At 46.9% G+C, this 56,678-nt stretch carries 64 protein-coding genes and 1 pseudogene (1 of these 65 running past the window's edge); 63 read left to right on the top strand and 2 right to left on the bottom strand.

What is annotated here, in order from left to right; genetic code table 11:
• The 13 genes and pseudogenes from KI350_RS19160 to fni form a co-directional block, all read left to right on the top strand.
• Positions 1-197: pseudogene (locus tag KI350_RS19160) on the top strand (IS5/IS1182 family transposase); the annotation flags it as partial.
• 78 nt (positions 198-275) lie between these two features.
• Positions 276-1,061, top strand: coding sequence for a metallophosphoesterase (locus KI350_RS19165; protein ID WP_020451982.1), 786 nt, complete (start codon positions 276-278; stop codon positions 1,059-1,061).
• Between the two features lie 153 nt (positions 1,062-1,214).
• Entirely contained in the window at positions 1,215-1,799 is a 585-nt protein-coding gene (locus tag KI350_RS19170; RefSeq protein WP_020451981.1) for a genetic competence negative regulator, read from the top strand.
• A gap of 195 nt (positions 1,800-1,994) precedes the next feature.
• Complete coding sequence (locus KI350_RS19175) at positions 1,995-3,269, top strand: Glu/Leu/Phe/Val family dehydrogenase (RefSeq protein ID WP_020451980.1); 1,275 nt, start codon at positions 1,995-1,997, stop codon at positions 3,267-3,269.
• Between the two features lie 89 nt (positions 3,270-3,358).
• A complete protein-coding gene (locus tag KI350_RS19180) occupies positions 3,359-4,324 on the top strand; it encodes a YpdA family putative bacillithiol disulfide reductase (RefSeq protein WP_023857466.1) in 966 nt (321 codons plus the stop codon).
• Positions 4,325-4,432: 108 nt separating this feature from the next.
• Positions 4,433-5,401: an asparaginase gene (locus KI350_RS19185; RefSeq protein ID WP_020451978.1), complete on the top strand. Its 969-nt coding sequence runs from the start codon at positions 4,433-4,435 to the stop codon at positions 5,399-5,401.
• Between the two features lie 79 nt (positions 5,402-5,480).
• Entirely contained in the window at positions 5,481-6,149 is a 669-nt protein-coding gene (gene prsW, locus KI350_RS19190; RefSeq protein WP_020451977.1) for a glutamic-type intramembrane protease PrsW, read from the top strand.
• A 186-nt stretch (positions 6,150-6,335) separates the two neighbouring features.
• Positions 6,336-7,238, top strand: a complete 903-nt coding sequence (gene sleB / locus KI350_RS19195; RefSeq protein ID WP_373368064.1) for a spore cortex-lytic enzyme — start codon at positions 6,336-6,338, stop codon at positions 7,236-7,238.
• A 16-nt stretch (positions 7,239-7,254) separates the two neighbouring features.
• On the top strand, positions 7,255-8,607 hold the full coding sequence (gene ypeB, locus KI350_RS19200; protein ID WP_020451975.1) for a germination protein YpeB: 1,353 nt from the start codon (positions 7,255-7,257) through the stop codon (positions 8,605-8,607).
• 163 nt (positions 8,608-8,770) lie between these two features.
• The gene (locus KI350_RS19205) at positions 8,771-8,947 is read left to right on the top strand and encodes a YpfB family protein (RefSeq protein WP_020451974.1); all 177 of its coding nucleotides are present in this window, start codon (positions 8,771-8,773) and stop codon (positions 8,945-8,947) included.
• Positions 8,948-9,026: 79 nt separating this feature from the next.
• On the top strand, positions 9,027-9,707 hold the full coding sequence (gene cmk / locus KI350_RS19210) for a (d)CMP kinase (RefSeq protein WP_020451973.1): 681 nt from the start codon (positions 9,027-9,029) through the stop codon (positions 9,705-9,707).
• A 217-nt stretch (positions 9,708-9,924) separates the two neighbouring features.
• On the top strand, positions 9,925-11,073 hold the full coding sequence (rpsA, locus tag KI350_RS19215; RefSeq protein WP_003183030.1) for a 30S ribosomal protein S1: 1,149 nt from the start codon (positions 9,925-9,927) through the stop codon (positions 11,071-11,073).
• A gap of 15 nt (positions 11,074-11,088) precedes the next feature.
• Positions 11,089-12,138 carry a type 2 isopentenyl-diphosphate Delta-isomerase gene (fni, locus tag KI350_RS19220; protein ID WP_020451972.1) on the top strand — a complete coding sequence of 350 codons (1,050 nt, stop codon included), beginning with the start codon at positions 11,089-11,091 and terminating at the stop codon, positions 12,136-12,138.
• Between the two features lie 29 nt (positions 12,139-12,167).
• Here the strand turns inward: fni and KI350_RS19225 are convergent, their stop codons facing one another.
• The gene (locus KI350_RS19225; RefSeq protein ID WP_003183025.1) at positions 12,168-12,299 is read right to left on the bottom strand and encodes a YpzI family protein; all 132 of its coding nucleotides are present in this window, start codon (positions 12,297-12,299) and stop codon (positions 12,168-12,170) included.
• Between the two features lie 72 nt (positions 12,300-12,371).
• On the opposite strand from KI350_RS19225, the gene KI350_RS19230 reads away from it, so the two are divergent.
• The 37 genes from KI350_RS19230 to ypjB all read left to right on the top strand — a co-directional run bounded on the left by KI350_RS19230 (position 12,372) and on the right by ypjB (position 44,276).
• A complete protein-coding gene (locus KI350_RS19230) occupies positions 12,372-12,974 on the top strand; it encodes a YphA family membrane protein (protein WP_020451971.1) in 603 nt (200 codons plus the stop codon).
• Entirely contained in the window at positions 12,971-13,870 is a 900-nt protein-coding gene (locus tag KI350_RS19235; protein ID WP_020451970.1) for a YIEGIA family protein, read from the top strand. The genes KI350_RS19230 and KI350_RS19235 overlap by 4 nt, the downstream gene beginning before the upstream one ends.
• The gene (locus tag KI350_RS19240) at positions 13,867-14,061 is read left to right on the top strand and encodes a capping complex subunit for YIEGIA (protein ID WP_020451969.1); all 195 of its coding nucleotides are present in this window, start codon (positions 13,867-13,869) and stop codon (positions 14,059-14,061) included. The genes KI350_RS19235 and KI350_RS19240 overlap by 4 nt, the downstream gene beginning before the upstream one ends.
• A gap of 161 nt (positions 14,062-14,222) precedes the next feature.
• Entirely contained in the window at positions 14,223-15,533 is a 1,311-nt protein-coding gene (gene der, locus KI350_RS19245) for a ribosome biogenesis GTPase Der (protein WP_020451968.1), read from the top strand.
• Between the two features lie 15 nt (positions 15,534-15,548).
• Positions 15,549-16,589 carry an NAD(P)H-dependent glycerol-3-phosphate dehydrogenase gene (locus KI350_RS19250; RefSeq protein ID WP_020451967.1) on the top strand — a complete coding sequence of 347 codons (1,041 nt, stop codon included), beginning with the start codon at positions 15,549-15,551 and terminating at the stop codon, positions 16,587-16,589.
• Positions 16,590-16,914: 325 nt separating this feature from the next.
• Positions 16,915-17,118 carry a DUF2768 domain-containing protein gene (locus KI350_RS19255; protein ID WP_020451966.1) on the top strand — a complete coding sequence of 68 codons (204 nt, stop codon included), beginning with the start codon at positions 16,915-16,917 and terminating at the stop codon, positions 17,116-17,118.
• Between the two features lie 22 nt (positions 17,119-17,140).
• Positions 17,141-17,857: a hypothetical protein gene (locus KI350_RS19260; RefSeq protein WP_020451965.1), complete on the top strand. Its 717-nt coding sequence runs from the start codon at positions 17,141-17,143 to the stop codon at positions 17,855-17,857.
• Between the two features lie 201 nt (positions 17,858-18,058).
• Positions 18,059-19,537: a stage IV sporulation protein A gene (spoIVA, locus tag KI350_RS19265; protein ID WP_020451964.1), complete on the top strand. Its 1,479-nt coding sequence runs from the start codon at positions 18,059-18,061 to the stop codon at positions 19,535-19,537.
• Between the two features lie 417 nt (positions 19,538-19,954).
• Positions 19,955-20,233 (top strand): non-specific DNA-binding protein Hbs, encoded by a 279-nt coding sequence (gene hbs / locus KI350_RS19270; RefSeq protein WP_003183006.1) that lies wholly within the window; start codon positions 19,955-19,957, stop codon positions 20,231-20,233.
• Positions 20,234-20,442: 209 nt separating this feature from the next.
• Positions 20,443-21,012, top strand: coding sequence for a GTP cyclohydrolase I FolE (folE, locus tag KI350_RS19275; RefSeq protein ID WP_020451963.1), 570 nt, complete (start codon positions 20,443-20,445; stop codon positions 21,010-21,012).
• Positions 21,013-21,039: 27 nt separating this feature from the next.
• A complete protein-coding gene (gene mtrB, locus KI350_RS19280; protein WP_023857455.1) occupies positions 21,040-21,270 on the top strand; it encodes a trp RNA-binding attenuation protein MtrB in 231 nt (76 codons plus the stop codon).
• Positions 21,271-21,413: 143 nt separating this feature from the next.
• A complete protein-coding gene (locus KI350_RS19285) occupies positions 21,414-22,190 on the top strand; it encodes a heptaprenyl diphosphate synthase component 1 (protein WP_041817232.1) in 777 nt (258 codons plus the stop codon).
• Between the two features lie 2 nt (positions 22,191-22,192).
• Positions 22,193-22,891 (top strand): demethylmenaquinone methyltransferase, encoded by a 699-nt coding sequence (locus KI350_RS19290; protein WP_020451960.1) that lies wholly within the window; start codon positions 22,193-22,195, stop codon positions 22,889-22,891.
• Between the two features lie 29 nt (positions 22,892-22,920).
• A complete protein-coding gene (gene hepT, locus KI350_RS19295) occupies positions 22,921-23,883 on the top strand; it encodes a heptaprenyl diphosphate synthase component II (protein ID WP_020451959.1) in 963 nt (320 codons plus the stop codon).
• A 124-nt stretch (positions 23,884-24,007) separates the two neighbouring features.
• On the top strand, positions 24,008-24,454 hold the full coding sequence (gene ndk, locus KI350_RS19300; protein ID WP_003182994.1) for a nucleoside-diphosphate kinase: 447 nt from the start codon (positions 24,008-24,010) through the stop codon (positions 24,452-24,454).
• 140 nt (positions 24,455-24,594) lie between these two features.
• Positions 24,595-25,362: a CheR family methyltransferase gene (locus tag KI350_RS19305; RefSeq protein ID WP_020451958.1), complete on the top strand. Its 768-nt coding sequence runs from the start codon at positions 24,595-24,597 to the stop codon at positions 25,360-25,362.
• Positions 25,363-25,433: 71 nt separating this feature from the next.
• Complete coding sequence (aroC, locus tag KI350_RS19310) at positions 25,434-26,606, top strand: chorismate synthase (protein ID WP_020451957.1); 1,173 nt, start codon at positions 25,434-25,436, stop codon at positions 26,604-26,606.
• Positions 26,606-27,694, top strand: coding sequence for a 3-dehydroquinate synthase (aroB, locus tag KI350_RS19315; protein WP_020451956.1), 1,089 nt, complete (start codon positions 26,606-26,608; stop codon positions 27,692-27,694). Before aroC ends, aroB begins: the two co-directional genes overlap by 1 nt.
• Positions 27,691-28,074: a chorismate mutase gene (gene aroH / locus KI350_RS19320; RefSeq protein WP_026579379.1), complete on the top strand. Its 384-nt coding sequence runs from the start codon at positions 27,691-27,693 to the stop codon at positions 28,072-28,074. Before aroB ends, aroH begins: the two co-directional genes overlap by 4 nt.
• Positions 28,075-28,321: 247 nt before the next feature.
• Positions 28,322-29,869, top strand: coding sequence for an anthranilate synthase component I (gene trpE / locus KI350_RS19325; RefSeq protein ID WP_065643800.1), 1,548 nt, complete (start codon positions 28,322-28,324; stop codon positions 29,867-29,869).
• A complete protein-coding gene (trpD, locus tag KI350_RS19330; RefSeq protein ID WP_020451953.1) occupies positions 29,841-30,857 on the top strand; it encodes an anthranilate phosphoribosyltransferase in 1,017 nt (338 codons plus the stop codon). The genes trpE and trpD overlap by 29 nt, the downstream gene beginning before the upstream one ends.
• Complete coding sequence (gene trpC / locus KI350_RS19335; RefSeq protein ID WP_065643801.1) at positions 30,850-31,608, top strand: indole-3-glycerol phosphate synthase TrpC; 759 nt, start codon at positions 30,850-30,852, stop codon at positions 31,606-31,608. Before trpD ends, trpC begins: the two co-directional genes overlap by 8 nt.
• Positions 31,608-32,264, top strand: a complete 657-nt coding sequence (locus tag KI350_RS19340) for a phosphoribosylanthranilate isomerase (RefSeq protein ID WP_025811224.1) — start codon at positions 31,608-31,610, stop codon at positions 32,262-32,264. Before trpC ends, KI350_RS19340 begins: the two co-directional genes overlap by 1 nt.
• On the top strand, positions 32,245-33,471 hold the full coding sequence (gene trpB / locus KI350_RS19345) for a tryptophan synthase subunit beta (protein ID WP_020451950.1): 1,227 nt from the start codon (positions 32,245-32,247) through the stop codon (positions 33,469-33,471). The genes KI350_RS19340 and trpB overlap by 20 nt, the downstream gene beginning before the upstream one ends.
• The gene (gene trpA / locus KI350_RS19350) at positions 33,440-34,243 is read left to right on the top strand and encodes a tryptophan synthase subunit alpha (protein ID WP_026579384.1); all 804 of its coding nucleotides are present in this window, start codon (positions 33,440-33,442) and stop codon (positions 34,241-34,243) included. Before trpB ends, trpA begins: the two co-directional genes overlap by 32 nt.
• 9 nt (positions 34,244-34,252) lie before the next feature.
• Positions 34,253-35,338, top strand: a complete 1,086-nt coding sequence (hisC, locus tag KI350_RS19355) for a histidinol-phosphate transaminase (RefSeq protein WP_079289295.1) — start codon at positions 34,253-34,255, stop codon at positions 35,336-35,338.
• A 54-nt stretch (positions 35,339-35,392) separates the two neighbouring features.
• Positions 35,393-36,508 carry a prephenate dehydrogenase gene (locus KI350_RS19360; protein WP_025811226.1) on the top strand — a complete coding sequence of 372 codons (1,116 nt, stop codon included), beginning with the start codon at positions 35,393-35,395 and terminating at the stop codon, positions 36,506-36,508.
• 10 nt (positions 36,509-36,518) lie between these two features.
• Positions 36,519-37,805, top strand: a complete 1,287-nt coding sequence (aroA, locus tag KI350_RS19365) for a 3-phosphoshikimate 1-carboxyvinyltransferase (protein WP_026579385.1) — start codon at positions 36,519-36,521, stop codon at positions 37,803-37,805.
• Between the two features lie 232 nt (positions 37,806-38,037).
• A complete protein-coding gene (locus tag KI350_RS19370; protein ID WP_026579386.1) occupies positions 38,038-39,312 on the top strand; it encodes a tetratricopeptide repeat protein in 1,275 nt (424 codons plus the stop codon).
• Positions 39,313-39,380: 68 nt separating this feature from the next.
• Positions 39,381-39,920: a ReoY family proteolytic degradation factor gene (locus tag KI350_RS19375; protein WP_020451944.1), complete on the top strand. Its 540-nt coding sequence runs from the start codon at positions 39,381-39,383 to the stop codon at positions 39,918-39,920.
• An 82-nt stretch (positions 39,921-40,002) separates the two neighbouring features.
• Positions 40,003-40,449, top strand: coding sequence for a YpiF family protein (locus KI350_RS19380; RefSeq protein WP_025811228.1), 447 nt, complete (start codon positions 40,003-40,005; stop codon positions 40,447-40,449).
• A gap of 146 nt (positions 40,450-40,595) precedes the next feature.
• A complete protein-coding gene (locus tag KI350_RS19385) occupies positions 40,596-41,102 on the top strand; it encodes a QcrA and Rieske domain-containing protein (RefSeq protein WP_003182954.1) in 507 nt (168 codons plus the stop codon).
• Between the two features lie 2 nt (positions 41,103-41,104).
• Entirely contained in the window at positions 41,105-41,779 is a 675-nt protein-coding gene (qcrB, locus tag KI350_RS19390) for a menaquinol-cytochrome c reductase cytochrome b subunit (protein ID WP_003182952.1), read from the top strand.
• A gap of 32 nt (positions 41,780-41,811) precedes the next feature.
• Complete coding sequence (locus KI350_RS19395; RefSeq protein WP_020451942.1) at positions 41,812-42,579, top strand: menaquinol-cytochrome c reductase cytochrome b/c subunit; 768 nt, start codon at positions 41,812-41,814, stop codon at positions 42,577-42,579.
• 35 nt (positions 42,580-42,614) lie between these two features.
• Positions 42,615-42,764: a hypothetical protein gene (locus tag KI350_RS19400; RefSeq protein ID WP_164468298.1), complete on the top strand. Its 150-nt coding sequence runs from the start codon at positions 42,615-42,617 to the stop codon at positions 42,762-42,764.
• Positions 42,765-42,816: 52 nt separating this feature from the next.
• A complete protein-coding gene (gene lhaT / locus KI350_RS19405; RefSeq protein ID WP_026579388.1) occupies positions 42,817-43,401 on the top strand; it encodes a lipoprotein heptaprenylglyceryl N-acetyltransferase LhaT in 585 nt (194 codons plus the stop codon).
• 74 nt (positions 43,402-43,475) lie between these two features.
• On the top strand, positions 43,476-44,276 hold the full coding sequence (gene ypjB / locus KI350_RS19410) for a sporulation protein YpjB (protein ID WP_003182945.1): 801 nt from the start codon (positions 43,476-43,478) through the stop codon (positions 44,274-44,276).
• 42 nt (positions 44,277-44,318) lie between these two features.
• Here the strand turns inward: ypjB and KI350_RS19415 are convergent, their stop codons facing one another.
• Positions 44,319-45,191 carry a YitT family protein gene (locus KI350_RS19415; protein ID WP_003182943.1) on the bottom strand — a complete coding sequence of 291 codons (873 nt, stop codon included), beginning with the start codon at positions 45,189-45,191 and terminating at the stop codon, positions 44,319-44,321.
• A 137-nt stretch (positions 45,192-45,328) separates the two neighbouring features.
• Here KI350_RS19415 and KI350_RS19420 point away from each other — a divergent pair, with 137 nt between their 5' ends.
• The 13 genes from KI350_RS19420 to tseB form a co-directional block, all read left to right on the top strand.
• Entirely contained in the window at positions 45,329-45,667 is a 339-nt protein-coding gene (locus KI350_RS19420) for a nucleotide pyrophosphohydrolase (RefSeq protein ID WP_003182941.1), read from the top strand.
• A 12-nt stretch (positions 45,668-45,679) separates the two neighbouring features.
• Entirely contained in the window at positions 45,680-46,483 is an 804-nt protein-coding gene (gene dapB / locus KI350_RS19425; protein ID WP_003182939.1) for a 4-hydroxy-tetrahydrodipicolinate reductase, read from the top strand.
• A gap of 19 nt (positions 46,484-46,502) precedes the next feature.
• A complete protein-coding gene (gene mgsA, locus KI350_RS19430) occupies positions 46,503-46,916 on the top strand; it encodes a methylglyoxal synthase (protein WP_003182935.1) in 414 nt (137 codons plus the stop codon).
• Positions 46,909-47,610, top strand: a complete 702-nt coding sequence (gene bshB1 / locus KI350_RS19435) for a bacillithiol biosynthesis deacetylase BshB1 (RefSeq protein WP_003182933.1) — start codon at positions 46,909-46,911, stop codon at positions 47,608-47,610. Before mgsA ends, bshB1 begins: the two co-directional genes overlap by 8 nt.
• Entirely contained in the window at positions 47,610-48,791 is a 1,182-nt protein-coding gene (gene bshA, locus KI350_RS19440) for an N-acetyl-alpha-D-glucosaminyl L-malate synthase BshA (protein ID WP_009328002.1), read from the top strand. The genes bshB1 and bshA overlap by 1 nt, the downstream gene beginning before the upstream one ends.
• Entirely contained in the window at positions 48,751-49,944 is a 1,194-nt protein-coding gene (locus tag KI350_RS19445; RefSeq protein ID WP_009328003.1) for a CCA tRNA nucleotidyltransferase, read from the top strand. Before bshA ends, KI350_RS19445 begins: the two co-directional genes overlap by 41 nt.
• Positions 49,929-50,912, top strand: coding sequence for a bifunctional biotin--[acetyl-CoA-carboxylase] synthetase/biotin operon repressor (locus KI350_RS19450; protein ID WP_009328004.1), 984 nt, complete (start codon positions 49,929-49,931; stop codon positions 50,910-50,912). The genes KI350_RS19445 and KI350_RS19450 overlap by 16 nt, the downstream gene beginning before the upstream one ends.
• Positions 50,913-51,161: 249 nt before the next feature.
• Positions 51,162-51,995, top strand: coding sequence for a 3-methyl-2-oxobutanoate hydroxymethyltransferase (gene panB / locus KI350_RS19455; protein ID WP_003182922.1), 834 nt, complete (start codon positions 51,162-51,164; stop codon positions 51,993-51,995).
• 2 nt (positions 51,996-51,997) lie between these two features.
• Positions 51,998-52,864, top strand: a complete 867-nt coding sequence (gene panC, locus KI350_RS19460) for a pantoate--beta-alanine ligase (RefSeq protein ID WP_003182920.1) — start codon at positions 51,998-52,000, stop codon at positions 52,862-52,864.
• Entirely contained in the window at positions 52,864-53,247 is a 384-nt protein-coding gene (gene panD, locus KI350_RS19465) for an aspartate 1-decarboxylase (RefSeq protein ID WP_003182918.1), read from the top strand. Before panC ends, panD begins: the two co-directional genes overlap by 1 nt.
• A gap of 137 nt (positions 53,248-53,384) precedes the next feature.
• Complete coding sequence (gene dinG, locus KI350_RS19470; protein WP_044789892.1) at positions 53,385-56,177, top strand: ATP-dependent DNA helicase DinG; 2,793 nt, start codon at positions 53,385-53,387, stop codon at positions 56,175-56,177.
• Between the two features lie 152 nt (positions 56,178-56,329).
• The gene (locus KI350_RS19475) at positions 56,330-56,500 is read left to right on the top strand and encodes a YpmA family protein (protein ID WP_003182913.1); all 171 of its coding nucleotides are present in this window, start codon (positions 56,330-56,332) and stop codon (positions 56,498-56,500) included.
• 9 nt (positions 56,501-56,509) lie between these two features.
• Positions 56,510-56,678, top strand: the 5' end (the start) of a protein-coding gene (gene tseB, locus KI350_RS19480) for a cell wall elongation/penicillin-binding protein regulator TseB (RefSeq protein WP_003182911.1). 317 nt of this gene lie beyond the right edge of the window; 169 of the gene's 486 nt are visible here — the first part of the coding sequence; the start codon lies at positions 56,510-56,512; its stop codon lies off the right edge, out of view.

Genomic DNA, 56,678 nt, shown 5'->3' on the forward strand with positions numbered 1-56,678 from the left:
TGCGCTGGACAACCCTACGGGGTAAGAAAAAATTGTCCATGCAGGCGATGCTTGTTTTCGCTGCCATGAATCTCAAAAAGCTGGCGAATTGGACCTGGAAAGGTCCTCATCGCCAGCTTTTTCGTCGAAAAAATAGAACAAAATGGACAAAAATAGGTCGGATCATAGAAATCCGACCTATTTTGTCAACGGTCTGAAAGACGTTTTCTTATTAAAAGAAACGTCTTTTTGCATAAAGCCGTCTTATGATAAACAAAACAGATTGGAGAATGCACATGATCTATTGGCTCAGTCTGGCTTCGGCCGTTTTCATCGGTTTTGCTGCTTTAGTGTGGAAAATGTCAGGTATCGCGCGCGAAAACCGGGTATTGAAAGCCGAGTTTTCGCTCAGGCGCCTAAATAACGAATTGACCGTCTTTTTTATTTCGGATATTCATAGGCGGACAGTCAGTGAAGACATTATTCGTGAAGTGAAAGAACACGGGGTTCAGCTCGTCTTGATCGGCGGCGACTTAGCGGAGGGCGGCGTTCCTTATTCGAGAATTGAAGAAAATATCAAAAGGCTTTCAAGTTTGGGAAAAACGTATTTTGTATGGGGAAATAACGATTATGAAGTTGATCAGGAAAGGCTGCAGGAAATATTCAGGGCACACGGCGTAACGCCTTTGCGCAATGCTTCGGTTTTGCATGACCATCAAGGACAAGCCGTCAATATTTGCGGAGTGGATGACATCAGGCTCGAATTGGATGATTACCCGGCAGCGCTCAGAGGCGTGCAGCAGGATTTTCCGACCATCCTTGTGTCACATAATCCGGAGATTCATCATCAAATACAGGAGACGGACGGTATTGATCTCATATTGAGCGGTCATACCCACGGAGGACAGATTCGCCTCGGCAGATTCGGGCTCTGTGAAATCGGAGGAACCGGAACCGTTCATCAGGCGCCGTACTTGATCAGCAACGGCTATGGCACATCGAAGCTTCCGCTGCGGCTGGGAGCGAGGCCGGAAACCCATCTGATTAAGCTGGTCCCGGGACCCTGCATGGAAGGAAACTGATGCTTTTTCACTGAAAAGGAACGAAAAGGCGGCATTGTGCTTGTCTTCCGCCCAAACACAGTGTAAACTGGTATCAAAATTAAGAACCTATGACTCATCATCTCCATATAATAAGATATATGATGTGTGCAAGAAGAGGCAGGAGGGAACGTTATGCGGCTTGAGCGTCTAAATTATAATAAGATCAAAATCTTTCTGACACTTGACGATCTGACAGACCGGGGGCTGACGAAAGAAGACCTTTGGAAAGACTCATTTAAAGTTCAGCAGCTGTTTAAAGACATGATGAACGAAGCGAATACAGAGCTCGGGTTCGAAGCGAATGGCCCAATCGCTGTTGAAGTGTATTCTCTTCAAGCACAAGGAATGGTCATCATTGTCACAAAAAATCAAGAGACAGATGAAGACGATAATGAGTATGATGAGGACTATATTGAAATGCAAGTCAAACTTGGCGAAAGTGTTGACATTATATATGAATTTCAAACGTTTGAGCATCTGATTGAACTTTCCAAAAACCTGGACCGCATCGGTATTCAAGGCGGGACAGTCTACCACTATGAAGACAGGTATTTCTTAAGTCTCGACGATTTTGACTCCCATGAGGCTGACGGCGTGATTTCGATTTTAGCCGAATATGGGAATCCGACGACTTTAACGATTTACAGGCTGCAGGAATACGGAAAGAAAATCATGGAAAACAATGCCGTTCAGACCATTCAGACATATTTCAAATAGCCCGCATCCAAAAAAGATATTCTGCTGTGTTAAACAGCAGTTTTTTTCTGCCGAAAATAAGAATATAACAAAAAAGATTTTTCTCGAATATTTTCACGAAAAATGGTTGATTGTTCTTTGCATGATTAGTGCAAGGGTGTATACTATTCTCTGAAAGGACAACATGCCAGAAAGACTTTAGGAGGTTAACTTATAATGGTAGCCGATCAAAACACCGGTCATACTGAAGAAAACACACATGACGTTTTGAAATCAACGCAAACGGTGATACATAAGGCGCTTGAAAAATTGGGGTATCCTGAAGAGGTGTATGAATTACTAAAAGAACCGATCCGTTTTTTAACGGTGAAAATTCCGGTTCGCATGGACGATGGATCTGTTAAGATTTTCACGGGCTACCGAGCCCAGCACAATGATGCAGTAGGGCCGACAAAAGGCGGCATCCGTTTTCATCCGGGAGTTACAGAAAAAGAAGTTAAAGCGCTTTCTATTTGGATGAGTCTGAAATGTGGCATCATCGACCTTCCATATGGAGGCGGAAAGGGCGGGATCATCTGTGATCCGCGGGATATGTCCTTTCCTGAACTGGAACGTTTAAGCAGAGGGTACGTCCGGGCGATCAGCCAAATTGTCGGACCGACAAAAGACGTGCCGGCTCCCGATGTATTTACCAATTCTCAAATCATGGCATGGATGATGGACGAATATTCAAGAATCGACGAATTCAACTCGCCGGGCTTCATTACCGGCAAACCGCTCGTTTTAGGTGGTTCTCACGGCAGAGAATCTGCGACAGCAAAAGGGGTTACAATCTGCATTAAAGAGGCGGCGAAAAAGAAAGACATCGACATTGAGGGAGCTTCTGTCGTCGTGCAGGGGTTCGGAAATGCGGGAAGCTACCTTGCGAAATTCATGTATGACGCGGGTGCAAAAGTTGTCGGCATTTCTGATGCATACGGCGGCCTGTATGATCCTGAAGGGCTTGACATCGATTACCTGCTTGACCGCCGGGACAGCTTTGGAACGGTCACAAAGCTGTTTAATGACACCATTACAAACAAAGAACTGCTGGAGCTGGAATGCGACATTCTGGTGCCGGCTGCAATAGAAAATCAAATTACCGCGGAAAACGCCCATAACATCAAGGCGAAAATCGTTGTCGAAGCAGCCAACGGCCCGACGACGCTCGAAGCGACGAAAATTCTTTCCGACCGCGGCATTCTTCTTGTACCGGACGTGCTGGCAAGCGCCGGCGGTGTAACCGTATCGTATTTTGAGTGGGTGCAAAACAACCAGGGATTCTACTGGACTGAAGAAGAAGTTGAAGAACGTTTGGAAAAAATGATGGTCAAATCGTTCAACAATATTTACGAAATGGCGCACAACCGCAGAATCGACATGCGGCTTGCAGCCTATATGGTGGGCGTCCGCAAGATGGCGGAAGCATCCCGCTTCAGAGGCTGGATATAGGTTCAAACATTTGCAACAACCCAAAAAATCTCCTATCATAAAATAGGAGATTTTTTGATTTGCCCGATATGACAGGAGATGAACGGAACATGAAAGAAGAAAAAGTGATCATTATCGGCGGTGGCCCCTGCGGGCTTTCAGCAGCTATTCACATGCAAGAGATCGGAATAGATGCACTCGTCATTGAAAAAGGAAACATCGTCAACAGCATTTATCAATATCCTACACACCAAACCTTTTTCAGCTCAAGCGAAAAACTTGAAATTGGCGATGTCGCTTTTATTACTGAAAATCACAAGCCGGTCAGAAATCAGGCGCTTTCTTATTACAGGGAAGTCGCCAAGCGGAAAAATTTGCGGATCAACGCGTTTGAGAAAGTTCAATCCGTCACAAAAACAGAAAATAACCAATTTGTCGTGGAAACATCAAAGGATACGTATTTGTCGTCATTTTGCGTGATCGCAACGGGATATTATGACAACCCGAACTATATGAACGTCCCGGGAGAAGACCTTCCGAAAGTGTTCCATTATTTTAAAGAGGCTCATCCGTATTTTGATAAAGATGTTGCGGTTATCGGCGGGAAAAACTCAAGCGTCGACGCGGCGATGGAGCTCGTTAAAGCGGGCGCAAGAGTGACCGTTCTGTACAGAGGGAACGAATATTCCTCCAGCATCAAACCATGGATCCTTCCCGAATTCCTTTCGCTTGTCAAGCACGGAAAAATCAGAATGGAATTCCGGGCGGTCGTCAAAGAAATTACGGAAGAAGAGCTGATTTTTTCTGTCGACGGAAAAGAGACCAAGATCAAAAATGATTTTGTATTCGCGATGACAGGCTATCACCCTGATCACGGCTTCCTTCAAAAAATGGGAGTCGAAATTGACGCGGAGTCGGGCCGTCCTTCCTTTAATGAAGAAACGATGGAGACGAACGAAGAAGGCATCTTCATCGCCGGCGTTATTGCGGCCGGGAACAACGCAAATGAAATCTTCATTGAAAACGGACGTTTTCACGGCGGCTTAATTGCAGCTGAAATTGCTAAACGAATATAAAACCAATATTTTATGATTTGTATCAGGCAAAAGAGAGCATATTCTATATATAGATGTGCTCTCTTTTTTTATCGGCACACAGATCAACATGAAAAGGGGCAGCCTGACATGAAAAAGAAAGTAGCTCTTATTACAACAGGAGGAACGATCGCCAGCCGGAAAACCGAAAGCGGCAGGCTTGCGGCAGGGGCGATCAGCGGTCCTGAATTAGCCGAAATGTGCAGCCTGCCGGAAGATGTCCAGATCGATGTCTATCCGGCGTTTCAGCTTCCGAGTATGCATATTACATTTCAGCATTTACTAGAACTCAAACAAACCGTCGAACGCGTTTTTCAGGACGGCAGCTATGACGGCGTGGTTGTGACGCATGGTACGGACACGCTTGAAGAAACCGCTTATTTTTTAGATTTAACCTTGCAGGATGAGAGGCCGGTCGTTGTCACAGGCTCACAACGAGCCCCCGAGCAGCAAGGAACAGATGCATATACAAATATCAGACACGCCGTTTATACAGCGTGCAGCCCAGATATAAAAGGAGCCGGCACGGTCGTTGTTTTTAACGAGAGGATCTTTAACGCGCGCTACGTTAAAAAAGTGCACGCTTCGAATCTGCAGGGTTTTGACGTATTCGGCTTCGGTTACTTAGGGATTATTGACAATGATAAAGTATATGTTTATCAAAAGCCCTTAAAGCGGGATGTTCATCAGCTGCAAAGACCGCTTCCTGAAGTGGATATCGTCAAATGCTATCTGGATGGAGACGGCAAGTTTATCAGAGCCGCTGTCCGCGAGGGTGCAGCAGGGATCGTCCTTGAAGGAGTCGGAAGGGGACAGGTACCGCCGAATATGGTGGGCGATATTGAGCAAGCTTTACATCAGGGCGTTTATATCGTCATCACGACGAGCGCAGAGGAAGGCGAAGTGTATACGACCTATGACTATGCGGGCAGCAGCTATGACCTCGCAAAAAAAGGTGTCATCTTAGGCAAGGATTATGACAGCAAAAAAGCGAGAATGAAACTGGCCGTCCTTCTTGCAAGCTATGAAGAAGGCATAAAAGACAAATTCTGCTACTAGGCGGCCCGTTCTTTTTCAATTTCAAAACAATCCGAATCATGGTAGGATAGAATGAGATGAAAAGGAAAGAGGTTTCCTCATGTTCGGAATTATCTCAGCAGGCTTAGCTCCCGGAATCGCACTGTTAATGTATTTTTACTTAAAGGAAAAATATGAATCCGAGCCCATTCATATGGTCATCCGCCTTTTTATACTGGGGGTTTTGCTCGTTTTTCCGACGATGTTTATCCAGTATGTATTGGAAAAAGAACACATTTCTGAGGGCAGTTTTGTCGTTTCATTTTTAACTTCCGGCTTTTTGGAAGAATTTTTAAAATGGTTTTTGCTGATGGTCAGCACTTTTCAGCATATCGACTTTGATGAACACTATGACGGAATCGTATACGGGACAAGCCTTTCATTGGGGTTTGCGACGCTTGAAAATATATTGTATCTCATCGGGAACGGGGTGGAGTACGCTTTTATGCGCGCTTTGCTTCCGGTTTCCAGCCATGCCTTATTCGGAGTGATCATGGGCTTTTACATCGGCAAAGCCCGTTTTTCCGCAAGTAAAACAAAGATGAAATGGCTGTTCTGCTCGCTTTTTATTCCGGCCTTGCTTCACGGTCTCTTCGATTATATTCTGCTCGCCTTAAAAAACTGGATCTATTTTATGCTGCCCTTTATGGCGTTTCTTTGGTGGTTCGGCTTGCGCAAAGCAAAAAAAGCCCGTTCCGTCAAAGACGGCGGGCAGTATCTTCAGCAATAGCCGCCCCGAGCAAGGGCGGTTTTTTAAATTTTCTTGTCAGGCATATTTGCCTAAAGATGAAACAGAAAGGAAAGCATGTATAAAATCTGCCTCGCTACAAAAGATATGGGTACAAAAATGCTGGAGGAGGCTTAAAACATGAAGTCGAAAGGTTCTTTTTGTTTGAATGTCATTTTATGTACCATTATGGCAACCAGTCTTTCACTTCCATTCAGTCAAAAAAGCGCTGCCTTTTCTGAACAGGTGATACAGCGGGGGGCGACAGGGGATGATGTGATTGAACTGCAGGCAAGGCTTCAATACAACGGCTATTACAATGGCAGAATTGACGGAGTATACGGATGGGCGACATACTGGGCCGTCCGCAATTTCCAAAATCAGTTCGGCTTGAAGGATACAGACGGCCTGGTCGGGCCGAAAACAAAACGATTATTAATCAATCATACTAAATATTACAGCGACTACGTGCACAGACAGCTTCGAAAAGGAAACCAATTTACACATTACGGCGGGATGCCGCTGAAGTATCAGACGAAGCCTTCAAAAGAAGTGCAGCAGCAGGCGAGAAAAAAGGCGGAAGCAAGACAGCAGCAGGGCACTGCCCAAAAGCAGCCGCAGCAAAAGCAGCAGGCCGCTCCTGCACAGCCGAAAAAACAAGCGCAACCAAAGGCTGCACCTAAACAACAGGCGCCTAAAAAACAAGATGCCGTTGCAGCCAACATGCCGGGCGGTTTCTCGAACAACGACATCAACCTGTTGGCCCAAGCGGTTTACGGTGAAGCGCGCGGAGAACCGTATGACGGCCAGGTTGCCGTTGCAGCCGTTATTTTAAACAGGCTCGACAGCCCTACCTTCCCGAACACGGTGGCTGGTGTTATCTTTGAACCGCTTGCATTTACAGCTGTCGCCGATGGACAGATTTACATGACCCCGGATGAAACGGCGAAAAAAGCCGTTCTTGACGCCATCAATGGCTGGGATCCGTCAGAAAATGCCACTTACTACTTTAACCCTGCCACGGCCACTAGCTCATGGATTTGGGGGAGACCACAAATTAAAAGGATCGGTAAACACATTTTCTGTGAATAAAAGCGAGGTGCTATAAATGATCAGAGGAATTTTAATCGCCCTTTTAGGTGTCGCCATCGTCGGAACAAGCTATTGGGGCTATAAGGAACATCAGGAGAAAGACGCCGTTTTGCTTCATGCCGAAAACAACTATCAAAGGGCATTTCACGATTTAACTTATCAGGTGGATCAGCTGCATGACAAAATCGGGAGCACACTTGCGATGAACAGCAAAAAAACGCTGTCTCCCGCCTTGGCGGAAGTCTGGAAGACGACTTCTGAAGCACATAACAATGTCAGCCAGCTGCCGCTGACCTTAATGCCGTTTAACAAGACCGAAGAATTTTTGGCAAAGGTCGGAGATTTCAGCTACAAAGCAGCCGTGCGCGACCTTGACAAAGAGCCGCTTAATAAAAAAGAGTACGCTTCTTTAAATCAGCTATATGAAAATTCAAAGGATATACAAAATGAATTGCGTAATGTCCAGCATTTGATTATTGACAAAAATCTGAGATGGATGGATGTAGAACTTGCGCTCGCGTCCGGCCAAAAACAAAGCGACAATACGATTATTAATGGATTTAAAACCGTTGAAAAAAGCGCAAGTGCGTTTTCTGATACGGATTTAAGCCCGACAGAGATGACGAACACGAAAAAAGAGCAGCAAGGGTACGACCATTTAAAAGGCAAGAGAATAACCGAAAAAGAAGCGCGCAAGATTGCCCAAAAATTCGCTCAGGACAAAAATTACAATATCAAAGTGTCGAAAAGCGGCAAGAAAACGAACAGGGATGTATACAGCATCAGCATGCAGGACCCTGATCAAAAAGCGGATATTTATATGGACATTACCGAAAAAGGCGGATATCCGGTTTATCTGATCCAAAACAAAAAAATTAAAGATGAAAAAATCAGCCTGAACGACGCGTCGAACAAAGCCCTTCAATTTTTGAAAAAAAACGGCTATAAAACCGAAGACCTGAAGATGGATGAAAGCTCGCAATACGACGGCGTCGGCGTATTTTCGTTTGTTCCGGTCCAGGACGGCGTCTGGCTCTACCCGGACAGCATCCGCATCAAGGTCGCGCTTGACGACGGCGAAATTACCGGGTTTAATGCAAAGGATTTCTTAATCTCCCATAAAAAAAGAAACTTGCCGAAGCCGAAATTAACGCTTGAAAAAGCGAAAGCAAGCCTGAATCCCAACGTAAAGGTTCAGGAGACGCGCCTTGCTCTAGTCACAAACGAGCTTTCACAAGAAGTGCTCTGCTATGAAATTCTCGGCACGATTGAAAACGATACATTCCGCATGTTTATCAATACCGAAGACGGCACGGAAGAGAAGGTCCAAAAAATGAAAAGCGCAGAACCGATATATAACGATTTGTAAAACGATAGATCTGAGGGAAAAGGCGGATAACACGCCTTTTCCTTTTTAGCATTCGGAATAATTCGTTCTAAACATTTCCATACTGAACGTATGGGCGGAACATCCGCCGGTGAAAATTGAACATGTCCGGCGCAATAAATTTTCCGGGCAGCGGAGGAACGATATGAAAACAATCGAACGGTTATTATTTAAGATTCTTGTCGTACAGGCGGTCATATTAATCTGCGTGCAGCTTCTTTTTCATTTCTCCAAGGCTGAGCCTTATCTGTCAAAAGTCGTGCAGTATGAAGGCGTGAACAACATGAAAATCGGCGAATGGATCGAGACATTTAAGCCGTAATTCACGCTAAAATCTCCCCTTTTTCGCCTAATACATGATACAATCCTATAAGGAGTACCAGATAGCAAGGAGAGGAATTATGGAAAAGAAATTATGCATTGCAATAGACGGCCCTGCGGCAGCCGGAAAAAGCACCGTGGCGAAAATCGTGGCCGGAAAAAAGTCGTATATTTATATCGATACGGGTGCCATGTACAGGGCGATTACGTATTTAGCGCTGAAAAAGGGCGTCGATTTAAACGACGAAGCGGCTTTGACGGCCTTGTTAAAAGAATCTGCCATTGATCTCACGGTTTCGCCTGAAGGAGAGCAGAAGGTTTATATCGCAGGCGAAGATGTAACAGAGTCGATCCGCACGGATGACGTGAGCAACCAAGTTTCAATCGTCGCCAAACACGCCGGGATCCGCGAAGAAATGACGAAAAGGCAGCAGCAGCTGGCTGAAAAAGGCGGCGTCGTCATGGACGGCCGCGACATCGGAACCCACGTTCTCCCGAATGCGGAAGTGAAAATATTTCTTTTGGCGTCCGTTGAAGAGCGGGCAAAACGCCGCTTTGAAGAAAACGTCAAAAAAGGGTACAATGTAAACTATGAAACGCTTGCAGAAGAAATCCGGCGCCGCGACAAAATCGATTCAGAGCGCGAGATTTCGCCGTTGAAAAAAGCGGACGACGCGCTTGAAATCGACACGACTTCACTGACGATCGATGAGGTGGCCGAAAAAATCCTGCAGGTTGTAGACAAAAAGGCTCAAAAATAAAAAATCCGGGCAAATTACTTATTGTCTGCATGTTTTGACTTGACAAACACAGGCTTTTATTAGAAGTTAGTAATAATAAATCATGTTTTAGAACATTCAAATATCCATTTTTGAATGGTTCTTTAATACATATCGGCTGTCCGGATCGGATATCAATTCGTCCGGAATAACCGTTTTTACAAAAGCTGTGTAGGTTTGGACCAAGGAGGTTATTGAAATGACAGAGGAAATGAATCAAATTGATGTTCAAGTACCAGAGGTTGGAGATGTGGTGAAAGGTATTGTAACGAAAGTTGAGGACAAGCATGTCGATGTTGACATCCCCAACTGCAAGCAAACCGGAATTATCCCAATCAGTGAATTATCAAGTCTTCATGTTGAAAAAGCATCAGATGTCGTCAATGTAGACGATGAGCTTGAATTAAAAGTGACAAAAGTGGAAGACGATGCATTGATTTTATCAAAACGTGCTGTTGATGCAGACCGCGCTTGGGAAGACCTAGAGAAAAAGTTTGAGTCAAAAGAAGTGTTTGAAGCCGAAGTAAAAGACGTCGTCAAAGGCGGTCTGGTCGTCGATATCGGCGTGCGCGGATTCATTCCCGCATCGCTTGTAGAGGCGCATTTTGTTGAAGATTTTACAGATTATAAAGGAAAGACGCTTACTTTAATCGTCGTTGAGCTTGACAGAGATAAAAACCGCGTGATTTTATCACACCGTGCGGTTGTTGAAAAAGAGCAGTCGGAAAGAAAACAGGAGTTTCTTCAAACGCTGGAAGCCGGACAGGTGCTTGAAGGAAAAGTGCAGCGCCTGACAGACTTCGGTGCTTTCGTTGACATCGGCGGCATTGACGGTCTTGTTCACATCTCCCAGCTGTCGCATTCACACGTTGAAAAACCGTCAGACGTAGTCGAAGAAGGCCAGGATGTCAAAGTCAAAGTGCTGTCCGTTGACCGCGACAATGAGCGAATTTCGCTATCAATCAAAGAAACGCTTCCTGGGCCTTGGTCCAACATCGGCGAAAAAGTGAAGCCTGGAGACGTATTGGACGGAAAAGTCCAGCGCTTGGTGAGCTTCGGTGCATTTGTCGAAGTGCTGCCTGGAGTTGAAGGCCTCGTCCACATTTCGCAAATCTCGAACAAACACATCGGAACGCCTCATGAAGTCCTTGAGGAAGGCCAGGACGTTAAAGTGAAAGTTCTTGACGTCAACGAAGAAGAAGAGCGTATTTCTTTAAGCATGAAAGAGCTTGAAGAAAACACCGATAAAGCAGAGCAGGAAGATTACCGTCAATACCAGGCTAAGGAAGAGTCTTCAGGATTTCAGCTTGGTGAAATGATCGGAGACAAACTGAATAAATTAAAGTAAAATTTGGTGATGATGGTGACGCGAGCGAAAAGAAAAAAAGAACACATTGATCATGCCCTGTCCACCGGACAGAAACGTCAGACCGGGCTTGATGATATTACGTTTGTTCACGTCAGCCTTCCGGAAACGGAATTGTCACAAGTTGATACTTCAACCAAAATAGGCGAACTGTTTTTAAGTTCGCCTATTTTTATCAATGCGATGACAGGCGGGGGCGGGAAGGCGACGTTTGAGATCAACAGGGCTTTGGCGAGGGCGGCTGCACAAACGGGCATACCCGTTGCTGTCGGCTCGCAAATGTCCGCTTTGAAAGACCCTGATGAACGTCCTTCATACGAGATCGTCAGAAAAGAAAATCAGAAGGGTCTTGTATTCGCCAATTTGGGGAGCGAAGCGACGGTGGACCAGGCAAAGCGGGCGGTCGACATGATTGAAGCCGACATGCTTCAAATTCACCTCAATGTGATTCAGGAAATTGTCATGCCTGAAGGCGACCGCAGTTTTACAGGTCGCCTGCGCCGGATTGAAGACATCTGCCGAAATGTCAGCGTACCGGTCGCCGTAAAAGAAGTGGGCTTTGGCATGAGCAGGGACACCGCGGCCCGGCTTTTTAACGCCGGGGTTCAGGCGGTCGATGTCGGCGGTTTCGGAGGAACGAATTTTTCGAAAATCGAAAATTTGCGCAGGGATAAAGCGGTTCAGTTTTTCGATCAATGGGGCATATCGACAGCAGCCAGCCTGGCTGAAGTCAGCTCTCTGTTCGGCGATCAGCCGATTATCGCATCCGGAGGCATACAAGATGCCCTTGAACTGGCCAAATCAATAGCGCTGGGCGCGTCTGCGGCGGGGATGGCGGGCTATTTTCTCCAAGTGCTGACAGCTTCGGGAGAAGAGGCGTTAGCCGCCGAAATCGAGAGCCTGATCGAAGATTTCAAAAGGATCATGACCGTCTTGGGATGCCGGACGATTGAACAGTTGAAAAAAGCACCGCTCGTTATCAAGGGCGATACATATCATTGGCTGAAAGCGAGGGGTGTTGACCCCTTTGTTTACAGCAAGCGCTAAAAAACCGGCTTCTCATGAGCCGGTTTTTTTTACGGGTTTCGCTTCCGCGCGTCCTCCGCGCTTTCGAGAGAGGCGGCACCATTGTAGCTGATGGACTGGTCACGGTCGGATTCCGTTCGCTTTTGCTGTTTCAGCTTCTTTTCCTGCCTGTCTTTGCCCAATTCTGTTCCCTCCTTATCGCACGTTTAAAAAATCTCAAGTCACTCCATACTGAAAATGGAGGATGAAAACATATGGAAGAATTCTATTATTATTGGTCAATGTGGTTTTTATGGGTGCTGACGACTTTTATCCTTGAGAAAAACAGCTTTCGCTTTTATGCGTCAGCATTTATTCTGCTCAACATCATTTTAAGTATGTATCAGGTTCAGCTCTTTCTGCATTTTAATGCCGCCTATTTGTCGTTTTATATGGGAGCTTTCATGCTGTGCGGTTATTTAAGGCTTCATAAAAGCGTCAAGCGGCTGCTGCTTCATTTGTCGATGGTGTCCGCCTACGGTTTTTTGTTTCTGTTTGCATTATATGACCCTGTTTGGTTTATCCTAAAGCCTGAATGGCTGATCATCATTCTGTTTGTCATCATGACGGCGGCTTTTGAAAGAAGCTTCGCCGCCCGTCTCGGGCTGTTTGTGCTCGGTGCGTGCCAGGGGGAGCTCTTGTATACATTCGTCATCAGAAAGCTTTATGGAGACATTGCAGCCGGAGGTTATTCATGGCTGTCAATGTGCGCTGCGGGGATCGTTCTCGTTTACGGAATCTCCCAGTATGAACGGCTGATGCATCAGTTCTATCATAAATGGAAGCGATTGAATAAAGGAGCAGCAAAAATGTCATGAGCCAATATACTTATCCGATCATCTTGGGAATTATCGCCGGTATTGTTGTCAGAGTGTACATGCTCCGAACCGACTACCGCCAGTACCCCACATACCTTCATGGGAAAACGATACATATTGCGCTGGCTTTGATCGCTGCCAGCATTGGAGCGATCATTATTCCGTCGATCTTAAAATCGGATTATACAGCGATTACGTTCTTAACGCTGGCTGCAACCCAATTCAGGGATGTCCGGAATATGGAACGCGAAACATTGACGCAGCTTGACGGCTATGAACTCGTTTCAAGAGGCAGCACGTATATCGAAGGAATTGCGATCGCCTTTGAAAGCAGAAATTACATTGTCATTTTCACATCGCTCCTGACGACCCTCGCATACATTCTGTTTTCATCGGTATGGGCAGGCCTTGCTGCAGCTTTCATCTGTTTCATCTCGGGCAGGATCTTAATGTCCGGAAGCTTTATTAAGGACATCGTCGATATAGAGTATAAAAAGCCTCATTTTGAAGGAGCCGGCCTTTATGTCGACAATATTTACATTATGAATATCGGGCTTCCTGAAAAACAGAAGCTGATTTTGGAACACGGCATGGGTTTTATTTTAAAACCGAAAAATTTTAATTCCGCAGTAACCATTGCCAATCTCGGGCAAAGACAAGCGATTTTATTCGACGTTTCCAATGTGCTCGGCGTGTATCGAGACTCCGGAGAACCCTCTCTTTCGCCGCTGGCGAAAAGGGATTTGAATGACGGGCGGGTCGCGGTTTTTGTCCTTCCGGTCATCAAGGACAAGGAGACGGCGATCAGGGTCATCGGCGATGTTCCGACGCTGGAAAACGCCATTCGCGTACCGATGGAATTTATTAAAGAAAAGCACAGCAAGGTGATAAAATGAGCGAATCAATCGAAAATTTCATTCTCGCCGTCGTCACAACAAGGCGAGAGCGAGTGATCGGAGGGACGGCTGCATTTTTCTGCGACACCCCCGAGGAAATGAACACGTACGCGAAAAACCTTGAAGCCATTCTCGACGGAATCGCCCACGGAATAGGAGATGACCTTTATTTGATTGTGAAACATTTTTAATTACAGTTGTGATCTTTTTAGAAATTGATATAATATATGAGTTAAGCCCTTCTCATGGAATAAGAAGGGTTTCTTTCTTCAAACTGATTTTTTGAAAAGAGAAATAAATGATGATTCATTTAAAGATGGAAAAGCTTTACTGAATTGAAAGGAAGGGTACTATGGGAAAACCTGTCGTAGCCATAGTTGGAAGGCCCAATGTGGGGAAGTCCACGATCTTTAACAGGATCGCTGGCGAAAGAATTTCGATTGTGGAAGATACACCTGGCGTGACGCGGGATCGAATATACAGCTCTGCCGAGTGGCTGAATCACGACTTCAACCTGATTGATACAGGCGGAATCGAAGTCGGCGATGAGCCGTTTTTGGCGCAGATTCGCCATCAGGCCGAAATCGCCATGGAAGAAGCAGATGTGATTATTTTCATGACGAACGGCCGCGAAGGCGTCACGGCTGCTGATGAAGAAGTGGCAAAAATTTTATACCGTACAAAAAAACCTGTCGTTCTGGCGGTTAATAAAGTGGATAATCCTGAAATGAGAGCAAACATTTACGATTTTTATGCCCTCGGCTTTGGCGAGCCGTACCCGATTTCAGGGACGCACGGCCTCGGTCTCGGCGATCTGCTTGACGCGGTCAGCGAACATTTTAAAAACATACCCGAAACGAAGTATGAGGATGAGGTCGTTCAATTTTGCCTCATCGGCCGGCCGAACGTCGGAAAATCCTCTCTTGTAAACGCCATGCTTGGAGAAGAGCGCGTGATCGTCAGCAATATTGCGGGAACAACGCGCGACGCCATTGACACGAGGTTTACATACAATCAAAGAGACTTTGTCATCGTTGATACAGCCGGGATGAGAAAAAAGGGAAAAGTGTATGAGGCAACTGAAAAATACAGCGTCCTCCGGGCTTTAAAGGCGATCGACCGCTCAGAAGTCGTCTGCGTCGTCTTGGACGGCGAAGAAGGCATCATCGAGCAGGACAAGCGGATTGCCGGCTATGCGCATGAAGCGGGAAAAGCCGTCGTCATCGTCGTGAATAAATGGGATGCAGTCGAAAAAGACGAGCGGACGATGAAAGAATTCGAAGAAAAGGTTAGAGATCACTTTCAATTTTTGGACTACGCGCCTGTTTTGTTTATGTCCGCTTTGACGAAAAAGCGCATCCATACGCTGATGCCTGCAGTCATGACGGCAAGCGAAAACCATTCGATGAGGGTGCAGACCAATATTCTTAATGATATCATTATGGATGCAGTGGCTATGAACCCGACGCCGACGCATAATGGCAACCGCTTAAAAATTTATTATGCGACACAAGTGGCTGTGAAGCCGCCGACATTTGTCGTATTTGTCAATGATCCTGAGCTGATGCATTTTTCTTACGAACGCTTTTTGGAAAACAGGATACGCGACGCCTTCGGATTTGAAGGAACACCAATCAAGATTTTCGCAAGAGCAAGAAAATAAAGAGGTGTAGTAAAAATGACAAAAGTATCGATTTTGGGAGCCGGAAGCTGGGGAACAGCCTTGGCGCTCGTTTTGGCGGACAACCAGTACGATGTGTGCATTTGGGGCCATCGTGAAGAACTGATTCAGCAAATCAATGAACACCATGAAAACAAAGATTATCTGCCGGGTGTCAAACTTTCTGAAAACGTGCATGCCACAACAGATCTTGAAGCTGCAGTGGCCGATGTCAAGACGATCATCGTCGCCGTTCCGACAAAAGCGATCCGCGAAGTTCTCGCACAGGCTGTTTCCTTCATCGACCAAAAGGCGATTTTTGTACATGTTTCAAAAGGAATTGAGCCTGACACGCTGCTCCGCATTTCTGAAATGATGAAAGAGGAAATTCCGGCTGAATTAAGGGAGGACATCGTCGTTCTCTCCGGGCCGAGCCATGCGGAAGAAGTCGGTTTAAGACACCCGACGACGGTAACCGTATCTGCCGACAGCAGCATTGAATCGGCACAGGCGATCCAGGATATGTTTATGAATCAGAATTTTCGCGTGTATACCAATCCGGATATGATCGGCGTAGAGATCGGCGGCGCGCTGAAAAACGTCATTGCGCTTGCCGCGGGCATTACAGACGGTTTGGGGTACGGAGATAATGCGAAAGCCGCGCTGATTACAAGGGGCTTGGCAGAGATCGCCCGACTCGGCACGAAAATGGGCGGAAACCCGCTGACATTCTCGGGGCTTACAGGAATCGGAGATTTGATCGTCACCTGCACGAGCGTCCATTCACGAAATTGGCGAGCCGGTAATATGCTGGGTAAAGGCTTCAAACTGGATGAAGTTCTGGAAGAAATGGGGATGGTCGTTGAGGGGGTCCGCACGACAAAAGCCGCTTATCAGCTTTCAAAGAAATTTGATGTGAAAATGCCGATTACCGAGGCATTGCACAAAGTATTGTTTGACGGCGAAAAAGTTGAGACGGCAGTCGAATCATTGATGGCGAGAGTCAAAACACACGAGATGGAAGATCTTGTGAACACATTTGAAAATCAAATGAAATGACCACTCCATCACCAACTGCTTTATACTCTCCTCTAAGTTCGTTTTAAAAAAACCGAAACATTTTGGAGACTTAGGCAAGAGAGGATACATTTGTCCGAAGACTTGCATAAAATAGAATCGAAGTCTGGAAGAGCTGTATCTTACCAATTGGGTTATATAGTCACAATCGTTATGCCTGAAGCAAAGCCCCCCTCTTTGCTTCAGGTTTTTTTTGCGGTTTTTTCCGTTTCGAAATATTGGAAAAGCTGTTGAACTTCTGGTTTTTCTTATATAAAATGAAATATAACGCTTACATCACAAGAAAAGGTAGAAGGAGGGCTTCAATGTGAATGTCGGTCTGTTAAAAATGTGGTTTGCCTTGGGATCAATGGGCCTGATGTTCTTAGCGGTGATTGCCATATACATAAGCAGATATAAATTTAAAAACCGTTTTTTAAAAGTGCTCACGTCGTTCGTCGCCTATACATGTATGCTCATCTCCGGCGTGATCGTCTTTTTTGTCGTCTTCAGCGGTCCCGTCAACGAATAAAGCATAAAAAAGGAAGATTCATATGAAAATCGTAAACGCACTACTTGTTACTGTATTGACCGCAATCATGCTAAGCGGCTGTTTGTACCCTGAAGAAAGAAAGGCGAAAAACAGCGTGCCGTATCAGCACCAGCTCAAAGAAGTGCAGGCGGCCGTTGATGAATTCAGGGAGGCGACGGGAGGGCTTCTGCCGATTAAGACAAGGGATATGAGCGTTCCAATCTATCAAAAATACCCTATCGATTTTAACAGGCTGTCCCCCCGGTATATGGCTGAGCCGCCGGGTACTTCCTATGAAAGCGGCGGAGAGTACTTGTACGTTCTTGTCGATGTAGAAAAAAAGCCGACGGTCAAGCTCATTGATATAAAAATGTCGGAAATGATCAGAGAGCTAAAGCTTCGGGTCGAAATGTATAAAGATCAGCACAAGTATCCACCGTATAAAAAAGTCGTATCCAATCACTTATTCATGCTTGACCATGAAAAGCTCGGACTGAAAGAGGCGCCTTCTGTCACGAGTCCGCTTTCCGGCACCTCTCTGCCGCTTCTCGTCGATGAAAAAGGCGACATTCAAGTGGATTACCGAGTGGATTTGGCCAACCTGATAAAGCGGTCGAAAAAAACGGTAAAGCCGGGTGAGGAAATTCAGGATTTGATGTGGAAAGAGACGCCTTTTGTTCCAGCGTTTTCGGTAAAGTATACAGTGAATGACAAACAGGAACCTGTTTTTCTCGAATAGAATATCGGTCAAAATGCAAGTATCAGTCATGAATCTTTCTCCTCAGCATACAATGAGGAGAAAGGTTTTTTCATGCATGCCGAAAAAATTTCCCTAAGCTGTCATATTGAAATAGGACAACGTCATACACTATAGTGTCCTGTTTTTGATTGATGAAGAAGTAAAAAATTGAAAAGGATTGGAAGTCCGGGAGGGGATCACTTGGAAAAGGTCGATATTTTCAAGGATATCGCTGAACGAACAGGAGGCGATATATACTTAGGTGTCGTAGGAGCTGTACGTACAGGAAAATCTACGTTTATTAAAAAATTTATGGAGCTAGTGGTGCTCCCGAATATCAACAATGAAGCAGACCGGGCGCGCGCACAAGATGAGCTCCCCCAAAGTGCCGCTGGCAAAACCATTATGACAACTGAACCGAAGTTTGTTCCGAATCAGGCAATGTCAGTTCATGTCAGTGACGGACTCGATGTGAATATAAGGCTTGTCGACTGTGTCGGCTATACTGTACCCGGAGCAAAGGGATACGAGGATGAAAACGGGCCGAGAATGATCAACACTCCTTGGTATGAAGAGCCGATTCCGTTTCACGAAGCTGCCGAAATCGGCACGAGAAAAGTCATCCAGGAACACTCCACCATCGGTGTTGTGATTACGACTGACGGCACGATTGGAGAAATCGCCAGACAGGATTATATCGAGGCTGAAGAACGGGTGATCGATGAATTAAAAGAGGTTGGAAAACCGTTTATCATGGTCATCAATTCCGTAAGGCCGTACCATCCGGAAACGGAAGCGCTCAGGCAAGAGCTGATGGAGAAATACGACATTCCGGTGCTGGCGATGAGCGTTGAAAGCATGAGGGAAGCAGACGTTCTGAGCGTTCTCAGAGAAGCGCTTTACGAATTCCCTGTACTCGAAGTCAACGTCAATCTTCCGAGCTGGGTCATGGTATTAAAAGAGAATCATTGGCTCAGGGAAAACTATCAAGATTCCGTTAAAGAAACCGTCAAAGATATTAAAAGACTGAGAGATGTCGACCGCGTCGTCGGACACTTCAGCGAATTTGATTTTATCGAGCGCGCCAGCCTCGCCGGAATTGAAATGGGCCAGGGGATCGCCGAAATCGATTTGTACGCGCCGGATTACCTGTACGATGAAATTTTGAGGGAAGTCGTCGGCGTTGAAATCAGAGGAAAGGATCATCTCCTTCAGCTCATGCAGGATTTTGCCCATGCCAAGACCGAATATGATCAAGTATCAGATGCGTTGAAAATGGTGAAACAAACCGGTTATGGAATCGCTGCTCCCGCATTAACCGATATGAGCCTTGATGAACCGGAAATCATCAGGCAGGGGTCAAGATTCGGAGTCCGCCTGAAAGCGGTGGCGCCGTCGATTCATATGATCAAAGTCGATGTGGAGAGCGAGTTTGCGCCAATCATCGGAACAGAGAAGCAGAGCGAAGAGCTTGTCCGCTATTTAATGCAGGACTTTGAGGATGATCCGCTGTCAATCTGGAATTCCGACATTTTCGGAAGGAGCCTGAGCTCCATCGTCAGAGAAGGGATTCAGGCGAAGTTGTCCCTCATGCCTGAAAATGCAAGATATAAGCTGAAGGAGACGCTCGAGCGCATCATCAATGAAGGATCAGGCGGCTTGATTGCGATCATCTTATAAAAGGGAAGGCCTCTTATCATACGGGAGGTCTTTTTTTCATGCCTGAAACAGGATGAACAGGCGCCGTGAAAGGGATTGAGACGGCAGGGGCAAGCGGCTGGAAATATAGGAAAGATTATGATTAAAAAAGGAAAAACAGGAATATTTGTTCGTTTCATTCTGCTTAAACCTTGACGAATAAGGGATCATCGCTTTAAAATGCTTGATATGGTTATTCAGATGTGTTAATCTACATACAGAAAATCTTCACTTTACTGGACAAACGTTCCTCTCAAAGTGAAATTTTCACTGAAAGCCGTGAAATGCCTTTTCTATATTTATTTGAAATTTCTGTTCAAACAGGTATAGAAACAGGTTGAACTGTGAAGAAATGATGATAATCTATTGTTTGATACCTTTTGGGAGGAGGTGAAAGGCATGAACAAGACAGAACTAATCAATGCGGTTGCAGAAGCAAGCGAACTATCTAAAAAAGACGCTACTAAAGCAGTTGATTCTGTTTTTGATACAATTTTAGATGCACTTAAAAACGGTGAAAAAATTCAATTGATCGGTTTTGGTAACTTTGAGGTTCGTGAGCGCTCAGCTCGTAAAGGACGCAATCCTCAAACAGGTGAAGAAATCGAAATCCCTGCAAGCAAAGTACCTGCTTTCAAACCAGGTAAAGCGCTTAAAGACGCTGTAGCAGGAAAATAATTGTATGTATATATGCCGTTTTCGCGCGTAATACATACCATGTTGTTTCTTCACAGGAAAGCCCCTTTTCAAAGGGGCTTTTCATAATTTTAAGGCTTTTTTTCAGACGGAAAACATTTTGCCGGCAAAAAACCTTTCATTTTGCTTTTATAAGCTGAAGTGTGCTAGAATCTGAATTAAATGTATGCGTTTCTGGAGGATATAAAACAATGAGAGAAATCAACAAAGAACAAATTGAACAAGCTGTCCGGCAAATATTGGAGGCGATCGGAGAAGATCCGAACCGTGAAGGCCTTCTTGATACACCGAAAAGAGTCGCGAAAATGTACGCCGAAGTATTTGCAGGGTTAAACGAAGATCCGAAAGAGCATTTCAAAACGATTTTCGGCGAGGATCACGAAGAGCTTGTTCTTGTTAAAGATATTCCCTTTTATTCAATGTGTGAGCACCATTTAGTCCCTTTCTACGGGAAAGCCCATGTAGCTTATATCCCTAAAGGGGGAAAAGTGACAGGGCTCAGCAAATTGGCGAGAGCCGTTGAAGCGGTGGCAAAGCGCCCGCAGCTGCAGGAGCGGATTACGTCAACAATCGCCGACAGCATTGTTGAAACGCTGACTCCGCACGGTGTCATGGTTGTTGTTGAAGCCGAGCACATGTGCATGACGATGCGCGGCGTGAAAAAGCCGGGTTCAAAAACTGTCACTTCAGCCGTAAGAGGAACGTTTAGACAAGATGTAGCCGCTCGCTCTGAGGTGTTGGAGCTTATCAAAACATCATGATTAAAAATGAGAAGGTGTGCGATGAACATGACCAATAATCAATCGAATGATTTTGTCGTTATCAAAGCCGTCGAAGACGGCGTCAACGTGATCGGCCTGACGAGGGGCACGGACACAAGATTTCATCATTCAGAAAAGCTTGATAAAGGAGAGGTGATGATCTGCCAGTTTACCGAGCACACCTCTGCGATCAAGATCCGGGGCGAGGCCCTGATTCAGACGGCAAACGGCGAGATGAAAAGCGAGTCGAAAAAATAGATAGCCGGCCTTTTATGGCCGTTTGCGTGGCATAAGACAATATCTTTCAACATATTATGGTATAATTAAACTTTCTCCGCTCAAAAAAGATACATAATCAATCAAAAAGAAAAACTGCGAATTTTGGGACAAGGGTGATATCTTTGCAAGACATCTACGGACAATTATCTTATTTGAAAATCAAGCTGAATCAAAAGCTTTCACATCCATATTTGGCGAAGCATTTGACTGCGCCGAAAGTTGATGAGGATAAGCTGTTTCTTTTCTACGCTCTGTTTGAGGAAACGGATTTAAAAGAAGCTGACAAGGAAAGTTACATCTTAACGGCGATGCTTGTTCAAACAGCCCTTGATACCCATGATGAAGTCACGACCGCAGCTTCAATTAAGCAGGACGACTATAAAAACCGCCAGCTGACCGTATTGGCCGGTGATTATTTCAGCGGCATGTACTACTCGCTGTTATCGGGTATGAAGGATATTTATATGATTCGGACGCTCGCTGCGGCCATCAAAGAAATAAACGAACATAAAATCAGGATTTACGACCATTCCGCAAAAGATGCGGACAGCCTGAAAAAAAGCGTCAGCATAGTGGAAGCTGCACTTTTTCACCATCTCGCCGACCACTTTTACCTGCCTCACTGGAAAACAGCCGCCAATGACTTTCTTGTGTTTAAAAGGTTTGCGGCCGAAGAAAAAGCTTCAGATTCCCGGCTGCTGGAGGCGATCATACAGAAAGAGTTTCCGGAAGACCAGGCTTCATGCGGACAGCTGGCTGCAGCGGCTTATGAAGAAGCCAAGCTTGCGATCAACCAGTCGCTTGCTGCAAAGCCCGCCGTCCAAAAATGGCTTCTGAAACGCCTGCAGGAAATTCGGCCTGAAAAACGAACTTATCATCAGAAAGTGGAAGAAGGGTAATCATGGTGCAGTCAAAAGAACAGCGCGTACACGGCGTGTTTGAAAAGATTTATAAAAATTACGACCAGATGAACTCCGTCATCAGCTTTAAACAGCATAAAAAATGGCGCGACAAAACGATGCAGCTCATGAACGTACCAAAAGGAGCCAAAGCGCTTGACGTCTGCTGCGGGACGGGCGACTGGACAATCGCGCTTGCTGATGCGGCCGGAGAGACAGGGGAAATCAAGGGCCTTGATTTCAGCAAAAACATGCTGAGCATCGCCGAACAAAAGACCGACAGCTACAGCCAGATCGAACTGATCCACGGCAACGCGATGGAACTGCCCTTCCCGGACAATACGTTCGACTATGTCACCATCGGCTTCGGGCTTCGCAATGTTCCCGACTATTTAACCGTATTAAAAGAGATGGCGCGCGTGGTAAAACCCGGCGGCCAGGTTGTATGCCTTGAGACGTCCCAGCCTGAAATGTTCGGGTTCAAACAGCTGTACTTCCTGTACTTCCGTTTTATTATGCCCATGTTTGGAAAGCTCTTTGCCAAAAGCTTTAAGGAGTATTCATGGCTTCAGGAATCGGCCAGGGAATTTCCTGGTATGAAAGAGCTTGCTGCATTGTTTGAAGAGGCTGGATTAGAAAATGTTCAATATCATCCGTTCACAGGCGGCGTAGCGGCTACACATGTCGGCTTGAAGCGATGATGACTACTGAAATACTCGGGTGAATCGATATGAAATTGACAACGTTTTATTCTTTTTTAAATGACGATATTGAATTAATAGAAAAAGAGCTTGAAAAGACCGTGCACTCCGACTATCCATTGCTAAGTGAAGCGAGCCTGCATTTGCTGCAGGCCGGAGGCAAGCGGATTCGTCCTGTGTTTGTCCTGCTTTCCGGCATGTTCGGTGAATACGATATCAACAAAATTAAAAATGTCGCTGTTTCATTGGAATTGATACATATGGCTTCGCTCGTACACGACGATGTCATCGATGATGCGGAGCTTAGAAGGGGACAGCCGACTATCAAAGCGAAGTGGGATAACCGGATTGCAATGTACACAGGTGATTATTTGTTCGCTCGCTCACTTGAAGCGATGACGAAAATAAACGAACCGAAAGCCCATGAAATCTTGTCCAAGGCGATTGTCGAAGTCTGTCTTGGAGAAATTGAACAAATCAAAGATAAATATAATATGGAGCAAAACCTCAGAACCTATTTGCGGAGAATCAGGCGCAAGACAGCCCTTCTGATCGCATCGAGCTGCCAGCTAGGCGCCATTGCTGCCGGCGCGGGTGAAAACATTCATAAAACGTTGTACTGGTTCGGCTATTACGTCGGCATGTCCTATCAAATTATTGATGACATCCTCGATTTCACCTCAAGCGAAAAAGAGCTTGGCAAGCCTGTGGGCAGTGATCTGCTTCAGGGGAATGTCACGCTTCCCGTATTATATGCACGGAAATCGCCTGAATTAAAAGCGCGGCTGATGCTGGTCAACAGTGAAACGACTCCGGAACAGATCAAACCAGTGATCGAGGAACTGAAGAAAACCGATGCCATAGAACAATCGTTCAGAGTCAGCGAAATGTATTTAAATAAGGCTTTCGCACTGCTTGAAACGCTCCCGAAAAACCGGGCGCGGACGGCATTGGGCCAAATTGCGAAATACATCGGCAAACGAAAGTTCTAAAAAAAGACAAATGAGTCGAAAGTATGAATATTCTCCACCCTTTATTGATTAATTGTTTGAAAAATGCTATATTTCTGTTGTAGTGTTGAAAGCCTATACATATTAGCGGGGTGGAGAATCGACTATGGAAAAAACCTTTGTGATGGTAAAACCTGACGGCGTTCAGCGTCAGCTGATCGGCGAAATTTTGTTAAGATTCGAACGTAAGGGCTTACAATTAATCGGAGCCAAGCTGATGAAGGTCTCAGAAGAGACGGCAGGCGAGCATTATAAAGAACATAACGGCAAACCGTTTTTCGGCGAGCTTGTCGACTTTATTACTTCAGGCCCGGTATTCGCCATGGTGTGGGAAGGCGAAGACGCAATCGCGGTCGCCAGACAGCTGATCGGGAAGACGAACCCTAAGGAAGCGCTCCCAGGAACAATTCGCGGAGACTTCGGCATGTTTGTCGGAAAAAATATCATTCACGGTTCAGATTCTCCTGAAAGTGCAGCACGCGAAATCAACTTGTTTTTTAAAGAAGACGAACTTGTTGAAGACGAGAAGTTAATGAATCAATGGATTTACTAAAAATCAGCTGAAAAGCTGATTTTTTTATATGGATCAGAATGGCTGCCGCCGGGCAGGCTTTTTTCTTTTTAAAGATACAAATTTAAAAGAAAACAAGCTATAATTGTACTCATATCAGCACGACGATTAGGAGAGAAAACATGGACAATTACAGTTTCTTTGTTGATAAATGGAAAAAAATAACTGGTGTGGATTTGGCATTGTACAAAGAGGCGCAAATGAAAAGAAGGCTAACATCTCTTTATGAAAAAAAGGGGTACGGCGATTTCCGCGAATTTGCGCTCGCTTTAGAAAAGAATGAAGCTCTTCTGCAGGAAACGCTGGACAGGATGACGATTAATGTTTCAGAATTTTACAGAAACTATAAGAGGTGGGAGGTTCTCGAAAAAACCATCCTCCCGCTCTTAAAGCCTGCGAAAACATTGAAAGTATGGAGTGCGGCATGTTCAACCGGTGAAGAGCCGTATACATTATCGATGATTTTAAGCAGACAGAAAGGCCTCTCAGACTATCAGATCATCGCAACAGATATCGATGACAAAGTTCTTGCGAAAGCGAAAGAAGGCGTGTATCAGGAAAGATCTCTGCAGGAAGTGCCGAAAGAGATAAAGGAACTTTATTTTACGCAAGACGGAAACCGATTTGCCGTCAAAGACGAGATCAAGAAAAACATTCGCTTTCAAAAACACAATTTACTGGCTGATGCATATGAGAAAGATTTTGATATCATCGTATGCCGCAATGTTCTCATATATTTTACAGAGGAAGCAAAAGAGAAGATCTATCATAAGTTCAGCGGCAGTTTGAAGAATAATGGAGTTTTGTTTGTCGGAAGCACGGAACAGATCTTCAATCCGGAAAAATACGGTTTTCAATCGACAGATACGTTTTTCTATCAAAAAAGTTAGCTGACTTTTTATAAAAGGTTATGTTATAGTTTTACTTAAAAGCGTTAATGTGATGAAGGGAGAACGAAAGCATGAGGTATTTAACAGCCGGTGAATCTCACGGTCCGCAGCTTACGACAATTATCGAAGGAGTCCCAGCAGGGCTTTATATCACAACAGAAGACATTGATTACGAGCTTCAAAGACGTCAAAAAGGCCACGGCCGCGGACGCCGGATGCAAATCGAAAAAGATCAGGCACGGATCACAAGCGGTGTAAGGCACGGGCGTTCTCTTGGATCGCCGATCGCTCTCGTCGTCGAAAACAACGACTGGAAACACTGGACGAAAATCATGGGATCAGAGCCGATCACGGCTGAAGAAGAAAGCGAAATGAAACGACAGATTTCAAGGCCAAGACCGGGTCACGCTGATTTGAACGGCGCGATCAAATACGGGCACAGAGATATGCGCAACGTGCTTGAACGTTCATCTGCCAGAGAAACGACCGTCCGTGTGGCGGCAGGAGCCGTCGCCAAAAAGATCCTTTCCCAGCTCGGCATCCAAGTGGCCGGCCACGTGCTGGAGATCGGCGGAGTAAAAGCCGAAAAAACAAATTATGAATCTATCGAAGACTTGAAAAAAGTAACCGAAGAGTCTCCTGTCAGATGCTATGACGAAGAAGCGGGCAGAAAAATGATGGACGCGATCGATGAAGCAAAAGCAAATGGCGATTCGATCGGCGGAATCGTCGAGGTGATTGTTGAAGGGGTGCCGGTAGGAGTCGGCAGCTATGTCCATTACGACCGCAAACTCGACAGCAAGCTGGCTGCCGCCGTGCTGAGCATCAATGCTTTTAAAGGTGTTGAATTCGGCATCGGCTTTGAAGCTGCACGCAAAAACGGCAGTGAAGTCCATGACGAAATCATTTGGGACGAAGAAAAAGGCTATACGCGCGCTACAAACCGTCTCGGCGGCCTTGAAGGCGGGATGACAACGGGAATGCCGATTGTCGTCAGAGGCGTGATGAAGCCGATTCCAACGTTATACAAACCGCTCAAAAGCGTTGATATCGAGACGAAAGAGCCGTTTACAGCAAGCATCGAGCGTTCCGATTCCTGCGCTGTCCCTGCCGCAAGCGTAGTGGCTGAAGCGGTTGTTGCATGGGAAATCGCCAAGGCGATCGTCGAGCAGTTTGGCGTTGACCAAATGGACCGGATCGCTGAAAATGTTGAGAAAATGAGAAAGCTTGCGAGGGAGTTTTAATGAAATCACTTCAAATCGAAACCGCTTCTTTGTCCTACCCGGTGTTCATCGGGGGAGGCATTAGAAAAAACGCGGCAGAGCTCTTGTCATCCTTGAACCTTCCGATGACGAAAGTGCTATTGATCACCGACGAAGAAGTTGATAAACACTATGGAGAAGAACTGTTCGGCCTTCTCCGCAGCAAATGGCCCGTCAAAAAGGTTGCGGTGCCAAGCGGTGAACAGGCCAAATCAATCGATCTGTTTATGAAGCTCCAGACGGAAGCCATTCAATTTCACCTTGACCGTTCGTCATGCATTGTGGCGTTGGGCGGCGGCGTTGTCGGCGATCTTGCAGGGTTCGTCGCTTCAACTTTTATGAGGGGCATCGATTATGTGCAATTCCCAACGACTCTGCTGTCTCATGATAGCGCGGTCGGAGGGAAAGTTGCCATTAATCATCCGCTCGGAAAAAACTTAATCGGCGCTTTTCATCAGCCGAAGGCGGTGGTTTATGATACCGAATGCTTGAGCACGCTTTCTGAAAAAGAAATGCGTTCAGGTCTTGCGGAAGTCATTAAGCACGCATTTATCCGTGATGAATCTTTCTTGAACGAATTGCTTAAAATTGATTCAATTAAAGCGATTACGACCGGCCAGCTCAGTGAAATGGTGTACAAAGGCATTTCGATTAAAGCGGAAGTTGTCTCACAAGACGAGCGCGAACAAGGAATCAGGGCCTATCTGAATTTTGGGCACACGCTTGGCCACGCCGTTGAAGCCGAATACGGCTACGGAGAGATGACCCATGGCGACGCTGTCGCTTTAGGCATGCAATTTGCTTTGTTTGTCAGCGAGAAGGTGTTGAATTGTCCTGTTGACCGCACAAAAATTGCCGCCTGGCTGAAAAATCTCGGCTATCCGGAAAGCGTAAAACGCGAAGTTTCAACAGAAGCTCTCATCAATCGAATGATGAACGATAAAAAAACACGCGGAGGCATCATTCAGTTTGTTCTGCTGGATAAGATCGGCAGTGTGCGGCTGCACTCCTTTAAAGCCGATGAAATTGAACGATGGCTGAATATGTGGAGATTGGAGGGAGGCAAATGATGATGCGCGGAATTCGGGGAGCGACGACAGTTGACCGGGATACAGAAAAAGACATTACGGAGCGGACGAAGCAGCTGATCGGAAAAATGATCGATGAAAATCAACTCAAACCTGAGCAAGTTGTGCAGATCTTCATTTCTGCCACTTCCGATATTCACGCTGCTTTTCCCGCAAAGGTCGTCAGAACGTTTGACGGCTGGCAGCATGTGCCCGTCATGTGCATGCAGGAAATGGATGTTGAACACGCCCTTAAAAAATGCATCAGAGTGATGATGACGGTTCAGACGGATATGCGGCAGGATGAAGTCCGCCACGTTTATTTAGAAAATGCCGTAACGCTCAGACCTGATTTATCATTGACAAAAAATACTGAATTGTAATACGATTGTAGAAACCTTGAAATACACAGGAGTGTGTATGGGGTTTTAGTTTAGAAAAGCTGAGTATGAGACTAGGGTAGATTGAGAATGAGCTGAGATGAGCTGAGTTGAGACAAAACGTTTATTCATTCTACCCAAAAGACGCTGTTCTTTTGGGTTTGTTTCGTTTTCCCCTCTTCAATTCAATCATTTGTCCTCTAAAGGCCTTCTTCTCATTCTCTCCGCCTGAATAAGGAGTGAGAGATTGTTGAGTCTGCAAACCGATTTTGCCTCTTTTTCAGAGGATACTTCACACTTTAAAACAATACCGATAATTGAGAGTTTTTCCGTCGATACGCTGACGCCCGTTCAATTGGTCGAGAAGCTGCAGGAAAACATCGTGTATTTGCTGGAAAGCCAGAATGAAACCTCTGCATGGTCAAGATATTCTTTCATCGGTCTGGATCCCTTTTTGACGATCAAAGAAGAATGCGGCCGGTTTCACGCCTGCGATCAAAAGCAGAAAAAGCTTTATTCAGCTTCACAGTTAAAAGAAATTCTCGAATGGATGTCGGAGACATATTCGATCAAAGCGCCTGAGCTCGACATCCCGTTTACAGGGGGAGCGGTCGGCTATTTAAGCTATGATTTAATGCCGCTTATTGAACCGTCCGTCAAAGGGCACAGCAAAGAAACGGAGATGGAAAAATGCCTCCTGTTTGTCTGCCGGACGATGATCGCCTATGATCACGAGCTGAAAAAGCTGCATTTCATCCACTATGCAAGGCTTGAAGGCAGTGAAACAAGGGAGGAGAAACAGCGCATTTTTAAAAAGGGGAAAGAAGAGCTCAAACAGCTTACACACAGGCTGTCAGGCCGGAAAACGACGAAAGAGCTGTTTCTCCCGCAAGGACGGCACACGGCCCCCAGCTTTAAAGGGGTTCAATCAACATATGAGAAATCCCGGTTTTTGGCCGATGTCAATCGCTTGAAAGAGTACATTAAAGCGGGAGACATTTTTCAAGGCGTCCTTTCGCAAAGGTTCGATATTCCGGTGAAGGTCAGTTCTTTTGAGTTATACAGAGTGCTGAGAATGGTCAACCCGTCCCCGTACATGTACTACATGAAGCTTCCTGACCGCGATCTCGTCGGAAGCTCGCCTGAACGCCTGATCCATGTTCAAAACGGTCATCTTGAAATTCATCCGATTGCCGGCACGAGGAAAAGAGGCGGTGATCAGGCTGAAGATAAGCGGCTCGAAAAAGATCTTTTGGCTGATGAGAAAGAAAAAGCGGAGCACTACATGCTCGTCGATTTGGCGAGAAATGATATCGGCAGAGTAGCTGAGTACGGATCTGTCCAAGTGCCCGAGTTTACGAAAATCGTTTCCTTTTCACACGTCATGCACATCATTTCGATCGTAACCGGCTCGTTAAAAGCGGGCGTTCATCCGGTAGACGCTTTAATGAGCGCATTTCCGGCCGGAACTTTGACCGGCGCTCCGAAAATCCGCGCGATTCAGCTTTTAAATGAACTTGAGCCCGAACCGAGGGAAACATATGGGGGATGCATTGCTTATATCGGATTTGACGGAAATATCGATTCATGCATCACGATCCGGACGATGAGCGTGAAAAACGGAGTGGCGTCCATCCAGGCCGGAGCAGGCATCGTAGCCGACTCCGTGCCTGAAAAAGAGTGGGAAGAGACCTGCAATAAAGCGGGGGCTCTGTTAAAAACGATTCAAATCGCTGAAGAAATGTTTCTCGAAAAGGGGGAGGACGGCAATGAACGAACTGCTGAAATCATGCGTTAATGGAGGAACAATGAATGAAACCGAGGCACACAGCATCATGCGTGACATGATGACCGGCTCGCTGAGCGCCGCGGAAATTGGAGGCCTCCTGTCCGTTCTCGCCTACAGGGGAGAAACGGCTGAAGAGATTGCGGGATTTGTCAGAGCCATGCGGGAGCAGGCGCAAACAATAAACGGGCCGGAAGATGTTGTTGATACGTGCGGAACCGGAGGAGACGGAAGCTCCACCTTCAACATTTCCACAGCGGCGGCGATCATCGCTTCATCAGCCGGGGCAAAAATCGCCAAACACGGTAATCGTTCCGTTTCTTCAAAAAGCGGGAGCGCTGATGTTCTCGAATATCTCGGCGTTTCAATTCAGACGTCGCCTGAAGAAACGATTCAGAGCATTGAACGCCGCAATATGGGATTCCTCTATGCGCCAAGCTATCACTCTTCCATGAAGCACGTGGCCGGCGCAAGGAAGGATTTGGCTTTTAGAACCGTATTCAATCTGCTCGGCCCGCTCAGCAATCCAATGAAAGCCAAGCGCCAGGTGATCGGCGTCTACTCGATTGAAAAAGCAAAGCTCATGGCCCGCGCACTTGAAGCGTTTGAACCGGAACACGTATTGTTTGTATCGAGCCGGGACGGTCTTGATGAACTGTCGATCACATCGCCGACAGATGTGATTGAACTGAAAGGCGGCAAAACATACGAATACACCGTTGAGCCTGGCGATGTCGGTCTGCCGTTCGGCAGCATAAGCGACATTCAGGTGGCGACGCCTGAAGAAAGCGGCCGTCTCATCGTCGATATTTTGAAAAACCGCGCTCCGGATTCGGCTGTTCATATCGCAGCGTTTAATGCCGGAGCCGCTTTATACGTCGCAGAACAGGCACCGGGTTTAAAAGAAGGCGTTGCACTCGCTTTAGAAGCTGTTGCAAGCGGTGAGGCGCTTGATCAGCTGGAACGATTAAAACAGAAAGAGGAAGAGTTGTATGCTTAATGAAATTATTGATAGAAAACGAGAAGACATTCTGAAAATCGAACTGCCGGAAGATTTGAAGCTGCCAAAGCGGTCATTTAAAAAGGCGCTTCTTTCTCCTAACCGGTTTGTCGCTTTAATTGCGGAGGTGAAAAAAGCTTCACCGTCAAAAGGTGTGATTCAGGAAAACTTTGAGCCCGTAAAAATCGCTAAACAGTACGAACAGGCTAAAGCCGACTGTTTGTCTGTTCTGACAGATACACCTTTTTTTCAAGGGAAGAACAGTTATTTGTCAGATGTGAAACGCTCGGTTTCGCTGCCAGTACTGCGCAAGGATTTTATCATTGATTCCATTCAGGTTGAAGAAGCGGACCGCATCGGAGCGGATGCGATCCTGCTGATCGGAGAAGCGCTTGAACCGCAAAAGCTGTTTGACCTCTATCAGCAAGCTGCTGAAAAAGGTATGGATGTGCTTGTCGAAGTTCATGGCGAAGAGACGCTTGAAGGTATTTTAAATGTCTTTACACCCGAAATCATCGGCGTAAACAATCGAAATCTAAAAACCTTTGAAACATCCGTCGGGCAAACGGAGCGTATGGCAAAACTCGTTCCGTCAGGTACCGTTCTTATCAGCGAAAGCGGCATCGGACAATCGGAAGACCTCGCTTTTGTAAAAGCGTGCGGAGCCCGGGCTGTGCTAGTCGGCGAATCGTTAATGAGAGAGCCGTCACAGCTGAAGGCTGTCCATGCGTTATTCGGAGAGAACGGATGATGGAGAAACCGGGCTTAAAATATTGCGGGATTCATTCATTGGAAGATTTAAAGGTGACAGCCCGCTCGAAAGCCGATTACCTCGGATTTATTTTCGCCGAAAGCAGACGGTCGGCAGACCCGGAGGATGTGAAACGCTGGTGTGGCAAAACGGATACAGCGGGTAAAAAGCTTGTCGGCGTCTTTGTTAATGAAAATATTTGCAGAATAGCAGAAATCGTAAAAGATGCCGGTTTGGACGTGATCCAGCTTCACGGAGATGAAACAGAGGCAGACATCAAGCGGCTGAAAAGCATGACAGACTGCGAGATTTGGAAGGCGCTCCACCATGGGGATGATACCGTTCAGCGCATGGCATCTTTCGCACCTTACATCGACGGGTATGTCATCGACTCGTCTGTTAAAGGGCTCAGAGGAGGAACGGGCGTTTCGTTTTCGTGGGACAGCGTTCCGATGTATAAAGATGCAGCGCAAAGAGAAAGAAAGCGACTGTTTATCGCCGGGGGCGTGAACCCGGACACAATCGCGGATCTTTTAAAGCGGCGCCCGCCGGGAATCGACCTGGCAAGCGGAATTGAAGAAAGAGGCAGGAAAAGCGAAAAGCTGATCGGCCTTTTAGAAGAAAGGATGTTCGAACATGTATTCATATCCGAATGAACAAGGCAGGTTTGGTGATTTTGGCGGGAAATTCGTGCCGGAAACACTCATGCAGCCTTTGGAAGAAATCGAAAAAGCGTTTCTTGAACTGAAAGACGACCCCTCGTTTCAAAAGGATTATCAAAAGCTTTTAAAAGACTACTCAGGCAGGCCGACGGCTTTGACGCTCGCTGACCGGCTCACAAAGCAGCTGGGCGGAGCGAAGATTTATTTAAAAAGAGAAGATTTAAACCATACAGGCGCCCACAAAATCAACAATGCCCTCGGCCAGGCTCTGTTGGCCAAGAAAATGGGGAAAACAAAGCTCATCGCTGAAACCGGCGCAGGGCAGCACGGCGTGGCTGCGGCGACTGTCGCTGCAAAGTTCGGCTTGTCATGCATTGTCTTTATGGGTGAAGAAGATGTTGCCAGACAATCGCTGAACGTGTTCCGGATGAAGCTCTTGGGAGCGGAGGTCGTTCCGGTGTCAAGCGGAAACGGGACATTAAAAGATGCTACAAACGAGGCGATCCGTTACTGGGTTCAGCATTGCCAGGATCATTTTTACATGATCGGTTCCGTCGTCGGGCCGCACCCGTATCCTTATATCGTCCGTGAATTTCAACGGATGATCGGCGAAGAGGCGAAAGCGCAGTTTTATCAATTGGAGCAAAGCCTCCCCGATAAAGTTGTCGCCTGTGTCGGAGGCGGAAGCAATGCGATCGGGATGTTCAGCGCGTTCATTGAAGAAACTGTTGAACTGATCGGAGTCGAAGCTGCGGGAAAAGGTGTCGACACCCCCCTTCACGCGGCAACGATCACAAAGGGTACAAAAGGCGTTATCCACGGTTCTTTGACCTACTTGATTCAAGACGAGTACGGACAGATCATTGAGCCTTATTCCATCTCAGCAGGACTTGATTATCCGGGGGTCGGCCCCGAGCACGCTCATCTTCATCAAACAGGGCGCGTCACGTATGAATCTGTCACTGATGATGAAGCGGTCTCGGCATTAAGGCTGCTGACAGAGACAGAGGGCATTTTGCCGGCTATTGAATCCGCCCATGCATTGGCAAAAGCATTTGACATCGCTAAAGAACTGCCGAGAGAGAAAAGTGTTCTCGTCTGCCTTTCAGGCAGGGGAGACAAAGACGTCCATACCTTGATGAAGGTGTTGGAAGAAGAGGTGAATCAAGATGTTCAATCTGAAAAAACAGCCGTCCGATAAGTTATTTGTTCCGTTTATTACAGCGGGAGACCCGCTGCCTGAAATCTCGATCGAGCTGGCGAAATCCCTTCAAGAGGCGGGGGCGTCCGCCCTTGAACTCGGGGTTCCGTATTCTGATCCGCTCGCTGACGGCCCGGTGATTCAGCGCGCGTCCAAAAGGGCGCTTGACAACGACATGAACATCGTAAAAGCGATCAGGCTTGGCGGTGAAATGAAAAAAAACGGCGTCCATATTCCGATTATTCTCTTTACGTATTATAATCCTGTGTTACAATTAGATACAGATCACTTTTTCGCTTTACTGCGACAAAATCGGCTAGACGGACTCCTTGTACCGGACCTTCCTTTTGAGGAAAGTGTATATTTGCAGCAGCAGTGTAAAAAACACGGGATTACCTATATTTCGCTGGTCGCGCCGACAAGCGAATCGCGCATTCAAAAAATAACGCAGCAAGCGGAAGGTTTTGTGTATTGCGTTTCTTCGCTCGGTGTGACAGGTGTGCGCAATGAATTCGAAGATTCTGTTTCTTCATTTATCAGGTCAGTTAAAGGAATGAGCTCCGTCCCGGTTGCCGTTGGGTTTGGGATTTCCAGCTCCAAACAAGTGGAGATGATGAATGAACTGGCGGACGGCGTTGTCGTGGGAAGCGCCCTTGTCAGAAAGATCGAAGAGCTGAAAGACGAACTCATCGCCCCTGAGACAAGGGAACAAGCCTTAAAGGCGTTTGAGGCATACGCTAAGACATTTAGCGGATCGTACATGGTAAAATGAGGTGACAGAATGTTGCAAATTAAAGAACAGTTAAAACAATTAACGCCTTACAAGCCGGGCAAACCGATTGAAGAGGTCAAAAAAGAATTCAATCTCGACCGGGTCGTCAAGCTCGCTTCCAATGAAAATCCTTACGGCTGTTCGGAAGCGGCAAAAGCAGCGCTCCAGACCGAAGTGCAGCAAATGGCTCTCTATCCTGACGGCTATAGTGCGGCATTAAGAACAAAGCTTGCCTCCCATCTCGGCGTAAACGAAACGAACATCATCCTTGGAAACGGAACGGACGAAGTCATTCAAATTATTTCCCGCTCTTTGTTGGATCCTGCATCAAACACTGTAATGGCGAATCCGACATTTTCACAATACAAGCACAATGCTGTCATCGAAGGAGCGGAAGTCAGGGAAATCGGCCTGCTTGACAACGGTTGCCACGACCTGGATGCAATGCTGGAGGCGATCGATGAACAGACGAAGGTTGTCTGGGTTTGCAGCCCGAACAATCCGACCGGAACGTATGAATCCAGCCGCAACCTGATCCGTTTTCTTGAAAAAGTCCCGGAACATGTCCTTGCTGTCGTCGATGAAGCTTATTACGAATACGTAACGGCTCAAGACTACCCTGAGACCATTCCGCTTTTGGAACGCTTTTCGAACTTGATGATTCTCAGGACGTTTTCAAAAGCTTACGGTTTAGCGTCTTTGAGGGTCGGCTACGGGATTGCCTCTGAACAGCTGATTCAGGCGGTTGAGCCGGCGAGACAGCCGTTTAATACAAACCGGCTCGGCCAGGCTGCCGCGCTTGCCGCGCTGGGCGATCAGGCATTTATCGACGATTGCGTGAGAAAAAACAATGAAGGGCTCAAACAGTACTACGATTTCTGTGATGAGCACGGGCTAAATTACTATCCTTCACAAACGAACTTTGTGCTGATCGATTTTAAACGGAATGCAGACGAACTTTTCATGGAGCTGCTGAAAAAAGGCTATATCGTCAGATCGGGGAATGCGCTCGGCTTTCCGACATTCCTTAGAATATCGGTCGGTACGAAGGAACAGAACGAAGGCTTGTTGAAAACGTTAGCCGGCATGTTGTAAGAGGTGATGATTCAGTCACCTCTTTAGTCTATTGATGAACTTAGGTGATAAAAAATGACTCAACCAAATGAAACGATTTTATTGGCCGGTTTGGGCTTAATCGGCGGTTCGATCGCCCTTGCCATCAAAAAGGAACACCCCGGCAAACGGATCATCGGGTTTGACGTGTCAGAAGAGCAGGCAAGAGCTGCACAAAAGCTTGGCGTTATTGATGCTCCGGCTGTTTCTTTTTTAGAAGGGGTGAAAGAAGCATCAACCGTTTTTTTAGCGGCGCCGGTCGAACAGACGCTTCACATGCTTGATGAACTTGCCGCTTCAGGCATCAGAAAAAAGCTGCTCATTACAGATGTCGGCAGCACGAAACAAAAGGTCGTCAGCCATGCCGAGAAAGTGCTGCCGGATGAATACAGGTTTATCGGGGGCCATCCGATGGCCGGATCGCATAAATCGGGCGTCGCAGCCGCCAAAGACTTCCTTTTCGAGAACGCGTTTTACATTTTGACGCCTTCCGGCTCCGCCGGCAAAGAAGCGGTTGCTTCCTTAAAAGATCTGCTCAAAGGAACAAATGCAAAGTTTGTGGAAATGTCTCCGGCTGAACACGACGCCGTTACAAGCGTGATCAGCCACTTTCCGCACGTCGTAGCGGCCAGTCTCGTCCACCAGACCGTCAAATTCGAAGATCATTATCCGCTCGTCAAGCGTTTTGCCGCAGGGGGCTTCCGCGATATTACGAGAATTGCCTCAAGCAGCCCGGCGATGTGGCGCGATATTCTTTTGCACAATAAAGATAAAATATTGGAACGGTTTGACGAATGGAAATTTGAGCTGGACAGAATCCAGTCTTTTATCGAAAATGAAGATGCAGACGGGCTGTTTGAGTTTTTTCGGCAGGCCAAGGAATACCGCGACGGTCTGCCTTTGCGGCAAAAAGGCGCGATTCCTTCCTTTTACGATCTTTATGTCGATGTCCCCGACCATCCCGGGGTCATCTCGGAAATTACGGCGATTCTCGCTGACGAGAAAATCAGCATTACGAACATCCGGATTATTGAAACAAGGGAAGACATAAACGGTGTTCTCAGAATCAGCTTTCAATCCGATGAAGATCGAAAACGCGCCGAAAAATGCATTCAAACCCGCGCAAAATATGAAACATTTTATGCTGATTGAGGTGGAACACATGAAAAGAGGAAAAATCAGTTCACTAAAAGGAGAGCTTCATATTCCGGGAGATAAATCCATCTCTCATCGCTCTGTTATGTTCGGAGCCATAGCAGAAGGGAAAACGGTCATCAAAAACTTTTTGCCAGGAGCCGACTGCTTGAGCACGATCGCCTGCTTTCGGAAAATGGGTGTGGAAATCGAACAGAATGGCAGTGATGTCACCGTCCTCGGCAAAGGGCTCGATCAGCTGGCTGAACCTGCGGAACTCCTTGACGTGGGGAATTCCGGAACGACGATCAGGCTGATGCTCGGCATTTTGGCGGGACGCTCGTTTCACAGCACAGTCGCCGGCGATGAGAGCATCGCCAAAAGGCCGATGAAGCGTGTCACAGAACCGCTTCGAAAAATGGGAGCGAAAATCGACGGCCGCGCCGGAGGGGAATATACACCGCTCTCTGTCCGCGGCGGACATCTGGCAGCGATCGATTTTCAGTCGCCTGTTGCAAGTGCGCAAATTAAATCTGCCGTTTTGCTTGCAGGTCTGCAGGCCGAAGGCGCCACAACGGTGACGGAGCCTCATAAATCAAGAGACCATACGGAACGGATGCTGTCAATGTTCGGTGTCAGCCTTCAGGAAGATGAAACAAGCGTAACAATTGAGGGCGGGCAGCAGCTGAAAGCGGCCGAAGTCTTCGTGCCGGGTGATATTTCATCAGCTGCGTTTTTCCTGGCAGCGGCTTCCCTAGTTCCTGACAGTGAAGTCGTGCTTCGCAATGTCGGACTCAATCCGACCAGGACGGGAATCATCGATGTCTTGAAAGAAATGGGGGCCGATCTTGAAATCGAAGAAAAAAATGCCGGAAACGCCGAGCCGTACGGCGATCTCAGAATCAAAACGTCCTCTTTGAAAGCCGCTGAGATTTCGGGCGATTTGATCCCGCGCCTCATCGATGAAATACCGATCATCGCTCTTCTCGCTACACAGGCTGAAGGAACGACGGTCATCAAAGACGCGGCTGAGCTCAAAGTAAAAGAAACGAACCGAATCGATACCGTCGCCTCAGAGCTGAAAAAAATCGGTGCGAACATCGAGCCGACAGAAGACGGGATGAAGATTCACGGCAGGACGCCTCTTACAGGCGGCGCGAAAGTCTCAAGCCACGGGGACCACCGGATCGGAATGATGCTGGGAATCGCCGCCTGCATCTGCGAGCAGCCGATCGACATTTTACAGCCTGAAGCTGTGAGCGTCTCATATCCTTCGTTTTTTGAACATATTGAAAAGCTTGCAAAAAAAGCCTGAAGCCTTGTGCTCAGGCTTTTTCAGCCCGGAAAATCATGAAAGCCGGGCGTTTGATCATAAAACGAATGTCTCCCGCATAGCTTGTCTTAACAGAATCAATCTGCTTCATACAGGTGTGCGGGCAACATATTTGCCGGAAGCCGCCGCGTGAATTATGATAGTAAGTAACTCACCGCGATATGCCGGCTGATACGGCAGGCGATGAATTGACGAAAGAAAGGGACGTTTAGATTTGAATACTTCGATTCAAGAAGCCATAAAATTAGTTGAAGCAGGCCACCCGGAAAGCGGATTGAAAAAGCTTGCTGATATCGAGTCTGACCTTCATGATGAAGACAAAGCCATAGTAGCTCAGCTGTATTACGAATGGGGCATTGTCGATAAGGCTATCGCCATAGCGAATGATCTCCATGAACTGTATCCGGATGAAACGGAACTGACATGCTTTTATGCCGAACTCCTCATCGAAACCGACCAGGAAGAAAAAGCGCTCAGCGTGCTCGAAACGATTCCGGAAACAGATGAAGCGTACCCGCAGTGCCTGCTTTTAATGGCTGACCTCTATCAGATGCAGGGTCTGTTTGAAGTCAGCGAGCAAAAGCTGTTAAAGGCCCAAGCCATTTTGCCGGATGAGCCGATTATCGATTTTGCCTTGGGAGAGCTGTATTTCACTCAGGGAGCTTACGGCAAAGCGGTCCGTCAATTCAAAAAAGCGGCCGAAGAAGAAGCCGTCATCGGCGGCGTCAATGTGTACCAAAGGCTGGCGGAATCATTAAGTTCATCCGGCGCGTTTGAAGAAGCGCTTGAATGGTATGAAAAAGCCGTCAAGGAGAACCCGGAGCCCAACACACTGTTCGGGTTTGGTTTTACGGCGCTGAAAGCGGGGTATCCTAAAACTGCGATTAAACAACTGACAGAGCTGAAGGAAATGGATCCTGCTTATTCTTCACTTTACAAGCCTCTGGCAAACAGCTTTGAAGCAGAAGGGCTTTATGAAGAAGCATTTGAAACGGCAAAAGAAGGAATCCGCTTCGATGAATTCAACAAAGAGCTTTATCTTTCCGCTGCAAAAGCAGCCTTAAAAACGAAAAGGCATTCGGAAGCGAAAGAGCTGCTTCGTGAAGCGCTCGCGCTGGACCCCGGATATCTGGAAGCCGTCCATACCCTGCTTGCGCTGTTTCTTGAAGAAGAAGACGATGAGAGTATTATTGAACTTGTACAGGAAGTCCGCAAATACGGAGAGGATGATCCGAAGTTCAGCTGGCATCTGGCATCGGCATTCGCCCGGACAGAGGTGTACGACAAGGCGCGTGAGGAATATGAGAACGCATTTTTGCACTATCGGGATGACGCCGATTTCCTTTACGAATATTCAATGTTTCTGCTAGAAGAAGGACGGCGGAAAGAAGCGCTGCCTCTGCTGAAAAAACTGGCAGAGCTCGACCCGGCAAACGAGGAAGTCCAGGAGACGATTTTCAGAATCGAAGATGAAAATTCCTTTGAATAAGCAGGATATGATCGGTTTGTGTGGAATTTATAAAGTAATACACAAGATGCGATAGAGGAGGGAATAACATGCAGACCCCTGTTTCTGTCAATGAAAAAAAAGATTTTATCCGCTGGTTTCTCAACCATTATCAGCTGAAACGAAGAGAGTGTGTATGGATTCTGAATTATTTAATGAGCCATGACTCGCTGATGGAAAAAGTGCATTTTGTCGAGCAGGCCGAATTTTGTCCGAGGGGCATTATCATGTCTACCCACTGCGTTGAGGAAGTGCCTTTTCGTTTTTATAAAGAAAATGTCATGACGACCGATGCAGAAAAATCATTTCATGATATCAGGCTGAATAAGCAGCAGGATCTCTTTATCCAGCTGAACTTCCGCTCAGCCTATAATTCTCCGGAATATGCGGCGGTACTCGAAGCCAACCCCCATATTCCGAAAGACCTATATGAAAATGAAAAAGATAAAATTGTCGCTGAACAGATTTTGGAGCATTCCATTTCCACTTTTCAGAGACAAAAGCTGCTGCGGGAAATCGATGAAGCGCTTGACCGCCAAGATAAAGAGAGCTTCGAAAAACTAGCTAAACAACTGAGCCAGCTGCGATAATCCGCTGCCAATCAAGCCTTGCCGAGAGCAAGGCTTGTTCAGCTCCGGAGAAAGCGCTGTCAAAACGAGGAGGCCGGGAGCCGTGAAATGGAATACGCACGATGCGGATATTTACTTGAACGCGAAAGAATACATCGATACAGCTGTCATCCCTTTAATATCGGTTAATTTGGGAGATCAGTTTAAATCGGCCGTATCAAAAGGGGAATTTACGTCTATACTTGCAGAAGAACTTGAAAGGCAGCTGAAGGGCAGAATCTATTTGTTTCCGCCCTGTACATATTTAGATGCGAATGAAAAATCGGCGCAGCATATCGCCGATTTAAAAGAAATGGCCGGAAAACATTTTCGCCACATCGTTTTTTTAACGACGGATGAACGCTGGAAGCAGGTGCTCGAAAGCGAGCAAAAGCTGCTGTGGGTTCCGGCGATTCCTCTCGAACATATGAAGGATTCGTTAAAGCAGAAGCTGCTGGAAGACCAAATTGAGCAAATATTGAACATTTTGTTACAATATTGGAACTCTTAATAAAAACACTTACATTTCCTTTGTATAATGATTTTGGGAATGTTGACCTTCCTAAAATATTGATATATTATGAGGGTGTCCTAGTTTCATGAATTTTTTTCTATTTCAGTTATATTGTAGCTGGGGACTTGAGGGGGGATATGAAGATGAGCGAAAAAAGACATCGGGTATCCAGACGTCAGTTTTTAAACTATACGCTGACCGGAGTCGGCGGCTTTATGGCGGCGGGGATGCTCATGCCTATGGTTCGCTTCGCGCTCGATCCGGTTTTAAGACCGACTGAAGATCAGGACATGGTTCAGGTTGTCAGCGTTGATGAACTGACAAATGAACCGCAGCGCTTCGATTTTAAAATCAAACAAGTGGATGCCTGGTACGAATCGGAAGAATCGAGATCAGCGTGGGTTTTCAAAAGTGGGGACGAAATTGTAGCTTTATCACCGGTTTGTAAACATTTGGGGTGTACGGTCAACTGGAACAGCGATCCTAAAAATCCGAATAAGTTCTTTTGTCCGTGCCATTACGGACTTTATGAAAAGGATGGTACCAACGTGCCCGGAACTCCGCCGCTTGCTCCTTTGGACCGCTATGAGCAAGAGGTTAAAGACGGCTACCTTTACTTAGGGAAAGCCAAGCCGAGGAAGGATGGGTGATCATGCTAAACAAAATTTATGACTGGGTGGACGAAAGACTTGACATTACGCCGCTCTGGCGGGACATCGCCGACCATGAAGTTCCTGAACACGTGAACCCGGCTCACCATTTTTCAGCTTTCGTGTACTGCTTCGGGGGATTGACGTTTTTCGTTACGGTGATTCAGGTGCTGTCCGGCATGTTTTTGACGATGTATTACGTTCCGGATATTAAAAACGCCTGGGAATCTGTTTATTATTTGCAGAATGAAGTGGCGTTCGGACAGATTGTAAGGGGAATGCACCACTGGGGTGCAAGCTTGGTCATTGTGATGATGTTTCTTCATACGCTCAGGGTTTTCTTCCAGGGGGCCTATAAGAAGCCGAGAGAGCTGAACTGGATTGTCGGCGTTTTGATCTTCTTTGTCATGCTCGGTTTAGGTTTTACAGGCTACCTTTTGCCTTGGGATATGAAAGCTCTGTTTGCGACAAAAGTAGGTTTGCAGATTGCTGAGGCGACGCCGCTGATCGGCTCGGAAATTAAAACGCTGCTTGCCGGTCATCCGGATATTGTCGGCGCTCAGACGTTGACGCGCTTTTTTGCCATACACGTCTTTTTCCTGCCAGCCGCTCTGTTCGGACTGATGGCTGCACACTTTATCATGATTCGCAAGCAAGGAATTTCTGGGCCGCTGTAAGCGAGCGACTCAATTGAGAAGGAGGGGATGGCATGAAGAGGGGAAAAGGGATGAAGTTTGTCGGTGATTCACGGATCCCGGCGGAAAGAAAACCGAATATTCCAAAAGATTATTCCGAATTTCCAGGGAAAACGGAAGCGTTTTGGCCGAATTTCCTGTTGAAAGAATGGATGGTCGGGGCGGTTTTCCTTGTCGGTTTTCTCGTGCTGACCATCGTGCATGAGCCTCCGCTCGAGCGGATGGCAGATCCGACCGATACCGGCTACATACCTTTGCCAGACTGGTATTTTCTATTTCTTTACCAATTGCTGAAATACGAATATGCTGCCGGGCCGTATACGGTGGTCGGCGCAATTATTATCCCGACAATTGCATTCGGAGCGCTATTATTGGCACCGTTTCTTGACAGAGGCCCTGAAAGAAGGCCGTTTAAACGCCCGGTTGCCGTAGGGTTAATGCTTTTGGCAATTTCAGCGACGATTTTCTTAACATGGCAGTCCGTTGTCACCCACGACTGGGCCGCTGCTGAAGAGCAGGGTAAGATCAAGGAAGAGGCCAATATAGATACGAGTGCAGCAGGGTATAAGATTTATCAGGAGCAAGGCTGTATTTCGTGCCATGGAGACAACATGCAGGGAGGAGCGGCAGGCCCGTCTCTCGTTGACAACGGCTTGTCTCCGGAAGAGATTGCGAAAATCGCCAAGGAAGGAAAAGGCGAAATGCCTGCTGGCGTTTTTAAAGGATCTGATAAAGAGCTTAAAGAACTGTCTAAATTCATCTCCGAAACAACGGCGAAATAAAACGGTTGTCAAGTTGATGAAGGCAGGCTATACTCTTGATAGAGCTGAAGCTGACGCCAAGTCAGCCTCTCGGGCTGTCGACGATGTCGATGGCCTTTTCAATTTTGACCGCTGCTGATCGTGAACCGTACGGAAGCCGGAAAGGCCGCTGCTTCTTGGCGCACGTTTCTGCGGTCAGTCTGTGAAGCTGACTCGGCGGTGGCTTTTTTTATTTAAAGAGACTGTGAGTTGATTGCTTTGAAACTGATTTCCTACATGCTCGCTCAAAAGCCGCTGCTTCTGCTGCTTTTGATCATTAATTTCTTCGGTACGGTTTACGGGTATTACTGGTACCTTCCGCAGCTGACGAATACGCCTGCGAAATTTCTGATTTTCGTTCCCGACAGCCCGACGGCGACATTGTTTTTTTTATTTGTTCTCATCGGACTTTTATTGGGGAGGAATGCTCCTCTCTTTGAGGCGCTTGCGCTTGTTACGCTCGTCAAATACGGGCTGTGGGCGGTTGTGATGAATATTCTTGTGCTTGCGGTGTCCGGAAGCCTCCATTGGACGGGCTATATGCTGATCGCGTCGCATTTCGCAATGGCTGTGCAAGGCGTGCTGTACGCCCCTCATTACCGGTTTAAAGGGTGGCATTTGGCGCTTGCGGCTGTGTGGACGCTGCACAACGATGTCATTGATTATTTGTTTGGCATGATGCCGAATTATTCAATGCTCGATCAATATATGCCGCAGATCGGCTATTTTACATTTTGGCTCAGTATCGCTTCGATCGCTTTGGCCTATTACTTGGTTTTGTCCCGGAAAGCTTTTAAGCTTTAACACGGATTCACAATCTAGGTCTAACCTTGTCCCTCTCTTCATACGCTTTAATAGAAGGAGTGGGAGGGACCGTAATGATACGAAAGGTGATCCTTTGCATGATGCTTGCGCTTGTTTTTCCTGCGGCCGGTTTAAAAGCGAAAGAATCATCGGCTTTGCAGGAATTGACGGAACTGTCGGATACGGTATTCCAGCTAACAAGGCAGTCTCAATATGAGGAAGCGGTACAAATTCTTCAATACTTTGAAAAAAGGCTGAAAGCTGCGGAGAAAGACGGGACAGAGGATATGATGACAGGCTCGGAAATCCGCCAGGTCAGTCTGGCCTATCATGATACGCTGAAAAGTCTGGAAAGCGAAGAGGTCGCACACCAGGAGAAATTTAAAGCCGCCGCCCAGTTTAGAATGCTGATGGACGCCATTGAATCAGATCATGATCCGCTGTGGAGCAGTTTGAAAAAGCCGATCATGGATTCTTTCAGCGCTTTGAAAGCCGGGATTCAGAAAGAAGACAACTTGACATTCAGGGAAAAGTGGAATCATTTTTTATCCTTGTATGATACGATTTATCCAAGCTTAACGATCGATGTTTCGCCAAAGCAGTTAAAAAGCGTCTCCAACCATATTGCAGTCGTGGAAAACGGAGGCTTCCAGCAAATGACGGAAAGCAGCAAGCTGGAAAGGCTGACGCTTTTGGAAAAAGATTTGGAAGATGTGTTTGATCAAGTAGAAGAAGATGATGCAGACCCTTCCCTGCTATGGGTCATCCTGACGACGGGAAGCATTATCCTCTCGACGCTGACATACGTCGGTTTCAGAAAGTATAAAGCCGAAGAGGACAGGCGCAGAAAAAGAGAAAAAGATTGGCCGAAATAAGAAGCTCCGCTGATCGCGAGCTTCTTTTTTGCTGACCTTCAATCAGCGGGTGATGGGATTTTTGTTCTCATCAAGCGTAAAACCCTCTCCCAGCACGTCGTGTACGTCGCTTACGGCTACAAAAGCGTGCGGGTCGACCGAAGTAATCACATTTTTCAGCTGGAAAACCTCATTTTTCGGAACGACGCAGTATAAAATGTCCCGCTCCGTCTTCGTATAAGACCCTTGACCTTTTAAAACTGTGACGCCTCTTTCCATTTCTTCAATGATTTTGCGCTGAATCTGGTCGTTCTTTTCAGAGATGATGGTGGCGCCTTTTGCGGCATAACCGCCTTCCTGCATAAAGTCGATGACCTTTGAGGCGACAAATACGGCAACAAGCGTGTACATTGCTTCCTTATAGGAAAGGTAAAAAATAAGGGATAATGTAATGACGCAGGCGTCAAACACAAACATGGCTTTGCCCATCGGCACTTGAAAATATTTGTTGATCAGCCGCACGATAATATCAACGCCGCCCGTTGTTCCGCCGTATCTGAAAATAATGCCCAATCCGGTGCCGATAAACACGCCTGCAAAAAGTGCCGCGAGCGCAAGATCGTTTTGAAGCGGCATATGAATCTGGAAGCGCTGAAAAATCCATAAAAACACCGACAGGCTGACTGTGCCGAGAATGGTGTATGAGAAGACCGTTCTGCCGAGGAGTTTCCAGCCGATGAAGAAGACCGGGATGTTCAGCACCAGATTGGATATGGAAGGATCGATATTAAACAGGAAATAAAGCAGCAGGGTAATGCCGGTAAAACCGCCTTCCGACAAGTTGTTCTGCATATTAAAATGAACGAGTCCAAAGGAAAAAACAGCGGCGCCTGCTAAAATAAACAGGACGTTCTTCATTCTGATGTCTCCGAACATAAAAAAACTCCTTTCCTTCCATAAGCTGGCGTTAATATTATAGTGTATCCGTTTTAAAACAGCAAACTCGTCTTAAACATTTGTCAAACTTATTTGAATTCGCTAACATGTAAGAGATGACAGGAGGTTTTGCCAGCATGACGAAAGAAAAAACGATGAAAGATATACAGCGTGAAGTCGACGAATATATCGGCCAGTTTAAAGAAGGCTATTTCAGTCCGCTTGCCATGATGGCCAGACTGACGGAAGAGCTTGGCGAACTGGCGAGGGAAATCAACCATCATTACGGAGAAAAACCAAAGAAAAAAACCGAATCGGAAAAAAAGATCGAAGAAGAAATCGGCGACGTATTGTTCGTTTTAGTTTGTCTTGCGAATTCGCTTCATATATCATTGGATGAAGCGCATGATATGGTCATGGAGAAGTTCAACACCCGTGATAAAGATCGCTGGACAAGAAAAGAAGAAGGAAAGTAGAGGAGAATCAAGATGCAAAAGGATACCATTAAAATCGCAATAGCAGGACCGCGCGGAAGAATGGGAAGCGAAGCGGTCAAACTTGTTGAAGATACCGCACATTTTGAACTTGTCGGTGCAATCGACCGTACATATAACCGTGAAAAGCTGTCAGATGTGATGACGTCAAGTTCAGATGCTGTCATTTACACCGACATCACGGAATGCTTTTCAGAAACGTCTCCGGATGTTCTGATTGATTTGACAACGCCGGAAATCGGCAAGCTACATACAAAAATCGCGTTGGAGCACGGCGTCCGTCCTGTTGTGGGAACGACAGGATTTTCTGAGAGCGACTTGAACGAGCTTATGGAACTGACCGATGAGAAGGGAATCGGAGCTATCATCGCGCCAAACTTCGCGCTCGGAGCCGTGCTGATGATGAAGTTTTCGCAAATGGCTGCCAACTATTTTACCGATGTTGAAATCATTGAACAGCACCATGATCAAAAACTTGACGCGCCAAGCGGAACGGCCTTGAAAACGGCGGAAATGATTTCGGCTGTTCGCGAAGCGAAAACGCAGGGGCACCCGGATGAAAAGGAAATTCTGCCGGGAGCAAGAGGCGCCGATCAAAACGGAATCCGTCTCCACAGCGTTCGTCTGCCGGGATTGATTGCCCATCAGGAAGTGATGTTCGGCGGAGACGGCCAAACCCTGAAAATCCGTCACGATTCATACAATCGCGCATCTTTTATGTCTGGTGTGAAACTGGCTGTTGAACAAGTGATGAAAATCGATCAGCTTGTCTACGGCCTTGAAAATATCATAGAGTAACAAGAAGGGGGAAATCGCTTTGAAAATCGCCTTAATTGCCCATGACCGAAAAAAACAGGATATGATTCAGCTGACGACCGCTTATAAAGACATTTTAAAAAAGCATGAGCTGTTTGCGACAGGAACGACCGGTTTAAAAATCACTGAAGCGACAGGGCTGCCCGTCGTGCGCTTTCAATCGGGGCCGCTTGGCGGTGACCAGCAGATCGGCGCTTTGATCGCGAAAAATGACATCGATCTTGTGATTTTTCTGAGAGACCCGCTGACGGCCCAGCCGCACGAACCTGACGTGTCAGCGCTTATCCGCTTGTCTGACGTTTATGCCATTCCGCTCGCCACCAACATGGGAACTGCGGAAATCTTGATCCGTTCTGTCGAGGAAGGCGCGTTTGAGTTCAGAAACATTGTCCACGGCAGGGATCGCGATGCTTGATATACTTGCTTTCGGTGCACACAGCGATGATGTAGAAATCGGCATGGGAGGAACCATTGCCAAATATACTAAAAAAGGCTTTCAAATTGGAATCTGCGATTTAACCCAGGCTGAACTGTCTTCAAACGGAACAGTCGAAACGAGAAAAAGCGAAGCGGCGCTGGCGGCCGAAATTCTCGGCGCCAGTCCGCGGATTTCCCTCACGCTGCCGGACAGGGGGCTGTTTCCCAGCCAGGCGGCGATCAGGGACGTTGTTGCCGTCATTCGGAAACATAAACCGAAGCTTGTCTTTGTCCCTTATCCAAAGGACCGGCATCCCGATCACGGGCACGCAGCGGAAATCGTCGAAGAAGCGGTCTTTTCCGCTGGTATACATAAATACGAAGATGCAGAAAAACAGCCGGCCCATAAAGTCCAAAACGTGTACTACTATATGATCAACGGTTTTCACAAACCTGAGTTTGTCATCGACATTTCTGAAACGATCAATCAAAAAAAGGATGGCCTTGCTGCTTATCAGAGCCAGTTCACCCGTTCCCGGCAGTCGGTTGAAACACCGCTGACAAACGGATATATTGAAACGGTCGAAGCCAGGGAAAAGCTTTTGGGAAAAGAGGTCGGCGTCGCATACGCGGAAGGGTTTTTTTCAAAGCGGACTCTTCTGTTAAACAACGATTTATTTGGGGGCGGATGATGAAACAGTTAAAAATCGGAATCACATGTTATCCGAGTGTCGGCGGATCAGGAATTATCGCCACCGAGCTCGGCAAGCTGCTTGCGGAAAAAGGACATGAAATTCATTTTATTACATCAAGTGTTCCGTACAGGCTCAATAAAGTGTATTCCAACATCTATTTTCACGAAGTCGAAGTCAATCAATATGCCGTTTTTAAGTACCCGCCGTATGATTTGGCTTTGGCCAGCAAAATGGCGGAGGTGGCAAAGCGGGAACAGCTTGATGTTCTGCATGCCCACTACGCGGTGCCTCACGCGATTTCCGCTTTTTTAGCGAAGCAAATGCTGAACGGAAACATTAAAACGGTCACAACGCTGCACGGCACAGATATAACCGTGCTCGGCTATGATCCGTCTTTAAAAGACCTGATCAAGTTTGCGATCGAATCGTCTGACCGCGTTACCGCGGTTTCTTCGGCTCTTGCCGCGCAAACGTATGATTTGATCAAACCGAACAAAAAAATTGAAACGATCTATAATTTTGTGGATGAGCGCGTGTATTTAAAAAAACAGGAGCATCATTCGCTGAAAGAGCAGTACGGCATTGCACCTGATGAAAAAGTGATCATCCACGTATCCAATTTCAGACAGGTGAAGCGCGTACAGGATGTCATCCATGTATTCAGCCGCATTGTCAAACAAATGAAATCGAAGCTGATTCTCGTCGGCGACGGGCCGGAAATGACCGTGATCTGCCAGCTTGTCAGACAGCTCGGATTAAAAGACGACGTTCTTTTCCTTGGCAAACAAGACAGCGTAGAAGAGCTTTACGCCATCAGCGATTTAAAGCTGCTTTTGTCCGAGAAGGAAAGCTTCGGTTTAGTGCTGCTTGAAGCGATGGCCTGCGGCGTTCCGTGCATCGGCACAAATATCGGGGGGATTCCCGAGGTGATCAAAAACGGAGTATCCGGTTACTTGGTCGATGTCGGAGATATTGAAGGTGCAGCTAGTAAGGCGCTTCATTTACTGACTGATGAAAGCCTGCAGCGCCAGTTTGCGGAAGCGGCGCTGCAAAGCATCAAGGAACGCTTTTCTTCCAACAAAATCATCGCGCAATATGAAGAAATTTATCAACAATTAACAGACTGGGAGTGTGACAATGGAGGATCTCTTTTTGAAGGCTCTTCCTCTCCTTCGTGAGCTGAAAAAACACGGCTGGCAGGCCTACTTTGTAGGCGGAGCCGTCAGGGATGCCCAAATGAACAGAGATGTCGGCGATATTGATATCGCTACAGATGCATCCCCGGAAGAAATCGAAGCCATTTTTCCGAAAACCGTTGATGTCGGAAAGGAACACGGAACCATCATCGTCCTCTTTGAGGGAGAATCCTACGAGGTGACGACCTTTCGCGCAGAGCTTGAATATGAGGATTACAGAAGGCCGAGCGGCGTTCAGTTTATCAAATCGCTGAAGGAAGACCTGAAGAGGCGGGATCTGACGATTAATGCGATGGCGATGGATGAAGAAGGCAGACTGATCGACTATTTCGGCGGGCTCCGCGACATACGGGAAAGATTGATTCAAACGGTCGGCGACCCGGCGGAGCGTTTTCACGAAGATGCGCTTCGCATGCTGCGGGCGCTCCGTTTTATGAGTCAGCTCGAGTTTGAGCTTTCTCCAAATACAAAAAAAGCGATTTGCGAAAACCGTCCGCTCCTGGCCCATATTTCTACAGAGCGGAAAACGGTTGAATTCGAAAAACTTTTAAAAGGAAAAGCAGCAGGCCGGGCTCTGGAAGCAGCGGCTGAAACAGGGCTTTACAAGGAGCTTCCGGGGCTGGACGGCAAAAAGGAGCGCGTTCTGGCTGCCCGAGCTTTTCCTTTTTATCAACTTCAAAAAAGTGCCGATATATGGGCGGCTTTCATTCACATGATATCGATCAATCCCGCTGAAGCGCACCGGTTTTTAAAAGGGTGGAAGCTTCCGGGGAAAGTCATCAGACAGGCGCTCCATACGGCTGAACGGATCGATCAAAAATGGGATGCCGTCTCGATGTATGAGGCGGGGGAAGAGACGCTGCTGGCCGCATCTGCCATTCGCAGCTTGAGGGACAAGCAGGCAATCGATGAAGAGCAGCTGGCTGAAATCAGACAGTCGTACCAGGCGCTTCCGATTAAAAGCCTGAAAGACCTGGCGGTATCTGGAAGCGATCTGCTGAATTTCAGAAAGAAGCCGGCCGGAAAATGGGTGTCCGATGATTTGAAACGGATTGAGCGGGCCGTGTTAAACGGGGAGCTTGCCAATCAAAAAAAAGCCATAGAGGAGTGGCTGGATTCATGCAGTCAAATTTAAGAAAGAAACTCATTCAATTGTTTACCGAGGCAGACGGCGAATTCATTTCTGGCCAGAAAATCAGCGAAGAGCTCGGATGCTCAAGAACCGCCGTTTGGAAGCATATCGAAGATCTGAGAAAATCGGGATATGAACTTGAAGCGGTCCGAAAGCTCGGCTATAAAATGATAAAAAAACCCGACAAGATCACTGAAGATGAAATCAGGCTCGGGTTAAAAACGAAAAAAATGGGACAGACGATCCATTTTCAGGATGTCGTTTCATCAACTCAAAAAATCGCCCACGAACTTGCAAACAACGGTGCGCCCGAAGGAACGATCATCGTTGCCGACAAGCAGACTGAAGGAAGAGGAAGAATGGCGAGAGCATGGCATTCCCCGGAAGGAAACGGCATTTGGATGAGCATCATTTTAAGGCCTGAAATTCCCGTGCAAAAAACGCCGCAGCTGACGCTTTTAGCCGCTGTAGCGATCGTTCAGGCAATCGAAGAGCAAACCGGCATCGCAGCCGAAATTAAATGGCCGAACGATATTTTGATCAACGGCAAAAAAGTGGTCGGGATCTTAACGGAACTGCAGGCGGAAGCTGATCAGGTCCATTCCGTTATTGTCGGAACGGGGATCAACGTCAATCAGCTTGCAGCCGACTTTCCGGAGGAATTACAAGAAACAGCGACAAGCCTTCGTCTCGCAAGCGGTGAAAAAATCGACAGAGCGGCTTTGGTCCAAACAATAATGTCGACGTTTGAAAAAAGGTATGAAGACTATCTCGCCTACGGTTTTGAACCGATCAAGCTTTTGTGGGAAAGCTATGCTTTGACCCTGAACCGCGAATTGACGGCCCGGACGCTGAACGGAACGTTTCACGGCAAAGCGCTCGGAATCGACGAAGAAGGCGTATTGATCCTGGAAACGAGTGACGGCATCAAAAAAATATACTCCGCTGATATCGATATTAATCCGTCATAGTTGGAACGATCCATGCGTTTTTGGTATACTTCGGATGGGCAGTATCCTCTGGGAACTGCACCTGGAAAGCATGCAACTTATAAAAAAACAGTCTGCCTTGATCCAAAAAGGACTGGGACAGAGGGATGATTCTTGCCGAACACGGACGATACGAAATCCTTCTCCTTGCCGGAAGGTTTTTTTGCTGTCCGAAAAGATGCAGATGCAAGCACGGCAGCTCATCTCCTCTGAAAAAGAGGAGGAGAAAACATGAAGACAAAAACTGACTTTCTAAAAATGAAACAAGAGGGAGAGCCGATCGTCATGCTGACTGCCTACGATTATCCGGCGGCAAAGCTTGCCGAACAGGCCGGCGTCGATATGATCCTTGTCGGCGATTCACTCGGCATGGTTGTACTCGGCCTTGACTCGACCGTATCTGTTACGGTTGCTGATATGATCCACCATACAAAAGCTGTCAAACGCGGGGCAAAAGATACGTTTGTTGTGACGGATATGCCTTTTATGTCATATCACTGCTCTTTGGAAAGCGCTCTGAAAAATGCCGCGGCGATCGTTCAAGAAAGCGGGGCAGATGCTTTGAAGCTTGAAGGCGGCGACGGTGTGTTTGAGACGATCACGGCTTTAACACGCGGCGGAATACCTGTTGTCAGCCATTTAGGCTTGACTCCTCAATCCGTCGGTGTTTTGGGAGGCTATAAAGTTCAAGGGAAAGATGAAGAAAGCGCCGGCAAGCTGATTGAAGACAGCAGGCGCTGTGAAGAAGCAGGCGCGATGGCGCTCGTTCTGGAATGCGTCCCGGCAGCGCTCGCTGAACGGATTTCAAAGGAGCTCACAATTCCTGTCATCGGCATTGGAGCAGGTGCTGGCACGGACGGACAGGTTCTCGTTTACCACGATGTTGTCGGACACGGAGTAAGCCGGACGCCTAAATTTGTCAAGCAGTATGCACAAATCGACCAGCCGCTTGAACAAGCGCTTCGGGGATATGTTGAGGATGTCAGAAGCCGCGTGTTTCCTGAAGATGCTCATTCGTTCCGTATCGATCAGCAAGTTCTTGAAGGATTATACGGAGGGAAATAGGCATGATTCAGATCTATACAGCAAAAGATATACAAAACTTAACGAAAAATTACCGCAAGGAAGGCAAAACCATCGGTTTTGTGCCGACAATGGGCTTCCTTCATGAAGGTCATATGTCGCTAGTAGAAAAAGCGCGAAAAGACAACGATATTGTCGTGATGAGCATTTTTGTCAATCCTATGCAGTTCGGTCCGGGAGAAGACTATGAAGCGTATCCGAGAGATATTGAAAGAGACCGTCAGCTTGCGGCCGGCTCAGGAGTGGACGTCTTGTTCACTCCTGAGCCTGAAGAAATGTACGGCCAGGAGCCGACGGTTACCGCAAGCGTGAAAAAGCGGACGGATGTCCTTTGCGGCCGTTCAAGAGAAGGGCATTTCGACGGTGTCGCAACAGTGCTCACAAAGCTGTTCAATCTCACGTCTCCGACAAGGGTTTATTTCGGCATGAAGGATGCCCAGCAGGTTGCCGTCGTCGACGGGCTGATCAACGACTTTTTCATGGATATCGAGCTGATCCCTGTCGAAACAAAACGGGAAGAAGACGGGCTTGCCAAAAGCTCAAGAAATGTCAATCTGCGAGCTGAAGAACGGCAGGAAGCAACCGCTCTTTACCGAGCTCTTCAGCGCGGCGCCGAGCTGATCCGCAATGGAGAGAGAGACCCGGAGGCAGTTAAGCGGGAGATTCGGAGCATTCTGGAAAAAACGAGTGGTGTTATTGATTATGCCGATATTTATTCATATCCCGATCTGGAGATCAGGGATCCATTGACTGGAAAAGTCATCATAGCGGTTGCCGTTCAGTTTTCCAAAGCCCGCTTAATTGACAATATCATCGTCGATATCCCGGCAGATCAAAAGGAGGATTTGTGATGTACCGTACGTTAATGAGCGCAAAACTTCACAGAGCGAGAGTGACGGAAGCCAATTTGAACTACGTCGGCAGCGTGACAATTGATGAAGATTTGCTGGATGCTGTCGGAATGATGGCAAATGAAAAAGTGCAAATTGTGAATAATAATAACGGGGCCCGGCTGGAAACGTACATTATTCCCGGTGAAAGGGGCAGCGGCGTCGTTTGTTTAAACGGAGCTGCCGCCCGCCTTGTCCAGGTTGGAGATGTCGTCATCATCGTGTCTTATGCGATGATGTCTGAAGAGGAAGCAAAGACCCATAAGCCGAAGGTTGCCGTTTTGAACGAGAGAAACGAAATCGAGGAAATGCTGGGTCAGGAGCCAGCCCGTACCATTCTGTAGCCCCCTTGCCTTTAGGGGGCTTTCATATCGTTTGGAAAGAGCGAAAGAGAAGAAGCCGGTTTTGAAGCTTTTCCCCCGCGCCTTTTTAAAACGTGTTACACTTTTGTCGAAGGTATCGAAATTGAGGTGTCCATTGAATGAACAATCAACGATATGTGGTCATTGATGTGGAAACGACAGGGAATTCGCCGAAAAAAGGCGACAGAATCATTCAAATTGCAGCGGTTGTGATTGAAAATGGACAGATAACCGAACGTTTCTCCAAATATGTGAATCCCAATCAGCCGATTCCCGCTTTTATTGAGCAGCTGACGGGCATTTCGAATGAAATGGTTGAAAATGAAGAACCATTTTCGGCGATTGCCGAAGATATTTTTGAGCTGCTTCATGACAGCTGTTTTATCGCTCATAACATTCATTTTGATCTTGCTTTTGTCAAGCATGAGCTGCAGCTGGCCGGCTTTGGTGAGATTGAATGCAGCGTTCTCGATACGGTGGAGCTTTCGAGAATCGTCTTTCCGGGTTTTGACGGCTATAAATTGACAGAGCTGAGCGAAGAGCTTCAGATTCGCCATGAAAACCCGCACAGGGCTGACAGCGATGCGGAAGTGACCGCTTTGATCTTTTTACATATGATGGACAGACTGAAAAGGCTGCCGATTCCCGTTTTGAAATCTATCAGACGTCTATCCTGGCATTTGATCAGCGACGCGCAGGAGCTTTTTGACGGCTTGATTGCTGAAAAAGGCGCCGATGCTGAACTTGAGGCCGGCTTTACGAAGGTCGGTTCTTTTGTGATCAGGACTCCTGAAGTCGAGGATGAAGAGGCCGGCCATAAGAGCCGGGTTCCGCAGACAGAGCCGCTCATTTGGGAAAGAGACGGCGGGCTTTCTTCATTGGACGACCGGTTTGACAAGAGAGAAGGTCAGACAAAAATGATGCGGGAGGTCTGGACCGCTTTTCAAAATCATGAGCATGCGTTAATAGAAGCCGCTACTGGAATCGGAAAATCGCTCGGATATCTCGTGCCGGCTGCAATTCACGCCAAGCAAACAGGCAAACCGGTCGTGATCAGCACATATACGACATTGCTTCAGCAGCAAATGATAAACCGCGATATCCCGCTTTTGGAAAAGATTTTTCCATTTCCGGTAAAAGCCGCGGTTTTAAAGGGCCGCTCCCATTACTTATCCATTCGCAAGTTCAAGCATATTTTACAGGAAGATGATGACAATTATGATAGCGTCCTAGCAAAAGCGCAGATTCTCGTCTGGCTGACAGACACGGAAACGGGCGATTTATCCGAAATTAATCTCCCGTCAGGCGGAAAGCTTTTATGGGACAGACTGGCATATGATTCGCATTCATATGCAGAAAGCAGCAACATGAGGAAATTGTGTTTTTATGAAAGAGCCAAAGCGAGGGCCCAGAAGGCTGATATGATCATTACCAATCATGCGCTTCTGTTGACTGACGAAACCAATCAGCGAATCCATACCGGAGATGCCGATATGTTCATTATTGATGAAGCCCATCATTTTGAGCGCGCGGCGGGCGAGCAGTATGGAGCTAGAGCAGACTATGTCTTTCTCCACAAAAGATTGATGAGGCTCGGCACCCTCAAGCAGAGGGGTATTTTGAAAAAAGCCGAACGGCTCTACCGGTCGGCAGGCATTTCATCAGAATCCTTTTTCCAAATGGACGAATGGCTCGCTCAGCTTCTTGAAGAAAGCGATCTATTCTTTACGGCTGTTCATTCTTTTGTCAAGAGGAGGAAACCAAGAAACGATCTAAACCGTCTCTTATATAAGATCGGCGAAACCGGTGAAGGCAGAGCATGGAGCAGGCTTGAAGAAGGCGCACGAAGACTGTGTTCCATGCTGTATGACATGCATCGGCTGTTTATGGATCAAAAGAAAAGCCTCGCTGAAAAACAGGCTTCTTTCACAAGCCGTCAGGCGTTTTTGTTAGAGGAATACGATTCGTGCATGAACGACCTTGAAGAATATCGAAAGACGCTCGGCCGCTTGATGTTTGACCCTGTTGAAGATGAGGTCGTCTGGATTGAAATTGACGCGAAGGGCGCAAAAAACGCCGCTGCTATTTACGCTCAGCCGCTTGATACAAGCGAAATTCTGGCCGACCGGTTTTTCACCGAGAAAAAAAGCGTTGTCCTCACATCGGGGACGCTTGTCGTCGAGAACTCTTTTGACTATATGATCAAAAAGCTTGGTTTAAGCGATTTCTATCCGAGGACCTTGCAAATCGAGTCGCCTTTTTCTTATGATAAACATATGAATATCATGATTCCGACGGATGTCAGCCCGATTCAAAACGATCCGGGAGACTATATTCAGGATGTCTCGCGTTACGTCAAGGCGCTTGCAAAACAGAAAGATGCCAAAGTGCTCGTCCTGTTTACGTCTCATGATATGCTGCGAGACGTCTACCATACATTGAAAAATGAGGAAGACTTTCCTTGTCAGCTCCTTGCACAGGGGATTTCCGGCGGAAGTCCCGTTAAGGTCATGAAGTTGTTTAAATCGTATCCTCATGCGGTTCTTCTCGGAACGAACCATTTTTGGGAGGGCGTTGACTTTCCGGGTGATGAGCTGACGACGCTGATCATCGCAAGGCTTCCGTTCAGACCGCCTGACCATCCGGTTGAATCAGCAAAGTGCGACCGGGCAAAGAGAAGGGGAGAAAGTCCGTTTCAAGCGGTATCTCTGCCGGAAGCTGTCCTGGCCTTCAGGCAGGGAATCGGCAGGCTGCTCCGCTCAGAGAAAGACAGCGGAACGGTCGTTATTCTTGACCGCCGCATCCGAACCTCTTCCTACGGCACGGTGTTTATGAAGGCTCTGCCCCCTGCAAAAGTCATGGAGCCTACTTTCCTTGAGCTTGAAGCCTACATAGCCGGGAAAAACGGCTAAAAGCCGCATAAAGCGGCTCTTAAATGGTGTGGATTAAGGTTTTATTTTTTAGGCTGTTTATTTAAACGGATATCCCGTTGTAACAACTAGTATGGCTTTTGCTACAAAGAGTATGAATTACAATTATTGTTTCGTTCGGAGGTATTTGAAAAATGGAAAACAAAATCGAAATTCTATCTACTGTAAGCGTCGAGCACTCAGAAGACCTGTATAAAATCGTTGATCTTTTGAACCGTACGCTCAAACGCGATGATCTCATGTTCGGCCTCGCTCTCGATGAAGAAGACCAAAAACAGGCCATTTTTACGATTTATCGTACTTAGGAGCAGAAAATGGGCAAAAAAACATTAATTTTCATACTGATATTTGGTATTATCTTTTTAACAGCACTTCTTGCGGGAGCGAATGTCTACCGTACGGCAATGGATCAGAAAGAAAACGGCCACGAGCAGGCTGCCGAAACAGCCAGGCAGGAAGCCGGCTTAAAACAAGTTGACAGCG

This window comes from Bacillus sp. J41TS8, from assembly GCF_018333035.1.
Lineage (GTDB): Bacteria > Bacillota > Bacilli > Bacillales > Bacillaceae > Bacillus > Bacillus paralicheniformis.

What these genes read in the sequence shown, in the direction of transcription:
- trpB (WP_020451950.1), top strand. Translation starts at nt 32,245, where the DNA reads ATGTATTCATATCCGAATGAACAAGGCAGGTTTGGTGATTTTGGCGGG.
- KI350_RS19260 (WP_020451965.1), top strand. Translation starts at nt 17,141, where the DNA reads ATGAAAATCGTAAACGCACTACTTGTTACTGTATTGACCGCAATCATG.
- hepT (WP_020451959.1), top strand. Translation starts at nt 22,921, where the DNA reads ATGAAATTGACAACGTTTTATTCTTTTTTAAATGACGATATTGAATTA.
- ndk (WP_003182994.1), top strand. Translation starts at nt 24,008, where the DNA reads ATGGAAAAAACCTTTGTGATGGTAAAACCTGACGGCGTTCAGCGTCAG.
- KI350_RS19420 (WP_003182941.1), top strand. Translation starts at nt 45,329, where the DNA reads ATGACGAAAGAAAAAACGATGAAAGATATACAGCGTGAAGTCGACGAA.
- aroB (WP_020451956.1), top strand. Translation starts at nt 26,606, where the DNA reads ATGAAATCACTTCAAATCGAAACCGCTTCTTTGTCCTACCCGGTGTTC.
- panD (WP_003182918.1), top strand. Translation starts at nt 52,864, where the DNA reads ATGTACCGTACGTTAATGAGCGCAAAACTTCACAGAGCGAGAGTGACG.
- rpsA (WP_003183030.1), top strand. Translation starts at nt 9,925, where the DNA reads ATGACAGAGGAAATGAATCAAATTGATGTTCAAGTACCAGAGGTTGGA.
- KI350_RS19395 (WP_020451942.1), top strand. Translation starts at nt 41,812, where the DNA reads ATGAAGAGGGGAAAAGGGATGAAGTTTGTCGGTGATTCACGGATCCCG.
- KI350_RS19415 (WP_003182943.1), bottom strand. Translation starts at nt 45,191, where the DNA reads ATGTTCGGAGACATCAGAATGAAGAACGTCCTGTTTATTTTAGCAGGC.
- KI350_RS19205 (WP_020451974.1), top strand. Translation starts at nt 8,771, where the DNA reads ATGAAAACAATCGAACGGTTATTATTTAAGATTCTTGTCGTACAGGCG.
- mtrB (WP_023857455.1), top strand. Translation starts at nt 21,040, where the DNA reads ATGACCAATAATCAATCGAATGATTTTGTCGTTATCAAAGCCGTCGAA.
- KI350_RS19340 (WP_025811224.1), top strand. Translation starts at nt 31,608, where the DNA reads ATGGAGAAACCGGGCTTAAAATATTGCGGGATTCATTCATTGGAAGAT.
- aroC (WP_020451957.1), top strand. Translation starts at nt 25,434, where the DNA reads ATGAGGTATTTAACAGCCGGTGAATCTCACGGTCCGCAGCTTACGACA.
- panB (WP_003182922.1), top strand. Translation starts at nt 51,162, where the DNA reads ATGAAGACAAAAACTGACTTTCTAAAAATGAAACAAGAGGGAGAGCCG.
- KI350_RS19235 (WP_020451970.1), top strand. Translation starts at nt 12,971, where the DNA reads ATGAGCCAATATACTTATCCGATCATCTTGGGAATTATCGCCGGTATT.
- trpD (WP_020451953.1), top strand. Translation starts at nt 29,841, where the DNA reads ATGAACGAACTGCTGAAATCATGCGTTAATGGAGGAACAATGAATGAA.
- KI350_RS19230 (WP_020451971.1), top strand. Translation starts at nt 12,372, where the DNA reads ATGGAAGAATTCTATTATTATTGGTCAATGTGGTTTTTATGGGTGCTG.
- KI350_RS19290 (WP_020451960.1), top strand. Translation starts at nt 22,193, where the DNA reads ATGGTGCAGTCAAAAGAACAGCGCGTACACGGCGTGTTTGAAAAGATT.
- KI350_RS19175 (WP_020451980.1), top strand. Translation starts at nt 1,995, where the DNA reads ATGGTAGCCGATCAAAACACCGGTCATACTGAAGAAAACACACATGAC.
- bshB1 (WP_003182933.1), top strand. Translation starts at nt 46,909, where the DNA reads ATGCTTGATATACTTGCTTTCGGTGCACACAGCGATGATGTAGAAATC.
- KI350_RS19445 (WP_009328003.1), top strand. Translation starts at nt 48,751, where the DNA reads ATGGAGGATCTCTTTTTGAAGGCTCTTCCTCTCCTTCGTGAGCTGAAA.
- KI350_RS19450 (WP_009328004.1), top strand. Translation starts at nt 49,929, where the DNA reads ATGCAGTCAAATTTAAGAAAGAAACTCATTCAATTGTTTACCGAGGCA.
- ypeB (WP_020451975.1), top strand. Translation starts at nt 7,255, where the DNA reads ATGATCAGAGGAATTTTAATCGCCCTTTTAGGTGTCGCCATCGTCGGA.
- ypjB (WP_003182945.1), top strand. Translation starts at nt 43,476, where the DNA reads ATGATACGAAAGGTGATCCTTTGCATGATGCTTGCGCTTGTTTTTCCT.
- sleB (WP_373368064.1), top strand. Translation starts at nt 6,336, where the DNA reads ATGGCAACCAGTCTTTCACTTCCATTCAGTCAAAAAAGCGCTGCCTTT.
- KI350_RS19165 (WP_020451982.1), top strand. Translation starts at nt 276, where the DNA reads ATGATCTATTGGCTCAGTCTGGCTTCGGCCGTTTTCATCGGTTTTGCT.
- KI350_RS19180 (WP_023857466.1), top strand. Translation starts at nt 3,359, where the DNA reads ATGAAAGAAGAAAAAGTGATCATTATCGGCGGTGGCCCCTGCGGGCTT.
- KI350_RS19240 (WP_020451969.1), top strand. Translation starts at nt 13,867, where the DNA reads ATGAGCGAATCAATCGAAAATTTCATTCTCGCCGTCGTCACAACAAGG.
- folE (WP_020451963.1), top strand. Translation starts at nt 20,443, where the DNA reads ATGAGAGAAATCAACAAAGAACAAATTGAACAAGCTGTCCGGCAAATA.
- KI350_RS19375 (WP_020451944.1), top strand. Translation starts at nt 39,381, where the DNA reads ATGCAGACCCCTGTTTCTGTCAATGAAAAAAAAGATTTTATCCGCTGG.
- KI350_RS19250 (WP_020451967.1), top strand. Translation starts at nt 15,549, where the DNA reads ATGACAAAAGTATCGATTTTGGGAGCCGGAAGCTGGGGAACAGCCTTG.
- aroA (WP_026579385.1), top strand. Translation starts at nt 36,519, where the DNA reads ATGAAAAGAGGAAAAATCAGTTCACTAAAAGGAGAGCTTCATATTCCG.
- qcrB (WP_003182952.1), top strand. Translation starts at nt 41,105, where the DNA reads ATGCTAAACAAAATTTATGACTGGGTGGACGAAAGACTTGACATTACG.
- KI350_RS19170 (WP_020451981.1), top strand. Translation starts at nt 1,215, where the DNA reads ATGCGGCTTGAGCGTCTAAATTATAATAAGATCAAAATCTTTCTGACA.
- trpC (WP_065643801.1), top strand. Translation starts at nt 30,850, where the DNA reads ATGCTTAATGAAATTATTGATAGAAAACGAGAAGACATTCTGAAAATC.
- KI350_RS19475 (WP_003182913.1), top strand. Translation starts at nt 56,330, where the DNA reads ATGGAAAACAAAATCGAAATTCTATCTACTGTAAGCGTCGAGCACTCA.
- der (WP_020451968.1), top strand. Translation starts at nt 14,223, where the DNA reads ATGGGAAAACCTGTCGTAGCCATAGTTGGAAGGCCCAATGTGGGGAAG.
- trpA (WP_026579384.1), top strand. Translation starts at nt 33,440, where the DNA reads ATGTTCAATCTGAAAAAACAGCCGTCCGATAAGTTATTTGTTCCGTTT.
- dapB (WP_003182939.1), top strand. Translation starts at nt 45,680, where the DNA reads ATGCAAAAGGATACCATTAAAATCGCAATAGCAGGACCGCGCGGAAGA.
- KI350_RS19385 (WP_003182954.1), top strand. Translation starts at nt 40,596, where the DNA reads ATGAGCGAAAAAAGACATCGGGTATCCAGACGTCAGTTTTTAAACTAT.
- KI350_RS19185 (WP_020451978.1), top strand. Translation starts at nt 4,433, where the DNA reads ATGAAAAAGAAAGTAGCTCTTATTACAACAGGAGGAACGATCGCCAGC.
- KI350_RS19305 (WP_020451958.1), top strand. Translation starts at nt 24,595, where the DNA reads ATGGACAATTACAGTTTCTTTGTTGATAAATGGAAAAAAATAACTGGT.
- cmk (WP_020451973.1), top strand. Translation starts at nt 9,027, where the DNA reads ATGGAAAAGAAATTATGCATTGCAATAGACGGCCCTGCGGCAGCCGGA.
- panC (WP_003182920.1), top strand. Translation starts at nt 51,998, where the DNA reads ATGATTCAGATCTATACAGCAAAAGATATACAAAACTTAACGAAAAAT.
- prsW (WP_020451977.1), top strand. Translation starts at nt 5,481, where the DNA reads ATGTTCGGAATTATCTCAGCAGGCTTAGCTCCCGGAATCGCACTGTTA.
- aroH (WP_026579379.1), top strand. Translation starts at nt 27,691, where the DNA reads ATGATGATGCGCGGAATTCGGGGAGCGACGACAGTTGACCGGGATACA.
- KI350_RS19360 (WP_025811226.1), top strand. Translation starts at nt 35,393, where the DNA reads ATGACTCAACCAAATGAAACGATTTTATTGGCCGGTTTGGGCTTAATC.
- hisC (WP_079289295.1), top strand. Translation starts at nt 34,253, where the DNA reads ATGTTGCAAATTAAAGAACAGTTAAAACAATTAACGCCTTACAAGCCG.
- hbs (WP_003183006.1), top strand. Translation starts at nt 19,955, where the DNA reads ATGAACAAGACAGAACTAATCAATGCGGTTGCAGAAGCAAGCGAACTA.
- bshA (WP_009328002.1), top strand. Translation starts at nt 47,610, where the DNA reads ATGAAACAGTTAAAAATCGGAATCACATGTTATCCGAGTGTCGGCGGA.
- dinG (WP_044789892.1), top strand. Translation starts at nt 53,385, where the DNA reads ATGAACAATCAACGATATGTGGTCATTGATGTGGAAACGACAGGGAAT.